Below are 57,671 nucleotides of genomic sequence, written 5' to 3' on the forward strand. Positions count from 1 at the left end.
CACACGAAAATAGACATCTCCCTGGCTCTCGTAAGCATAGCCTTTTTCGATCAAGTCAGCGACAAAGCGGATGATGTCTTCCATAAACTCGACCACACGAGGGTGGCGGGTTGCAGGTTTCACTCCAAGAGCCGTCACATCTTCACGGAAAGCAGCAATGTACTTGTCTGCCACTTCCTGAGGAGTGATGCCTTCTTCCTTGGCACGGTTAATGATCTTATCATCCACATCTGTAAAGTTGGAAATGTAGGCAACTTCGTAGCCACGATACTCAAAGTAGCGACGAATCGTGTCAAAGGCTACCGTTGAACGGGCATTCCCTACGTGGATATAGTTGTAAACCGTTGGCCCACAAACATACATGCGGACCTTTCCTTCCTCGATGGGGATAAATTCTCGCAAATCACGAGACATGGTATCATAAATTTTTAACACGCTTCATTTCCTTTCTGTTTCTACTCTTTTGGCTTCAAATAAACCACCTGAGTCTGTTTGACAAAGCCAATCTTTTCATACAAGTATTTGGCACCAACATTGCTATCTTCCACTGCAATCTGAAATTCCTTATCATTTTGCTCAATGAGTTGGTTGACGAGGGATTTTGCCAAATAGCTTCCATAGCCTTGCCCACGATAGACTTCAGCAATCGCAAGTCCATAAAGGTAATTGCATTTTCCAGACACATCGACCGTACAAACACCAATCACTTGACCTTCTTTGAGTAATATGTACAGCAGACTATCAGGATCCTTCAAGGCCTCCGAAATGTATCTGTGGCTCACTTCTGGTGCTTCCACTTCATCTGAAAAGGTTTGGTGGTGGAGCTGGGCAATGGCTTCAAGATAAGAAGGTTCTGCCAAGAGCACATCGACATCCGAACGGGAATCTAATGCATAAGCGGTTCGATCACGTCCTAACCAGGTTTCTGTTTCGTCATCCTCAACCAGTCCCCAATTGCTGGCAAAATCAGGATGATTCTCTAGAAAAATACGCTCTGTCTGAAAAGTCACAGACTCAATTGGATAAGATGCCGTTTCTTTCTCAAAACTTTCATACAAAGCACGCGCAATTCCCTGACGACGATGATTAGGATGGACCAGTATCGCTACTTCCACATCTTGGTCATCCGCATAGACAGTTAATAGGCCAACAAGTTCACCTTTTTCATAATAAAGGAAAAAGGCGGGCATATCGGGATCAAAATTGAGCATATTGGAGAGATAAGGATCCCGAAACGTTCCGTCATACTTCTGACAGGTGGCAATAAGGGCCTTTGCTTCCAGTAGTTGGTGGTCATTCAATGTATTGGTTGATTGAATCACGTAGCGATCTCCTTACAGGCTCGAAGACCGATGGCTGGCTTCCTTAGCATGCTCCATCTTATTCATGTAGTATTCCCGTTTTTCTTCTTCTTGGTGAATGATTGGCTCATCCTTTTTGCCGTGAACACGAACAATTTTGGCAGGAATACCGACAACGGTCACATCACTCGGTACATCTGAGACCACGACAGCCCCTGCTCCGACCTTGGCCTTGGCCCCAATCTCAATCGGGCCGATGACTTGGGCATGAGCGGAGACCAAGGCTCCTTCACGTACCGTTGGATGGCGTTTGCCGACATCCTTTCCTGTTCCCCCAAGGGTCACCCCATGGTAAAGCATAACGCCTTTTTCAACAATGGCTGTTTCCCCGATAACAAGGCCCGCTCCATGGTCGATAAAGACACCAGAAGCAATGGTCGCACCAGGATGGATCTCAATCTGGGTCCAAAAACGCCAGAATTGACTGTGCATCCGCGCCAAGAGCTTAAAGCCATGGTTCCACAAAAAGTGGGAAACACGGTGAGCTGCCAGTGCTTTGACGCCCGGATAGGTCAAAAGGACCTCCAGCGAGGTACGCGCTGCTGGGTCATTTTCTTTTACAATATTGATGGTTTCACGCCACCATCCCATACCGTGCTCCTCCTTTTCTAATGATTATTCTGAATCTTTTTGTGTAATGGTAAAGTCTTTTTTAGGTTTGTGGTCTTTGTTGTGGTGACGAGGACGATCGCCGTGACGAGGACCCTTTTCACCTTTTTCTTCTGAATGTTCAGGTTTTGGCGGACGTGGCAATAGTGCCCTCATAGAAGCATCGACACGACCTTTTTCGTCAATCTTGATAATCTTAACATCCACTTCATCGCCAATCGCTACCAAGTCTTCGACACGGTTGGTGCGCGTCCAAGCCATTTCAGAGATATGAACGAGGGCATCTGTCTTATCAAAGAGGTTGACAAAGGCACCGAATTTCTCAATCCGAACCACTTTGGCATGGTAGACTTCATCCACTTTGGCTTCACGCACCAAACCAGCAATGATCTCTTTGGCACGGTTAATCGCATCTTGGTCGCTCGAGTAGATAGATACGTTACCTTCTTCGTCGATATCAATCTTAACGCCTGTTTCAGCGATGATCTTATCGATGGTTTCTCCACCCTTACCGATGACAATCTTGATCTTGTCCACATCAATCTTGATGGTATCAATTTTCGGAGCAGTTGGAGCCAATTCTGGACGAACTTCTGGAATGGTTGCTTCAATCACGTCAAGAATTTCAAAACGCGCTTTCTTGGCTTGAGCAAGAGCCTCAGTCAAGATTTCTGCAGTAATCCCTTGGATCTTGATATCCATTTGAAGGGCTGTAATCCCATCACGAGTACCTGCAACCTTGAAGTCCATATCTCCAAAGTGGTCTTCCAAACCTTGGATATCTGTCAATACTGTATAGTTGTTTCCATCTGAAATCAGACCCATGGCAATACCTGCTACTGGTGCCTTGATTGGCACACCACCTGCCATAAGGGCAAGAGTACCCGCACAGATAGATGCTTGAGATGAAGAACCATTTGATTCCAAGACTTCTGCTACCAAACGGATAGCGTATGGGAATTCTTCCAAGCTTGGCAATACTTGAGCAAGTGCACGCTCACCGAGAGCACCGTGACCAATTTCACGACGACCTGGCGCACCGTAACGTCCAGTTTCCCCAACAGAGTATTGTGGGAAGTTATAGTGGTGCATAAAGCGTTTCTTATACTCTGGATCCAAACCATCGATAATTTGCGTTTCACCCATTGGTGCCAAGGTTAAGATAGAAAGAGCTTGCGTTTGTCCACGCGTAAAGAGTCCTGAACCGTGTACGCGAGGAAGGAAGTCAACCTGAGCATCCAAAGGACGGATTTCATCGACCTTACGACCATCCGGACGAACCTTGTCTTCTGTAATCAAACGGCGCACTTCTGCGTGTTCCATTTGTTCCAAGATTTCAGCCACATCACGCATGATGCGATCAAATTCTTCGTGGTCTGCATATTTTTCTTCGTAAACTGCTGTGACTTGGTCTTTAACTGCTTGAGTTGCAGCTTCACGCGCCAATTTTTCTTCTACTTGAACCGCTTTTTGAAGGTCGCTGTTGTAGGCTGCGATGATTTCAGCTTGCAAGTCAGTATCCACATGAAGCAATTCTACTTCTGCTTTTTCTTTACCAACTGCTGCAACAATTTCTTCTTGGAAGGCAATCAATTCTTTAACGGCTTCGTGTCCTTTAAGAAGAGCTTCCAACATGATTTCTTCTGACAATTCTTTTGCACCAGACTCTACCATGTTGATAGCATGCTTAGTACCAGCTACTGTCAATTCAAGAAGCGATTGCTCTGCTTGTTCTTGAGTTGGGTTAATGATGATTTCTCCATCAACATAACCTACTTGTACCCCAGCGATTGGTCCGTCAAATGGAATGTCTGAGATAGACAAAGCCAATGATGAACCAAACATCGCTGCCATTGGTGCAGATGCATTTTCATCGTAAGAAAGAACTGTGTTGATGACTTGCACTTCGTTACGGAAACCTTCCGCAAACATTGGACGGATTGGACGGTCAATCAAACGCGCTGTCAATGTCGCATCTGTTGAAGGACGTCCTTCACGTTTCATAAAACCACCAGGAAATTTCCCAGCCGCATACATTTTTTCTTCGTAGTTGACTTGAAGTGGGAAGAAATCCCCAGTTGCCATCTTCTTAGACATAACGGCAGCAGTCAAGACAGTTGACTCACCGTAACGCACGACAACAGAGCCATTTGCTTGCTTAGCAACTTGACCAGTCTCTACGATCAACTCACGACCCGCAAAAGTCGTTTGAAACACTTGTTTTGTCATTTTAATCCCCTTTTGGATTGATAATATTATACGCCTTGCCTACAAAGATCAAGATACTAAGGACGTGAAGAATCCCGTATGAAAATAGGAGATTGACGCAGTGTGCCACGCACACCAGGAAATCTATCTTTTTCACTAGGGGATTAGCCCGTGTTCAACTATCAAGATACTAAGGCCGCAAAAAGCAAAGTAAAAATAGGAAACTGGCGAAGTCTTCGATGAAGACAAGACAGTTTATCTTTTTTACACAGCTTTTCGGCCGGGTTCAATTACTCAAGATATTTTGGACGGTTCGGCTTGCCGAACATTTCTGTAGAAAAATAGGAAGGTGACGCCGCACTCGATGAGTGCTAGGAAGCTGATCTTTTTTCCTAAGAAATGAGGCCAAAATTCAATTACTCAAGATACCAAGGACACCCAACTCAATGAGATAGGAATTTCGACAGCCCATCTATATGTTATATCCTCATCTTTGTATCCAAGCACGTATACCTTTTATTTTAACATATTCAAGCCCAAAAGAAAAAGGCTTTGAGGGCCTTTTTCTGTGAATCTTCCGCAAGTTCTATATAAAAATTTTAGAGCTGGATATAGCTTTTGATTATTTTTACGATTTCACGAATTCAGTGCTGTCGACATAAAAGCGTGTTTTGTGGGTTCCACCCTTGTAGTTCTTGTTGTTGCGTTTCAAGACAAAACGTCTGTAAGGGTCGGAAGTGCCTTGGATAGTCGTTGTCACTTCAACTGAATCTTCATTGATCACCCATTCATCCGGTGAAGGGATTTCCATCGGTGGCATCGCTCCGCCACGACCACCAGCTACAATTTCGTAGAAGGCCTTGTCTTTTGTCGAATAGATCCAGCCGTCCTTCTTTTCGTTTGTCAGTTGGATCAGCTGGTCTTGTGACAGACTACGGATAGAGTCCGAGGTCTCTTCAGCATTCAATTTATCAATGACATCTTGTAAATTATAAGTTCCCGGCGTGTAGGTATTTTAGTAATCAATGAACATGTCTTGCGAGTAGCCTTCAACTGCACTGTGATCGTTGTTCAACTCCAGCAAACGAGTCGGTTGCACCTGAAGTGAATAGGTCAAAGACGCACTGTTTTCAATGATCGAATAGATGTCCGCTTGGTCTGCTTTTGACAAGGTCCCAATGGCTTCTTTATCAAGTTCATCTGACTTAGCTTCTTTTGTTTGCTCTTTTTCTTGGGCTTTGTCAGATGATTTTTTGACCGATGAAGCCCATACCGGACTGTGCTTACGCTCATAGCGTTTTGGGGCGCAAGCTGCTAGGGAAAGCAAGAGGGCTGCAGCTAGTAAATATGTTCCAATTTTTTTCATGTTTGTATCCTTATTTTTTAGTTCACACGGTAGTACAAATCGTTCCCATTCGTAGCATCACTCTTACTCCAGTAAATGGATTCACTGCCACCTTCTCTTGAAGGAATGAAAAGAATAGGCGTTTCATTCGTTGCCCCAGGCATCCGACTAACTCCGTGTAGATTACCCTCCTTGAAGTAAAAACCAGAAAATTGAACACCATTAACAGCACTACCATTGACCTTCACAATTCCTTGCGCATCAAACTCAATGCTCGTACCGTACTTATTTTTCCAAACTCCCGCTACACTTGAGAAATTTCCAGCTTTGATTTCATCCAGATTCATCCCAGTGCTTGTTTTGGCAGGGGCAGGAGCTGATTCGGAATTTCCATCCACGCGCGTTGTATAGTCAAGGGCAATCCAGCCTTGTCCAGATTCCAATTTGCCCCAGGTATGACCCTCCGCATCTACGGTTTCCGTGATGGTGTGAGTTCCTTTTGCGATTATCCCTGCAGAGGGAGCTGAGGTTGAGGGCTCTTTTCGAATACGGAGATCCGACACACTGACTTGTACTTGGAAGCTTTCCGATTTTTTCTCTTCTGCTTTCGCTGTTGATTTGGAATCCCCTGAACCTTCAAAATTTTTCCAGTCCAGCTTACTGAGATCCAACTTCTTAGCTGAAATCCCAAGAGCTTGTTCTGCTGTTTCCTTCCCACCGATTTGAATGGTTGCTTTCTTTTCTTCCTTGGCTTCCCCTTTTCCTAGCGAATAAAGGGTTAATTCCATTTCTGGATTAAGGGATTGCCAAGTAGCATAAACGATTTGCCCATTGTCAAAAACTTCTAAACTAGAGCGATAGCCACCTGCAGAAGCCACATAGGCTACGTGGAGCAAGGTTGGCTGGTTATCTTTCAAATAATACACAGCAGCAATCGTTTTGCCATCTCCTATCAGCAGTTCGTCATTACCATCACGATTAAGATCCTCAAAAGCATATTGCCACTCATTGGTACTCCCAAGTGTTTGAAGGTTAAAGACATACGCATATTCTTCTGAAGTTGCTTCAATCTTCTTCGGTTCATTTTGTAAAGCCGTTTGATCTTTGGCATTAATTGCGGTTGCATAAGCCTTGTACCGCTCCAATACCTCTTGATAGTGCTTTTGACCTGTATCCGTCTTCTCTTTTTTGACCGACGAAGAGGTTGCCGTTTTCGGTTTGCTTTGGCGTTCATAGCGTTTGGGCGTACAAGCCACTAGAGATAGAACAGACACACCCGCCAGTAGTGAAATCATCAGTTTTCTCATAGTATTACTCCTTTAGTCCACACGGTAGAAGAACGAGTCAGTATCCCAAATATATTGTTGCCCTACCCATATACGGTCTTTTGATGTATCTGATGGATCACTATTCTGATTACTATCTGGCCTCATAGGTGTTCCTGCTGGCAAGAATGAGATCGCAGCTCCACCAGCTGTATTTGGTTTTGAACTATGGATTCCCCCACTAATATAGCCGTGATCGGGATTAATTCTATCAACAACTCCACTACCATCTGTTACAAATCCTTTTCCTGTCAAACCATCTTTATCAAATTCCAGAACCCAACCTAGACCATTTCTCCAGGTTCCTGCAATACTTGAAAAATCACCGTTCTGAATTTCTTGAATATTCATTCCGCTGCTTTTCTTACTTGAGCTTGATGATTTAGAACCATCCACACGCGTTGTGAAGTCAAGGGCGATCCAGCCTTGTCCAGATTCCAATTTGCCCCAGGTATGACCATCCGCCTCTACTGTTTCCGTAATGGTGTGAGTTCCTTTTGCGATCATTCCCGCAGATGGTGCAGAAGTCGATGGCTCTTTTCGAATACGGAGATCCGACACACTGACTTGTACTTTGAAGCTTTCCGATTTTTTCTCTTCCGATTTTGCTGCTGATTTGGAATCCCCTGAACCTTCAAAAGTTTTCCAGTCCAGCTTACTGAGGTCCAACTGCTTGGCTGAAATCCCAAGAGCTTGTTCTGCTGTTTGGTCCCCACCAATTTGAATGGTTGCTTTCTTTTCTTCCTTGGCTTCCCCTTTTCCTAGCGAATAAAGGGTCAATTCCCGGTCTGGGCTCACAGATTGCCAAGTCGCATAGACGATTTGCCCATTGTCAAAAACATCTAAACTGGAGCGATAACCGCCCACCCCAGCTGTATAAGCTGTATGGAGCAATTCAGCTTTTTGACCCTTGAGGTAATAGATAGCAGAAACATACTGTTTGTTTCCAGTGTATTGATTGGTCACCAAGAGCTCATCCACATCATCTTTGTTCAAGTCTGTAAAGGCATACTGAAAGGTTACCGGAGTTCCTAAGCGCTCCAAAGCATCTAAATAAATGCTTTCTTCTGAACCAGATTGTATTTTACCTAATTCCTCAAACAGGCCAGTCTTATCCCCATTTTTAAGAGCACTATCATACTTAGCATACCGATCCAAAACCTCTTGATAGTACTTTTGACCTGTATCCTTTTTCTCTTTTTTGACAGCTGATGACGTTGCTGTCTTTGGTTTACTTTGACGTTCATATCGTTTGGGCGTACAAGCGACTAGAGATAGAACAGACACACCTGCCAGTAGTGAAATCATAACCTTTTTCATAAAAACCTCCTCATATCTATCCTAGTATATCAAAAATGGTCAATTTTTCCAGCTCTTTTCAAGATTTTCACACAAGCATCTTCCCTCTCCCTCTATGTTTCTGCCCTTTTTTCTGCTATACTTAAAGAAGAACACCGATCAAAAGGAGAACATTATGGAATTAAAAAAACGTTCTGAATTTCCTGAGAACGAACTCTGGGACCTCACATCCCTCTACCAAGACCAGGAAGACTTCTTGCGTGCCATTGAAAAAACACGTGAAGAAATCAATGAATTTGTCCGTAACTACAAGGGCAACCTCCACACCTTTGAAGACTTTGAAGCTGCCTTTGCGGTCTTTGAACAAATTCAGATCCAACTCAGCCACATTGGCAACTACAGCTTTATGCCCCAAACCACTGACTTTGGTGATGAAGCTTTCGCAGAGATTGCCCAAGCGGGGATGGATTTCGAAACTTGGGCCAGTGTTGAACTTTCCTTCTTTGATGATGCTTTGGTCGAAGCGGATGAAGATGTCCTCGAACGCCTGGGGCAACTCCCTCACCTCACTTTTGCCATTCGTCAGGCTAAAATTAAAAAAGCTCACTACTTGGGAGCTGATGTCGAAAAGACCTTGACCAACCTGGGGGAAGTCTTCTACGGACCACAAGATATCTATACCAAGATGCGGGCAGGCGACTTTGAAATGACTGATTTCGAAGTCGATGGAAAAGTTTACAAGAATAGCTTTGTTACCTATGAAAACTTCTACCAAAACCATGAGAATGCGGAAATCCGTGAAAAAGCCTTTCGTTCCTTCTCAGAAGGTCTCCGCAAGCACCAAAACACAGCTGCTGCTACCTATCTAGCTCAAGTTAAGTCTGAAAAACTGATCGCAGATATGCGAGGCTACGACTCTGTCTTTGACTATCTCTTAGCTGAGCAGGAAGTGGATCGTTCTATGTTTGACCGTCAGATTGACCTGATCATGAAGGATTTCGCTCCAGTCGCTCAAAAATTCCTCAAACACGTAGCCAAGGTCAACGGCCTTGAAAAAATGACTTTCGCTGATTGGAAGTTGGATTTGGACAGTGCACTCAACCCAGATGTTACTATTGATGATGCCTATGACTTGGTCATGAAATCTGTGGCACCTCTTGGGGAAGAATATTCCCGCGAAATTGCCCGCTACCAAACCGAACGCTGGGTTGATTTCGCAGCCAATGAAGGTAAGGATTCTGGTGGTTATGCAGCCGATCCATACCGCGTTCATCCTTATGTCCTCATGAGCTGGACAGGACGCATGAGCGATGTCTACACCCTGATCCACGAGATCGGACACTCTGGTCAGTTTATCTTCTCAGACAACAACCAAAGCTACTTCAACGCCCACATGTCGACCTACTATGTGGAAGCTCCTTCTACCTTTAACGAGCTCCTCCTCAGCGACTATTTGGAACATCAGTTTGATGATCCTCGTCAAAAACGTTTTGCCTTGGCTCACCGTTTGACAGACACTTACTTCCACAACTTCATCACCCACTTGTTGGAAGCAGCCTTCCAACGCAAGGTCTACACCTTGATCGAAGAAGGTGGTACCTTCGGAGCTAGCAAGCTCAATAGCATCATGAAGGAAGTCTTGACCGAATTCTGGGGAGACGCCGTTGAAATCGATGATGACGCAGCATTGACCTGGATGCGCCAAAGCCACTACTACATGGGGCTTTACAGCTATACTTACTCAGCTGGCTTGGTTATCTCAACAGCGGGATACTTGCATTTGAAGAACTCCGAAAACGGAGCTAAAGATTGGCTAGACCTCCTCAAATCAGGTGGCAGCAAGACCCCACTTGAGTCAGCCATGATCATCGGAGCAGATATCTCGACTGACAAACCACTCCGCGATACCATCCAATTCCTTTCAGACACTGTGGATCAAATCATTGCCTACAGTGCAGAATTGGGGGAATAAGAACAATTTTCAGACTTAGTTTAATCTAAGTCTGATTTTTTATTAAAATGTTACCAGTTAGTGATTGAAAGCGCTCTTATATTGTGGTATGATTATTGTGAAAAATATTACTAAATATGGAGAAAAAAATGAAAAAGTTTGTCGATTATATCATGGCCCAACCAGTTTGGAAAGTCGTTCTTTACGGTCTCGGAATCCTCTTTATGATTTTTAATCCCAAGATCATTCTTCCTATCCTATTTTTTGGTGGTATAGGATTTGCCTGGTATTTTGCTAAAAAGAAACCCAACGCTGCTAAAAGAAATATCGCTGCTATTGCTTCAGTTCTTGCAGTCGGAGGTGCATACTTAATCAACCCTAATATTGCTTCCATTAAGCAAGAAGAGCAGGCTCAAGCCACTCATTTTGCATCCACTCCTTCTAAAAATGATGAAAGTGCGAAAAAAGAGGCTGAGGCAAAACGTGAAAAAGAAGTAAAAGAAAAAGCTGAGAAAGAGAAAGCAGAGAAAGCTGAAAAAGCTGAAAAAGAGAAAAAGGCAAAAGAAGAACAAGAACGAAAAGAAAAAGAAGAGCGCGAGAAAAAGGCGAAAGAAGAACAGGAACGAAAAGAAAAAGAAGAGCGTGAAAAGAAAGAGGCTGAAGCAAAACAACTTGCTGCTCAAGCTGAGTCTGCCGTACAAGCCTTAGAAAACAATCAAGTAATAGAAAATATTGCTCCAGCTCAAGCTGCCATCGCAAATGTAGCTGATCAAGGAACAAAAGATCGCTTAACTCATCGTGTTGGATTAGTACAAAATGCCATTACTGTCAGAGAACAACAAGCTGAACAAGCTCGACAAGTCGCAGCTGCAACACCTCAACCACAGCCTCAACAAGGCTTTGTATCACAACCTCAACAGGGCTCTTATCGAAATTGTAGTGAAGCTCGCGCTGCAGGTGCTGCACCGCTATACAGAGGACAAGCTGGTTATAACCCTCGTTTAGATAGAGATGGTGACGGTGTTGCTTGTGAATAAGAAATTATCTATTCTCATTTTGTCCATTTGCACAATGTCTTTGCTTACTATTTTATATATGAATTTTAAAAAGAGAGAAATTATTACCCCAAATACATACCAGGAAGCAATGACTTACGTCAAAAAGATTCATCTATCTGAGGTACAAGAGAAAATCGACAATAAAGAAGATTTCATCCTCTATATTGGTCGAGAATCATGTCCATTCTGTCAAAAATTCGCTCCCAAATTAGCAGTTGCTATTCAAAAAACGAATCAGACTGTTTATTATCTTGATAACGATTCAAAAGAGCGAAAAGACATCACAGCCTTCGCCCATGATATGAATATCAAGACGGTACCAAGTTTGTCATCTTTTAAAAAAGGTAGTAAAGAAAACTATTTAAAAAAAGGTAGCAAATCAAGTATCGAAGAGATTATGGAGCTCTTGACTCAATAAGTCAATTTAAAAATGTCAATACAAAAAGAGTAAGATAGAACGATTCGTTCCCATCTTACTCTTTTTTACTAACTCAACTCCGCCACAATGGCCTTAATTTGTGCTGCAGTATGCACTCCTGCTACTTGTTTAACAACCTGCCCATCTTTTTTAAAGAGCAAGGTTGGGATAGACATAATGCCGAAAGCACGCGCTGTATTTGGATTTTCGTCAACGTCCATTTTAACAATTTTCAAGACATCTTCTGAAAGTTCTTCAGACAATTTGTCCAAGATTGGACCTTGCATACGACATGGACCACACCAGGTCGCCCAGAAGTCTACCAAGACCAATCCTTCTTTCGTTTCTACTTCAAATGTTGCGTCTGTAATTGCTTTTACCATTGTTTTTCTCCTTTAGTTTTTGTATTGATCCAGGTCTTGCTTCATCAAATAGAAGAAGACATCTCCGTAAGTTCCATGGTAATCGAGTTCGTGCCCATTATAGGTCAATTTTTGTACAGGATAGTAATCCGCTACACCAATCAAGCAAGTCTGTTGGGAGCGTTCAAACTCTTCATAGGAATCAAAATGCATGACTCTTTCTTGCTTTGCACCATCTAGATATGTAATATCAATCATATCAGTAACCTCTATTTCTTAAGATGTATCCATTGTAACACTGTTCATTACATCTGTCAAACAAAACGACTTCCTCAGAATGATGGATCTTGTGCGAAAAGGAAAAGACGACAAAACAAAAAATCTCCCCGAAGGGAGATCGATCTGGTTTATTTTACCTTACAGTACTAGGAACCGTAGCCGAAGATTATACTGGATAAAACCGTTCTAGAGAAGGCGACGAACCGAAGATTGTAGGCTCTATCGTGCCATTTTCATACATGATGTATAGTCCAAGTGTAATGAATACTAAGGGCACAACGATTCGCTCATATTTTTCAATTGTCTCGGATATTAACGGCATAGAGGATAGCACACGACTAAGCTCGCAAAAGATAATTATGCCGATTGCAAACACAAGCAACGCCACGAGTGTCTGTGACCAATCTAACGAAGCAAAATAAGGTATATAGATACCTAAATTATCTCCGCCAGACGCAATTGTCAGCAATGTAACTGTCCAAAACAGTTGATTTGCCTTGCTTTGTTCAAATCTTTCAATAATTTCTTCCTCTTCTTCCTCACCTTCTCCAACAATTGCAAAGCGAATCCCTAAATAGATAGGGATTAAACCAAGCAATCCAACCATCCATGCTTCAGGCACGAAATTGACGACATAAGCAGCAACTAAACTCGCCCCTACAAGTAAGCCTGTGCCTAGATATTGCCCCGCATAAATATGCCATTTCTGTTTATTCTGTGATAGCTGTGCAAATAAAATAATTAAAATAATTAAATAATCGATACTGGTGGAAATATAAACACCAATAGCAGATATGATTGTCTGTCCCATAAAAAACTCCTGTATTAGTCAGTAATAAATCAGCAGATTTTAGGGAAACACAGACACATTAATTTAGCTATCGCTAGTGGGTAATGTCGAACGTAGGAAAGCATTTTACTCCTCCTCAAAACGTAGTTACAAAGTATTTTCTAACTGGAATTTGGTGACTACTTCCATGTAAAGTATAACCCACTATACTTTACTTCGTAAAGTGTAGGCTCTCCGAGGGAGCTTGCAGACTGCTACTATTTGAGTTTTTGTAGTCTCCAAAATTGTGGCCGATAAAACCTCAATAAAAAAGCCCCCTGAATTCAGAAGGCTCCATTCTTGCTGGATAAAACGTTTCTAGACAAGGCGCCGAGCCGAAGATTGTACTGATGGTACATCGAGGCGAAGTCAACGAAGTATAGAAACGTTTTAGACGCAAGATTAACGACGAAGTCCAAGAGAGTTGATCAACTCACGGTAACGGTTAACGTCGTTTGTACGAAGGTAAGCCAACAAGTTACGACGGCGACCGATTTTCTTCATCAAACCACGGTAAGTAGCGTGGTCTTTTTTGTGTTGTTTGATGTGTTCGTTCAAGTGGTTGATTTCCCAAGTAAGGACAGCAACTTGTACTTCTACTGAACCAGTGTCACCTTCGTGACGTGCGTATTGTGCAATGATTTCATTTTTTTTCTCTTTTGAGATTGCCATGATAAGCTCCTTTTCTTTATGCTCTATCCGAGTGGCAGGTTTGGCATATCCTGCTACCAAGAAAGAGTTAGTTGTCTATTCGACCTTCTTATTCTACCAAGATTTCATCTTTCTGTCAAACACTTATGTTTCCTTCAAGATGGATTTTTAAGATGAACCTCAAGAATTTGAACGGTTTGATGGAGCATTCTTCTAGCAAGTTATTCAAAAAGACAAATATCTTTTAGGATATTTGTCTTTTAAGGGTATGAATCTTATTTTTCTTTCCGTTTACCACGCAAGAGCAAAGCCAATGCAAAAACTGCTAAAAGTGCACCGAGTATGGTCAACCCGTATGCAACAACTTCACCAGTTGATGGGAGAATTTTTTTCTTTCCTTCTCTTGGTGTGGTTGGAGTTTCTGGTTTTTCCGGCTTGCTTGGCGGTGTTGTAGGAGGTGTTGTTGGCGGTGTCGTCGGTGGTGTTGTAGGAGGTGTTGTCGGTGGTGTACTTGGTGGAGTGGTCGGAGGTGTTGTTGGTGGCGTATGACGGTTGGTTACCGTGAAACCATCAATAGTTGTTGTATAACCAACTACTGGATCCTCTGTAATGGTGTAAGTAATCTTCTTACCTTCCTTGTATACGGGTAGATCCGTAAAGCTTGCCTGCCAATTATCAGTAGCTGTGATTTCTTTTACAGCCACTTCTTGACCATCCGCAAGGAGACGAACGGTGATTTTTTCAGGACGAAGACCATCTTTGTTGTCTGCGTCATCCCAGATCTTCTTAACCGCTACTTCCGTTACTTCTGGCGTGCGGCTATTAGTGATCACTACATTTCCCTTGTTACTGTCATCAACCGTACTAGTATAGCCTTTGACTGTTCCAACTTCTTTCACTTGGTACTGAATCTCTTTGCCTTTCGCTTTTAGAGGCAAATTGCTAAAGGTATGAGTCCAGTTATTTTTAGCAGAAAGTTCCACTTCTTTTCCTTGAGCTTTGCCGTCTGCATAAAGCTGTACCTTAATGGTGTTTGGACGTTTTCCATCTTGGTCATTGTTGTCTTCCCAACGTTTTGTAACAGTGACGCTGGTTTTACCTGGCTTGTAGCTATTGGTAATAGTTGTTCCATCAATCGCAGCAGAGTAATTGGCTACTGTGTCTTCTGTGACTGTGTAGACAATTTGTTTACCGTTATTGTATTTTGGAAGATTTGTAAAGACTGTCTTCCAATCAGTCGCTGCACTTAGCTCTTGGCTAGCTACTTCTGTACCATCTGCAAGGAGACGAACAGTGACCTTGTCAGGACGAACGCCATCTTGATTATCATTATCTTTCCAGATCTTCGTTACTGGAATTTCAACAACTTCTGGTGTACGGCTATTGGTAATATTGGTTCCTTCGATAATTGTTTCATAGCCTTCAACAGGTTCTTCTGAAACAGTGTAGGCAATGAGATTACCAGCATCATCGACCACATCGAGATTATCAAACTGATAAGCCCAAGTTCCTGCAGCATCTGGTTTCACTTCTTTAGAAGCAACTTTAACTCCATTTGCTAGGAGGTTGACGGTGATTTTTGATGGACGCTTGCCATCTTGGTTATCATTATCATTCCATGTCTTTTGACCAGCAACGCTTGTTTTTTCTTTTTGGTTTACGACATCACGAGAAATCGCGAGGTCATTTCCAAAATCATCCTTGCTGATCTTGATAGGTTCTTCAGAGAGCACATAGCCTGTCGGAGCTTGAATTTCTTTAACCGTATAAGCCTGCTTGATCAAGCCCGTAATGGTGCCAACACCATTCTCATCTGTCGTAATGGTTCCAACTTGCTCACCTGTATCATCTGCTGTCACAGCAAAAACGGCACCTGCAAGCGCTTGACCATTTTCACCTTTTTTGTGAATCGTGAATGAGTACTTCTCACCATTAAATTGTCCATCAAAGAACTGATACAGAATGTCTGCTACCTTATTTTGCTCCTTGATTTCTGAAGCTGTCATTGTCGCATTGTTTTTAAAGGATGTATTGATGGCTGGAACCTTGTCCAGATAGACATCATAGCGAACAGTCATCCCTTGTTCAGGAGCTAGATCTCCAATATGAACCGTTAGAGAACGACCGTCGGCGCTGACAACAGGGGAATAATTTTTAGTAACGTTTGTGGTATCTTTTAAATGATAAGCCCCATCTTCGTCACTGACCTGCCAAGTTCCTGTATGGATGTTGACAGAATCTGCTTTGATCTTCCCATCTGTAAAGGCCAATTGGTCTTTAATGTCAATATTATGAAGGGCTGTGTGGCCTTGATTGATGTTCAAGGTATAGGTCAATTTTAATTTATCATCTGAGTTGGTCCACCCCCACTTGCTAAAGACTTCTGGAGTAGGAGGATTCTCACCTGGATTGACCCCTTTGTAATCGATATTCCCACCCGAAATCACTTTCTTATCGATCGTAAGAGTAAAATCAAGTGTCTTTTGTCCTTTGACGACTTGGTGGTCTACACGCGCAAAGAAACGCAGTTTCCCTGTCACATTGGCCATTCTTTCAGGATAGTCCGTATAGGTTACGGTGATGACCTTTCTTTGATCATCTACCGTTGCTGTCGCAACTTTTTGACCACTTGGATCCAGCAGGTCAATGGTATCCGTTTCAAAGACCTTAAAGTCATCTCCAAGTTGGATAACGGTCTGATCTCCCTTTTTTACACGTCCATTCGGCAACACAAAGTTTGCTTCAACTTGAAAACTCTCCCAAACACCGAGTGGATCTGTAATCGCTCCACCAGTTGATTTCGAGATGTTTACAGATGTCACAACATCATTGATCGTATCTGCATGGACTTTAGATGGACTATTGGGTCTTGCAAATCCTAAAGCCGCTAGTAAAAATAGGGCAACTGTTGTCACAACAGAATAGAGCCACTTTTTCATAAACGATTTTTCTCCTTTTTCTACGTTTACTAGATAAGGTATGTGAGTCGAAAAATTATCACTACATATTGTGATTTTATGCACAACCCATCTTTTTTCATTATAATCGATTTACTTTGAGAAGACAAGCTAATATATATGCTTTTTGTATTTTAAGTACATTTTTTTGAAACAAAGAAAAAATAGAGAGTGGGACAGAAATCGGTAATTCGTTAGAATTCGATTTCGTCGTCCCACCTCCTCACAGTTGAGTAGGGCTGTAAAAGCTGATGAAATCAGCGTAGTAGAGCCCACTCAACCACTGCGTCTTGCTCGACAATCCAAAAACAATTGAGAGGCTAGGACTTTTGTCCCAGCCTCTTGGTTTTTTGCTTATAAAGGAACACCGAAGACCTCTAGGGACTTGAGTTCTGAAGGCTGGAGTCTTCGCCATTCTCCCAATTGAAGAGTTGGATCTAGCATTAGAGGACCCATAGAGATCCGCTCTAAATCCACCACCTCCTTGCCACAGGCAGCGACCATGCGCTTGACCTGATGGAATTTTCCTTCAGCGATTTCGATTTCGACATAGGAGCTGGCATTTGCCTCATTCACCTCTAAGATCTGCAATCTCGCGGGTAAGGTCGTGAAATCTTTGAGGGCAATGCCAGCTTCAAAACGGGCTACATCTGCCTCATCCATGATCCCAGCCACCTGGGCACGGTAGATCTTCGACACATGCTTCTTCGGCGAAAGCATGGCATGAGCGAGCTTGCCGTTATTGGTCAAAAGCAGCAAGCCATGGGTATCGATATCTAGGCGCCCGACAGGAAAGACTTCCTTGTGACGGGCTGTCTCATCCAATAGATCTAGCACAGTTTGGTGGTGATCATCTTCAGTCGCTGAGATGACCCCAGCCGGTTTATTAAGCAGATAATACACGAAGGTTTCATGGACCAGGTCTTCTCCCATAAAGGTCACCCGATCCTTGCCTGGGTCAATCTGTAGCTTTCCTGCTGTCTCTTTTTTTCCATTCACTGCGATTTTCTTTTGCTTGAGGAGTTGTTTGACCTCGGTCCTGCTCCCCATGCCACAATCCACTAAAAATTTATCTAGCCGCATAATTACTTCCCGCTCTTTCGCACAATCCAAAGGCCAAAAAAGGAAACCAGGATCATGAGGATACCAGAAAATCCAAAAATGAAGACTGGAGCAGATGAGATCGTCCCTAATAGACTAAGGACAAAGGTCGTTGCGATCGAACCTGTGCTACATCCCAAAACCGCAATGGACGTTGCCTGGCTCAAGACCCCTGCTGGCATCTTATCAGATAAGACATTGTAAACTGTTGTCAAAGCCACACTGTAGGCGAAGCCAGAAGCAATGGTTACAAGGACAAGAATCAAGAGATTTGGAGAGACCCCGATCAACATTTGGGCCACACCATAAGCTACTCCCGAAACCAATAATAAATGATCACGGAATAGATAGGTCAAGGGCGAGAAGGCCAAACCTGCCAAGATCCCAACAAATTGCATGGCTGCTAATATAACCCCAGCAGTTTGGGCAGTGCCATGTCCAACTTGTTCTACCACACTTGGAATCCGAACGGTGATCATGACATTGGACAAGACGATAGCTGCAGCAACGACCGCTAAGCCGAGCGTAGTCCGCCATTGTCCCCCCGTCATCTTGACATCCCGGTGTTTTTCCTCCACTGCTTCTGTCTTAGATCCATAAGGCACAAATAAGAGATACAAAAGTAAGATAGGAATGCTGATGCCGTAAACGAGAAAGGCAGCCTGCCAGCCAAAGCGAATCAAAAGGCTGACTCCAAAGGTTAAAACGGCCGTCCCAACAACTTCTGCAGAACCACGAATACCAAGAGTTTGGACGCGTTCTTTTCCTTTATAGCGCTCACTGATAATGGCAATGGCAGAAACATTGAGCAAACCAACTGCCATCCCGAAAATAATCCGAGACAAAAAGACAACTGGATAAGCTGGACTGATTAAGGGAATAAAGCCACATAGAGCGTAAGCAACTAAGCCCGTCACAATCATCTGACGCTCTGAAAATAGGCGTCCAATCCATTTATTGAAGATGAGTGAAACCATGATCCCGGCAGAAGGAAGCGAGACCAAGAGCTCAATCATGCTGTGAGGAATTCCCTTGTAATAGGCAAACATGGCCGACTGCGCACTCGAAATCGAAAACGAGGTCGTCAAAATAAATGAAAGCGCGAGAATACTCACTTTCTCCATGATTTTTTTCATTATTCTATCCTTTAAACTAATCTTTTTTTCACACTCCTCCTATAATAACACGAGCTAGTGACAGGACGCAATAGATTGAATTAAAAAAACGAAATGATTTCTCCATCATTTCGTTCGTGCTAGCAATTGTGAGGCAAATACTCCCGTTAGGACCATCAAAGCGCCAATCCAGACAAAGAGCAGATGATTGGTAGGAGCTAGAGGCGTCACCAACTGGATGAAGAAAGAAGAGAGGGCTGATCCGAGATTGCAGCCGATCAAGACCAGCGAGGTCGCAAGGTTCAGGAGATTGGTCGGGATTTTTTCAGATAAGTGATAGAAGATACTGGTGACCCCCGTACTGTAGGTAAATCCTGCTAAAAGGGTTCCTAGAACCAAGCTCCATAGCTGGCTGGACAAGCCAATCAAGGCCAAAGCCAGACCGAAACCAAAGCACATGATCATGAGCAAGTTCTTTTTGAAAACATGTGTCAAACTGGCAAAGCCTACCCCTGCGACAATCCCTGTTAATTGCATCAGACTCAAGACGGTTCCAGCTGTTGTCGCTGTTCCCATACGAGCATCAACGATGATATCCGGCACGCGCAGACTAATAATAGAATTGAAGCAAATGATGATACCAGCAATCACAGCTAGCATCAGACTAAAACGCCATTGAGGGGAGCGAAGACGTGCGGAACCTTTCTTTTTCTCCTTCAAGCTAGCCTGTTTTTGCTCCTTAGGATAAGGGACAAAAAGGAGATAGAGGAGTAAAATCAAGTAACCACCACCATATACGGCAAAGATCGCTGGCCAGCCTAGGGGTAAGAGTTGTCCCACAATAAAGGTCAAGATGGCAGAGCCCACCACTTCAGCAGACCCCCGATAGCCCAGCATCCGGGTCTTATCATTGCCTGAGTAGCGCTCACTGATAATTGAAATAGCCTTGGCATTGATCATTCCTGTCCCCAAGCCAAAGAGCAAACGACTTAGAAAGATGAGAGGATAGTCCTGCACGACCAAAGGCAAGAGGCCACTAGTTGAAAAGAGCAAGAGCCCTGCAACAATCATCTGGCGCTCACTCATCCACCGCTCGATCACGCTATTTAAAAAGAGCATGGCCACGACCGCAAAAGCTGGCAGGGAAACCAAGAGTTCTACCTGACTTGCTGTATAGCCGAATTGGCTAAAATAGGCCTTCATAGCTGGCAAACCGGCTGTAATTGAAAAAGATGAGATCAGCATGAGCGACAAACTCAAGAGACTGATTCTTTCCATTGTTTTTTTCATTTTTTTATTTCCTATACTTTACTGGTAATACTTTGATTTCACTAGTTTTTTCAAAAAAGATTCAAACTAGTATTTTCAATAGAATCCTAGTATAATCAATTTAGAAATAGAAAAACAGGACATTTGTCCTATTTTAGGAGATTGAGATGAAAAAAATTTCCCCATCTACAAGACTCAAGGAAATCATCACAGACTACCAATTGGACCAGATCTTTCCGGGCGACTGCCTCAGCCAGCTGGACCTCGTTCTCTACCAGGCTGGAGATTATATCTGTCGCCAGGGTTCTGAGCAAGATGTCATTCCTTATTTTCTCAAAGGCCGGCTTAAGATTGTCCACAGTCTCGAAAATGGCAGCGACACCATCCTTGAAATCCAAGAAAAACCTGGACTCTTAGGAGAGATTGAGCTCCTGCTCGATCGGGTCTGTATCTCATCAGTCATTGCAGACCAAGACTCGCTAGTCGTCCAGCTCCCAGCCCTGCACTTTAAGAAGCGCCTCCTGCTTGATCCAACCTTTTTGCGCTCTACGGCCAAAACCTTGGCTGAGAAATTGCACCAGATCAACTATTTGGCTCCTGCCAACTTTCATTATTCGGTCAAGGAACGCCTCGCCTCGCATTTTCTGAAGCATTGCGACGAAAATGGGACCCTCAAGCCCAAGATGAATCAGCTGGCCCTGCGTTTTGGGATCAGCTACCGCCACCTTAGCCGTGTCATCAAGCAGATGATCGAAGAGGGCTTAGTCCAAAGAGAAGGACGAATCTATACGATTTTAGATGCAAAAAGGATGAATGATTTGTCCATCAAACATGCGGAAACCGTCGACAGATAACTTTAATTTTAGGCTCTTTTGTGTTATCATGGAGGGTAGAAAGAAAGTGAGAGTAAAACGATGAAAGCAATTGAAAAAGTTACAAGAGCATCCCATTTGATTGATATGGATGACATTATCCGCGAAGGAAATCCCACACTTCGAGCTGTTGCAGAAGACGTGACCTTCCCTTTGTCTGATCAGGAAATTATCCTAGGTGAAAAAATGATGCAATTCTTGCACCATTCTCAAGACCCTATTATGGCTGAAAAACTTGGCCTCCGTGGAGGAGTGGGACTCGCAGCTCCTCAGCTGGATATCTCTAAACGAATCATCGCTGTTTTGGTTCCCAATCCAGAAGATGCCGATGGTAACCCACCAAAAGAAGCCTATAGCCTTCAAGAAGTCATGTACAATCCAAAGGTTGTCGCCCATTCTGTTCAAGATGCGGCTCTTGGCGACGGGGAAGGCTGTCTCTCTGTTGACCGCAACGTCCCAGGCTATGTGGTTCGACATGCCCGCGTGACGGTTGAGTATTTCACAAAAGATGGGGAAAAGAAACGCATCAAACTCAAAGGCTACAACTCCATCGTCGTTCAACATGAAATTGACCACACCAACGGTATCATGTTCTATGACCGCATCAATCCAAACAATCCATTTGAAATTAAAGAAGGCCTTTTGATTTTAGAATAGCGTAAATGACAAAAATACCTAACTGAGGGAACTCTCGGTTAGGTATTTTTCATTATTTTTTGCCTTGCCTTTTATTCGAAAACTTGCGCATGATAGCACGAACCATGCTAATGAAGAAGTCCAAGACGATTCCTAGGGTAATCATTCTGACAATCCACACCAACCAGATTGGTCGTCTTACACTTGCATCAGCATATCCTAAATGATCAAGTGCTACAATTATCAATAGATAGCTCACTATTTCTAACGGAATACGAAGTTTAGCTTTTTTCAGACTGAAGCCTTTCAACCAATTCCATAGTAAATCCCACAACGTCGGATTATCCTCAGGTTCATCCTCCCAGCATTCCTTGCTTTTTGTTTTCAAATACAAGAGGTAACCCACTTCTGTCAGCAACTGAGTAAAGGCGTAACTGAATAGTATGCTTACGGATACTCCTAGCACCACTCCATAATAGCCAGTAAGGGCCGCTCCTATCATGGAGCAGACGAAGATGATCGTTAGGGCATTGCTACTGTAACTACTTGATTTTGCGAAATAATTTCCCAAGGTTCTAGTTGGTGAAAAGCCAATCTTTAACTGCTTCTTAAGCCAAAAATAATGATAAATAAAGCCCAATAAGGTACAAATCACAAGAAAAGTAATGACGATGAAGCCATATTTTGGGAAACCTACCTCAAATTCTTTATTTGCCAGAGCAGAAACAATGATGAGCAAGCCCATGACTTGGAGCGATAAAAACATTCCTGCATAGGTGAATAAGAGTAGAGTCGTTGACAACACTTGTCTTCTATATATAAATGCCCCCATTAACGGCAAGAAAAATGCAATGATATGGTAAACACAATAGATGACAAGGATATCAAAAAACCAATGACTAAATGGTTTTATACCTTTCGATACATCATACGAATAAAAACAAAGGATTTCAAATGCGAACAGAAATACGCCTGTCCACGAATTGATCATCATAGCCGCTGAAGCACGTGTATTGGCTAAACTTTTAAAGTAGACTTTGTTCGCCTGCTCAATATTGACTTTCTTTTCGTTTTTCATGACAAACTCCTTTCTAAAAAATTCTTTTAAGATCCAAAAGCAGATGGATGTTGCTCTTGCTTCTGAATTTCACTCGACTGGATCTACTTGATTTTAGCTTTGAAAGAGATAATTGGGGAATAAAAAATTAAATTCCCAGAGATAAAAAACAGAAATGATGAGATTAATAGACCAAAATGTATTATAAAATTGGGCTCAAAGTTTATTAAAATTGCATAACATACTGCAATGAACATGACTATAAGAAAAGTTACATATATTAGAGGTAATAGTATATTTTTTATATATTCTGGAAAGCAATACACTTTTCGAGGTGTTTTATCTGCCACAATTTCCTGCATCCCTTCTCCTCTACCCATCCAAATCCGAAGTCCCACTACAAAAATTAAAATCAACATCATCAAGGATAGATTAAGCAAGTGAGAGGTAAAATTGAGGTATTTTTCTATTGGAAATGCCCTTGCTAATAGCATGGAGGTTATACCTAAACCAAGCGAGGTCTTCCCAATTTGATTATTCACTAAACTCTGATGCTTCTTGTCTCTCTCAAACACTTTCGGAGCTAGGACTCCCACTTCATCCTCTGTCAGCTGATAGGCTTTATGAGGGATAAAATAAACAAACCATGGCAGAAAATAGGTGATGATAATCGGCCGATCGACCTCCATCAAATACCACACCCCATCGACTTTTAATAAATGGTAGCGAAAGTTCATTTTGGGCAACCGTTCGATTTTTGCTGGTTGAAACATAGATTGTCCTTTCTTGGTCGTTTTATACTTTAGGAGAAAAACTAGTCCGCTCTTTTCATTTTTTTAATTTTCACCTTATAATCATCGTCTGAAGCATATAATACTACATTACCTGATGCTAAATAAAAAAATGAAAAAACACATAAGCCTATATGAACAAATAGATTTGGCTTACTTTTACTCAAAACTGAATAAAACATTGCACTTGATAGAAACAAAGCAAAAGTCGCTAAAAAAAGTTTTTTTAGTACTATCCTCAATTTCATTGGACGACAATAGATTGTATTGGCTTTTTGAGAAGCCATCATTACAGTCTCTATTTTCCTAGTGCTCAGCCAAATACGAAGCCCAACAACAATACATAGAACAAGGATCATTAGCACTAGATTGAGTAGATGGGAAGTAAAATATAAATAATCCTCTATCGGAAAAGCTCTGCCTAGTAAAACTGCTAAGGAACCAGCACCAAGAGCTGAAATCCCTGCTTTAGTCTGAGTTGAAAGTATGTTATTATCTCTTTCAAACACTTTTGGAGCTATTGTTTGTACTTCATCCTCTGTCAGCTGATAGGCTTTATGAGGGACAAAATAGGTAAACCATGGGAGAAAATAACTTGTCATAATTGGCCGATCGACTTCCATTAAATACCACTCATTCTCTACTTTTAACAAACGATAGCGAAAATTCATTTTCGGCAAATACTCGAGTTTTACTGGTTTAAACATAGATTGATCTTACTTTCTATACTGTTTCATTCTTAGACGGAGAAACTAAACTAACTTTTCACCAGTCTACCACAGCCATAATTATCTTATTTAATCATAACAGAACATACCTTCCATCATACCTGATTTTACTTTGATGATCAAGTTTTGACTAAAAAAGAGGTTGGAAGATTTCCAACCACTCTATCTGTTTTAGCAAGTTAAACCTAGCTTCCTCTTTCCCAGAAGATGGCTAATAAAATCATGGCACCGAGAATCGATGGGATAATTGCTGTACCGTTTAGGCTTGGTCCCCAAGCACCAAAGAGTAATTGTCCTAAAAAGGCACCAATCCAGCCCAGGAACATTTTCCCAAAACATCCCATGCGTTCGCCACGATTGGTGATAGCTCCAGCTAGAAGTCCGATCAAAAGACCGACAAACATACTTCCAATCATAGTTTCTCCTTAAATTGCCCAATCTCCATTACGGAAGAGTGGTACGCGTGTTCCATCCTCACGGATACCGTCGATATCCATTTGGCTTGAGCCAATCATGAAGTCAACGTGGACGTCTGAGCGGTTGAGGCCGGCTGCTTCGAGTTCTTCTTCTGTGAATTCTGCGCCCCCTTCTACGCTGGTTGCATAGGCTGCCCCGATGGCCAAGTGGTTAGAGGCATTTTCATCAAAGAGGGTGTTAAAGAAGGTAATGCCTGATTGGGAAATTGGGCTTGGGTCTGGTACGAGGGCACATTCCCCCAAGGCACGCGCTCCCTTGTTTTTGAAGACCAAATCTTTCATGACTTGATCGCCTTTTTCAGCTGTGATATCCACAATTTCTCCATTTTCAAAGGTCACTTTGATGCCTTCGATGATGTTCCCATTGTAGCTAAGCGGTTTTGTGGAAGTGACATGACCTTCTGCACGACGGAAGTCAGGAGCTGTGAAGACCTCTTCTGTCGGCATGTTTGGCAAGAAGCCTTCGCCTTGGGCATTGATAGCTCCAGCAGATTCCCAAACGTGGTTCTTCGGCAAGCCAAGAGTCAAATCAGTCCCTGGTGCTGTGTAGTGAAGGGCTGAGAATTGTTCTTTATTAAGTGTATCTGCCTTGCTCTTGAGAATAGCTGCATGCTCTTCCCAAGCCTTGACTGGGTCTTCTTCGTACACCCGGCAGGTCTTGAAGATTTGATCCCACAGGAGATCCACTGCTTCTTCATCACTAGTCGCATTTGGGAAGACCTTTTTCGCCCATTCTAGTCCTGCTGCTGCAGCCACGGTCCAGCTAACCTTGTTGGATTGAGTGGCGATGCGCATTGGTTTCATGGCCATGCCCAAAGCCTTGGCAGAAGCAGACAATTTCTCTGCATCGACACCATTTAAGGCACCTGGATCAGATGAGCGCACACCCAAACGACTCGCCTTGTGTTCCAAGAGGTAGTTCATCTCTGCAATCTTATAGTCAGGCACGTTGTCCAAGCGATCCATCGGTGCATGGAGGAATTTCTCCCGGGTCGTAAAATCATCTGCCCATTGGACAATCACTTCGTGCGCACCCAAGGCATAGGCTTCCTTCACAATCAAGTGGGCCAATTCTCTTTGTTCCACATCGATGTTCAAAGCCAAGGTATGGCCAGGTTGCACGTTGATGCCGTTCGCCACCAACAATTTGGCATATTTTTCGAGGTTTTCTTTAAAATTTGGTAAAACCATTATTTTCTCCTTCATAAGTGAATGATCTCTTCCTAGTATACCACAAGTCCATGTAGAATTCTTTTAGAACATAAACAACCTTTTTTAATATAAGATAGGTTAAGTGATTCTGAAAAGAAATAAAAATGAGTTCTTTTTAGAACAAATCAAAAAATACCGAAACTTTCCGCTGTGAGAAAAGTGAGAGTGGGACAGAAATCGGTTATTCGTTAGAATTCGATTTCGTCGTCCCACCTCCGCATAGTTGAGTAGGGCTGTAAAAGCTGATGAAATCAGCGTAGTAGAGCCCACTCAACCACTGCGTCTTGCTCGACAATCCAAAAATAATTGAGAGGCTAGGACTTTTGTCCCAGCCTCACTCGGAATTATTGAGAGTAAAACATTTTGGGAAACTATTTTAGCCTGAGCCCAAAAATTGAAAAGCGAAGGGGCTCAAAACGAATTGAACACGGGCTGCGGATGGTGTCAAAAAGATAAGTTCTCCTAGAATCAAAAGATTCTGCGTCAAACTTCCTATTTTGACTTTATCCGCAGACGCCCTTTGTATCTTGATTTAGTCAGTGAACTTCGTAGAAGTTCACTGACGTCCGTACTTACCTAAGGAAAGTTTCTAAGAAGACTTTGTCTTCAACTTAAGGAAGAACATAACCTTGATCATCCACGGTATGGGGTTGTTCAGAGCTGCTATTCTCTCTCAAAGCTTCCAAATCTTGATCCAAAATCGAATTGTAATCCGTACTACCTTCACGGGTTACCCGAGTTGATACTTGGCGCAAGAGTTTTTCATTGAGATTACGGACCCAGCGACCATTACTATGGTCATTAGCACGCATATAATTTCCTCTGACGATCTCTCCATAAAGGGCTTCATTGACTTGGTAGCCTTGCTTACGCAATCCTAACAGACCGATCTCAACGATCTCATCTGGACTATAGTCTTCAAAATCAAATGTAGTCGGGATTCGGCTTTGTAGACCTGAATTGACCTGCAAGAAGTCGTGCATCTCTTTCGTGTAACCAGCAAAGATAATGACGATATCGCGACGGTGGTCCTCCATAAATTTGAGGACTTCATCCAAGGCTTCCTTCCCAAAATCATCATTTACACCGGTATAGAGCGTGTAGGCCTCATCGATAAAGAGGACCCCACCCAGTGCACTCTCCAAAACTTCACGCGTCTTCAAGGCTGTTTGACCTTGGTAGCCTCCAACCAGATTGCTCCGCGATACTTCGATGAATTTCTTCTGCTTGATCACCCCTTTTTGGAAGAGGATATTGCCCAAAATACGGGCCACAGTCGTTTTCCCTGTACCGGGATTTCCAAGAAAGAGAGAGTGCAAGGTCGTGTCTTCGACGATGCCACCTTGTTCAGCACGTTTTTGATTGAACTCAGCCATGGCTACGAATTGTTCGACTTGCTCTTTCACCTTAGCAATTCCAACCAAACGGTTGAGGGCAGCCATCCCATCTTCTTCCTTGTCGGCTCCTGCTTGATACTTACCTTGGTTAAGGACAGCATCGATATCGCTATTGAGGATGGTCTCAATATCGTCAGAACCTTGGGCTACCACCCGATCTGCCATGGTCTTGGTCAATTGCTCATCCAAGTTCCGGATCCAGCGACCATTGCTCTTATCTAGCGAGCCATCATAAGCCCGCTTAACATGCCGCGCATAGTAATCCCGGTCTTCGAGCTTGTAATCCCCTTTGCTTAAGATCATTTCGCCCAGTTGGACAATCTCATCTCCCGTGAAATCTTCAAAGATGAAATTATTTGGTACCCGAGAACGGAGGCCTGGATTGGTCTTTAAGAACTCTTCCATTTCCTTGGTATAACCGGCAAAGATGATCATGATGTCATCGCGATTGTCCTCCATAAATTTGAGGATGGTATTGATCGCCTCGATCCCAAAGTCCGCACCGCTGTCCTTTTTATCCAAGCTATAGGCTTCATCAATAAAGAGGATGCCTCCTCGCGCTTTTTCAAGCAGGGCCTGGGTCTGTTCAGCTGTTCCTCCAATATTCGAAGAGATCAGATCGGACTCCGTTGCTTCCACGAAACGGAATTCTTCCCCTGAGAGGACACCTGCATCAAAGAGAACCTGTCCCAACAGACGGGCCACAGTGGTCTTTCCTGTACCAGGGTTTCCCATAAAGGCTGCATGGAGTGTTTGCTTTTCAGGAGCCTTGCCACTAGCGATTCGTTTCTTGTTAAATTCCACCATGTTGATCATTTTCTTGATCTCATGTTTAACTTTTTCAAGACCGATCAGGCTATTGAGTTCTTGAAGAGCATCTTGTTTCTTCTCTGGTCCAGAGTCTCTTGCGGTGGTTGGAGCCACCGTTGCATCCGTCGCCTGTCCCGCAGGAACGACTTGCGCATTGCCCTTGGCCACTTCTCTACCAATGAGATAGTCACAACCATCCTCGATTTCCTTGGTCAGATCACGCGCATCGCCCTGCCTATAGGTTATGGTGCCTGCCTTCACAAAGGCCCCACTTTGAAGCCGGATATTGGGATCCGCAATCTTATGACAAATCATATGCTCAGCCATCAGCACACCATCATCAAAAACTCCAAATGATATGGTTTGGGCATTTTCATTTAAGAAAGTCGTTTCTCCAGTCAAAGAAGCAAATGATGCTTCATAGACGCATAAAAACTCTGTAAATGTCGCTTGGTGAGCTCGGATCATACTATTGTATGAATTGATGGAGGTCATACGATCCGAATCCGAATTGAATTGAACATTGTTATCAAGACAGACTCCAGTCCCCGTAGGTAGCTCAATTTTACAGTTTTCAGACTCCCAAATGACATTTCTCAACCAAACTGGTGGAAAATCGTTTTCCAGATCCCCGCCTGTAATCGTTGAATTTTTTGCGATCACTTCTGAGTCCTTGGCATGGATCGTATTATTCCCAAATTTTTCAATTTGGACATTTTCTAAGGTCAACTTGGAGCCTTCGTTTAGCTTTATTTTAGAAAAAATCGTTGAATTGCGAATGGACAATTCCGAAGCGGACATACCGATGGCACTTTGGTGTTTTTCCGGAACCTTCATTCCGACTCCTTCCAAAGTCATTTTCGAATGCGTATCCATATAGATAAAAAATTCATTATTTGTTGGAGTGGTGATTTCAAAATAGACCTGTTTACAGGTGATGTCTGAGCTATTCCATAAGGTCAAGGTAGTATAATTCCCACCAACTTTAAACCACAAGTCTTCAAACGTCACCTGAGCTCCCTCTACAAATCGGAAGGAAGCCTCAATGATGTTGTTAAACATGCGCCCATTGCCATTTGGATTTGGGACCACATGCCCCACGAAATGAAGGTTCTTGTCGATCTCGATCACTTTATTTGTTGGCCATTGAAAGACATACCCATTTTCAAACTCGATGGTATCCCCATCCTGCGCTTTTTCAAGTGCATCCATAAAGTTCCAACTATTGTTGTAAGGACCTACTAAATATCTTGCCACGCGCTTCTCCTCTGTTTCATTTTTTTGGAAGAACATCCATTGTTTTTCTGTTTCCTGTTTACAAACACTTGTCACTAAAAATTGTAACACAATCCAGTGCCAAAGAAAACACTTATCAGATCTGAAAAGACTGAAAAACCTCTATTTTCAACAGGAAAATAGAGGCTATCAGTTAATCTTTCAAGGCCGAAAACAAGCCGGCTAGAGCAATTGCTCCTGAGAGCATGGCAGTGGAAAGGAGCAGCACATTATCTGCCACTTCCAGCTTGTACTCAAAGACTTTTTCAGCTGGTTTGTCTTCTGCAAAAATTTCTACCTTCATGTTCTCCTCCTTTGTTTCTAGAACAAATCATCAAAGAGACTCAACTGGTTATCCTCTGGCATATTGCCAAGAATGCCCATCTCATCCATCTTTTCAACCAGAGTGGACGAAACACCGCCGCGCTTCCGGAGCTCGGTCTTAGAGAGGAATTCTCCTTCTTCACGCGCTCGCACGATTTGCTTGGCAACGTTCTCTCCTAGACCATCCATAGCGACAAATGGTGGAATCAGGGTATCCCCATCGATCAAGAATTCTGTCGCCTGACTGCGATAGAGGTCTAGCTTGCCAAACTTGAAGCCCCGCTCCCACATCTCATTGACAATCTCAAGGGTGGTGTAGAGGTCAATCTCCACATTGGAAGCTTCGTTGTTCTTGCGTTTTTCAGCGATTTCCTTCATCCGCGCTTTCACGGCCTCAAGGCCTGCCCCCATGGTCTTAATGTCAAAGGCCTTGGCCCGAATTGAGAAGTAAGCACAGTAATAATAAAGTGGATGATGCACCTTAAAGTAGGCCACACGAAGGGCCATCATAACATAGGCCGCCGCATGGGCTTTAGGGAACATGTACTTGATCTTCCCACAGGACTCGATGTACCATTCAGGAACATTGTTTTCCTTCATGGCTTGGATGTAGCCATTGCGCTCTTCTTCTGAGATTTTGAGCCACATCCCTTTCCGCACGCGCTCCATGATGGTAAAGGCCATCTTAGGCTTGAGACCCGCGTGCATGAGGTAAACCATGATGTCGTCCCGACACCCGATAACGGTTGATAGATCGGCAATGCCCGCCTTGATCAAGTCTTGAGCATTTCCCAACCACACGTCTGTACCGTGAGACAGACCAGAGAGCTGAAGTAACTCCGCGAAGGTCGTCGGATGGGTCTCTTCAACCATGCCCCGAACAAAGTTGGTCCCAAACTCTGGAATCCCCAACATTCCTGTCGGCGTTCCGATCTGCTCGGCTGTCACCCCTAGCACTTCTGTCCCAGAAAAAAGGGCCATGACCCCTGGATCATCCATAGGGATATCGTTCGGATCAATGCCTGATAAGTCCTGGAGCTTCCGAATCATGGTAGGATCATCATGTCCCAGGACATCGAGCTTGAGGACGTTCTCATCGATATCGTGGAAGTTAAAGTGAGTGGTCTGCCATTCAGCAGTCACATCGTCTGCCGGATACTGGACCGGAGTAAAGTCGTAGACATCCATATAGTTTGGAATAACAACGATTCCCCCCGGGTGCTGACCGGTCGTCCGTTTGACCCCAGCCGCACCGAGAGCTAAGCGCTCGACCTCGGCATCTCGGTAGTACTTGCCAAAATCACGCTCATAGCCCTTGACAAAACCATAGGCAGTCTTAGCTGCGACCGTACCTACCGTTCCTGCCCGGAAGGCATATTCTTCCCCAAAAATATCCCGAACATCCAAGTGGGCGCTTGGCTGGTCTTCCCCGGAGAAGTTCAAATCGATATCGGGTACCTTGTCCCCATCGAAACCAAGGAAGGTTTCAAAGGGAATATCCTGCCCATTTTTGCTGAGCTTGTGGCCACAGTTTGGACAATCCTTGTCTGGCATATCAAAACCAGATCCATAAGAACCGTCTGTGATGAACTCACTGTACTGGCACTGGCTACAAACATAGTGAGGCGAAAGCGGATTAACCTCGGTGATCCCAATCATGGTCGCGACAAAGCTGGATCCAACGGACCCACGCGATCCAACCAGGTAGCCCCGCTCATTGGAACGGTGCACCAGCATTTGCGATGCCAGATAAATCACGGCAAAGCCATTCCCCAAGATGGAGGTCAATTCTTTTTCAATCCGCAAATCGACAATATCAGGGAGCGGATTACCATAGATCTCAAAGGCCCGCTTATAGGTCAATTCTGCAACTGTTTCTTCGGCCTTGTCGATAAATGGCGTATAGAGGTCACCCTTGACTACTTCGACCGGCTCAAAGGTCTCTGCGAGCGCATTGGTGTTTTCAATGACAATCTTGCGCGCCAAGTCTTCTCCCAAAAAGGCAAATTCATCCAGCATTTCATTGGTGGTTCTAAAATGCGCTTTTGGCAGTGGCGCTGGCTGGGCATCTTCTCCGTGTCCGATGGTCCGGTTGATCATGGCTCCTTGACCAAGACTACGGACAATGATCTCCCGATAGATCTCATCTTCCGGCTCCAGATAGTGGACATTTCCTGTCGCAAGAACAGGCTTGCCGAGGCGATCTCCCACTTCGATCAAGCTCTTGATAATGGTCTGGAGCTCCTCCATGTCCTTGACCTGCTCCTTGGCAATGAGGGGTGCATAGATAGCCGGTGGCATCACCTCGATAAAGTCGTAATACTTGGCCACTTCGACTGCCGCATCCACACCTTGCGACATGACCGCATCAAAGACTTCCCCTTCCGAGCAAGCCGATCCAAGGATCAAGCCCTCGCGGTGGGCATCCAGCACAGTCTTGGGAATCCGTGGAACTCCTTCGAAATACTTGGTCCCAGAAAGTGAGACCAGTTTAAACATATTCTTAAGGCCAGTCTGATTCTTGACATAGAGTGTCGCATGCTTGACCCGCGCCTTCTTATAAGAATTCTCATCGATCAAATCGATATTCAAGTCCTTGAGATTGGTCACCCCATGCTTTTCAGCGACATCTTTGATGAAGATAAAGAGCAGGCGCCCCGTCGCTTCCGCATCGTAGTTGGCCATGTGGTGGTGCTCCAAGCCTACTCCAAAGCGCTTGGTCAATGGCCCCAAGCCATGCCGTTTAAAATCCGGATAGAGGTTGCGGGCAAATTCCAGGGTATCGATGACTGGCTGGGTAATCTTGGGAAGACCATGGCGCTCGTAGTTGGCATTCATGAAGCCCACGTCAAAGGTAGCATTGTGGGCGACAAGAACGGTTCCCTCACAGAAGGCTTGAAATTCCTTCAAGACCTGCACCAAAGGTTTAGCCCCACGGACATGCTCATTAGTGATCCCTGTCAATTGGGTTGTAAAGGCAGACAGAGGATGGCCCGGATCGATAAACTCGTCAAACTCCTCAATGACATTACCCTTGTACATTTTAGAAGCGGCGACCTGGATCAAGTCATTGTAAATGGCTGAAAGTCCCGTCGTTTCCACGTCAAAGACCACATAAGTCGCTTCATTGAGGTCCAGATCCACCTCGTTATAGGTGATGGGCACCTTGTCCTCTACGATATTGGCTTCCATCCCATAGATCAGCTGGATCCCAGCTTTCTTGGCTGCTTTAAAGCCATGTGGGAAACTCTGCACATTGCCATGGTCGGTAATGGCCACCGCCTTATGTCCCCACTCAGCTGCCTTGGCGATCAGCTCTTCGACTTCCGGCAGGGCATCCATAGTCGACATATTGGTATGGGCGTGGAATTCCACCCGGCGCTCACCCTCTGGCATCAGGTCTTTGCGGGCATAATGCACAACTTCCTGGATGTCTTGGACATTCATAGTTAAGTCGCGCGTGAAATTGTTCATTTCGATATTTCCCCGCACCCGGAGCCAGCTGTTCTTCTTGATCATGTCAAACTTCTGGGCTTCTTCCTCATTTTTGACCCATTTCTGAAGGGAAAAACTCGAGGTATAGTCGGTCATCTTAAAGCTGATCAAGACCCGACCGGTCCGCGTCACCTTGTGCTCCACGTCAAAGACCACACCCTCAAAGACAATCCGGTTCTCTTCTGTCGTGATCTCGATCATCGGAGTGATCTCAGCCTTGTCTAGCTTAGGTTTAGCCGCAGCTTTCTTAGCCTTGAAGTCAAAAGATGGCTTTTCTTCAACCGCTGGTGGCGGAGCCATCTGGGCCAAGGATTCCATAGCCCGCAAGGTCTCTTCATTGGCTGCTTGGAAGATCTTTTCATTTTCCTCCTCAAAGCGTGCCACTTCTTGCTCTGTCAACTCCTCATCAGACTCCACTCGACAGGTGAAATGCGGAAAACCAAAGGCTTCCAACTGCTTGGCAAGGTTGGGCAAATGGTTCTTACGAAAATGCTCTGTATCAACCGAAGAAGGCCCAGAGATGATCAATTCCTGCCCTTCCGCACGCACCTGCAAGTCCTGGTAAAGTCCCTTAAAGCCTTGACTAGCGCAAGGCCCATCCTCAAAGACCTCACGATAGTAGGCCTGCAATAAATCATCAGAAAATTCCTGATTGGCCACTTGGATGGTAAAGGTCGCCTGGTTTCCTGTCTTTGAAAATTCGTCCTTCAAGCGCTGGCGCAATTCCTTAAACAAAGCAATGGGCAAGACCTCCGCAAAGGCAAAGCGGAACTCCCAAACCCGACTGACCTTGTGCACCACGACTTCTTGAATCTCCGCATGCAAAAAGGCACTGGAAGATCGCATCTCCAGCGGCATATCCAGCTGATCCATTAAAATTTCAAAGGTGTTGGACATTGTTTCTCCCTTGATCTTGATTCTTTTGCTCGCTTTTGAGTAGCCTACTTTCTAAGCAAAAACAGACCATTCAAAAACATTCGTAACCCTTATTTTATCACAATTTAAGGATTAATTCGAGGGAGAAGTGAAGACAAAAAAATCACCGATAGGACGGTGATTTCTCGATGATTGGCCAACAGCAGGCAATCCTGATCTCTCCCCACTTGTTGCCTCTGTCTCTGAACTAGAGCTCAGTGTCCGCAGTAGGTCCTTCATCTGAGACTGGACCGCTTCTCTTGAGCTTTGTTCTTGCTTTTGGTCTCCATAGCAGGCTACAACTTCTGCCGGATCTCCACTTTCTCCTCTTGCTCTTTTTGCGCTTGGAGGGTCGGACGATACATAGCAAAGAAAGCCCCGATGACCACGATCAAAGCGATCAGGCTCACTCCGTAGCGTTTTGACTGCTCTTTAGAGTCGACCTTGATGCCCTTCGTCGACACCTCCTTCCACTCCGGATGCTCTTTCTCACAGGCATCTTTCTTAGTCTTGATCGGCATGACCAAGACTTGGTTCATCAAGGAAATCATCCCCATAACCGCGAGCAAGTAGGGAATATAGCGTGATTGATTGAAAATCATAATCATCAATAACACAAGACCGATCCCTGCAATCCCCACATTAAAAACAAAACGCATCAAAAATTCTTTTTTCAGCTGTAAATAAGCTTCTCTAGACATAGGTCACTCCTTATCAATCATTTATACATCATTCCTTACTATCATACCGAAAATTAATTTGAAGATCAAGTTAGTTACTAGATGGTCATACGGAAGTACTATTTACACCGCTGGCACCTTTCGAAACAGGAAGCTTTGGACAAGATCTGCTATGAATACAATCGCATACTAGGGAATTTTGAAGTGGAACCTCTGATTGCGATCCCTTTTTTCATCCATGATTTCTTATGCATCCACCCCTTTAACAATGGAAATGGGAGAATGAGTCGGTTATTAACGACCCTATTATTATATCGAAGTGGCTTCTATGTAGGGAAATATATCTCCTTAGAAGCTTTCATCGCCCAAAACAAAGCAACATATTATGAAGCTTTAAGAAAAGCAAGACACCATTGGCATGAAGAACAAGAGGACGTACTACCATTTGTGAAATACCTGCTTGGAACCATCCTTGTAGCCTACAAAGCCTTCGAAGAGCGATTTACCATCATCGAAGAAAAACTTCCTGCTATGGAACTCGTCCGAAAAGCAACCCAACAAAAACTAGTACGATTCACCAAGCAAGACATTCTTGAACTCTGCCCATCCCTCAGCATCAGTTCTATTGAAGGCGCACTAAGAAAATTGGTAGCAAGAGGCGAGATCCAGCGAGAAGGCATCGGAAGAGCCACAAAATATAAGAGATTAAAATAAGGTTTTAAACTCCTTAGGAAAGCAACTGTCAGGAAGACAGTTGTTTTTGTTTGCAAGATTAGGATTGCTCATCAACTGATCAACGACATTAAGATTTTTCGAAAACGTAAGAAATTAAAAACCTACTAGTCTACGTACTGCCTTGAACATCAAAAAGGAGAGAACCAATTTGGTCCTCTCCAGGTTGTAACTTTTCGCCACTGACTATAGTTGATAAAGAGCCAACTAATCAAGGTAAACCATCTGCTGCAGCTTTTTCACCATCAGTAGGCGATGTAGCTGTAGTATCATTTTTCGGTTTTCCATACGATTCTACTACACCACCTTTGGAAATGGAGTTGGCTATCGAAGCATCTGCTTTATGAAACGATGTCGCTACATGGTCTAAATAGTTATTTAGTTTACTCACCACTGTGGCAACATTCCCCACTATTGACTTGATTTCATTTGTTCCAGATGAAATCAAGTCCCCTGAGTCATCGGAAACAGCTGAAGCTCCATCAGTGATCTGATCACCTAGTTCTTTTGCAGCAACTTGAATACCATGAATATGAGCAACATCTATTTCAACTGTCGAGTCCATTACCATATAATTACTTCCTCCTCTTAAATTCTATATACATTAATTTATCCCCATTCTACCATTATAATATTTCTGTATATCCTCATAGTTTGTGATTTTTGTTGTCTTCCCTTCGATACTCCATTTAGCATCTAAGTATAAACCATCATAAACAGATACTCCAGTTTTCAGGAATTCTGTCTCAAGATTGATGAGTTCCCTACCATTTATAATAGTCCCATTCTCCTCATTGATTACTTTATAAGCAAAGCTATTCTTATTAGAAAAAAGCTTGAATACTGATGGGTCGGAATATTTTAGATTGATGTCTCCGTTATAATCTTGTGATTTCCAAAATCCGTTATCAAAAGGCTCAACACCCGATCTGTTTTTTTCATCTGTGAACAACCTGATGTCAATCTGATTTTTCACATTAAGCTCTTGCTCTGTTTTCTCAGCATCTATTTTTAGAGTTCTAAGATTTAGTAAAAAGTATCGATATTTTTTCTGTTCGGTTATCGAGAGAACAACATAATCATTGTCACCTATTCTTCTAAGAATTGGCAGCGTACCATGTAACTCTATATGATCATTTTTTAAATAATTTACCATTAATTTCCAAACATCTATTTCTTTTTTAGGGGCTTTTTTATTGGTTAAATCAAAGATGTCCAGATATGCATATTCATCTGATTTCATTTCTTTACTAGCAGTCACTCGTCTTAATTTTTCGCGCTCTCTAACAAGAAAATTTGGATTTACTCTAATCCAATCAGAGGAATTAATAGCTTTCGCCACCTTGTTATTTTCAAAATCCCACTCAACAATAATACCGTTTTTATCATGAATAAATTCAAATTTGTGAATGTCTGCATTGAGGTTATAAACACTGAAATCTTCATTTCTATCTGAACTACTAGATTTTTTTTGGTCATCCTCTAAATGGTTTGAACAGCCAAAAAGAAGAAAAATAAAGATTATTCCTAATAATAATCGAGAAGAGACAAAGATACTATTATTGCTTTTGCTATTTAGCACCATACGGCTTCACCTCTTCTATTTGGTATTCTTTATCAAAATAGTCTCCCAAGCCTGACATACCATCTCTTCCGAGATTCTTAACGATAGTAGTGAATTTTTCCAATTGTTCTGGAGACATATCTTGTAATTTTAAAGCTGTTTCTTTACCTCTCGCATAGGCAATGACATCCGAATAGGCTTGTACTTGTTTGTCTTCTTCTGTAAATGTCTTATTGATCGCAGCATCTAAATCATTCTCAGTAAGGTTTGTCGCATTATTAATGTAACCCTTTAGACCTAACTTATTTAATTCCTTCACTCTCAGGACTGCATTAAAATCATAGTACTGGCCAAATCTTCCATTTGCTATAGTAGATTTACCATTTTCTGATAGGTCCCATCCTCCATAGTCCAAAATCTTTTCCATAAAATCGTTTCTAGCTTCGAAAGTTTGCTGATCAATCTTACTAATAGCAGAATTATAAGTGTTTACAGCTTCTGCTGCATCAGATATTCCGGAGCTCAACTTACTCCAATGATCCCAGAGTTTATCAAATTTTGTATCAGGGATATCCTGACCTGTAGTTTTCTTATAGAGACTCTTATAATCATCTCTTGCCGACTTAATAGCATCCGTACCGTTAGACTGAAACTCATTACCTTTAAATCCGTCACTTACTGCATCCAAAGTCTTGACGACAGATACAGCAGTCGAGCCAAACGGAATAAAAGATAGTCCTGTTTCAGCTATTGCTTTAATCATATTTTCACTAAAATCTTTATGTGCTTGCTCTCTTTCTCCCTGAAGTTTTTTTATCCTTTCGCTGTACTCTGAAGCTTCCATTCCAAAATCAGAATATTCCGTTGTGACTGTATATTTCTTACTTTCCCATTTATAGAGACTGTCTGGTACTTTATAGTTTCTAGCCTTATCCAAATCTGCCACAGATGTACCACGAAAAGTATTTATATATTCTCCTCTGTCAATTTTTATTTCGAACTGACCATTTTTTATTTCAACTTCAGCTAAGGTTTTATAGTAGTTATTTTCCATTCCCTGAATATCTGGTCTAATTCTACCAGGCTTATATATATCTCCTATTTCGAATATTTGTAAAGAGTACATCAAACCTGTATTAATATTGATTGCATTCAACTCTGATTGATAGGAATCATACAGAATTTGATAATTTTTCATCTCTTCTTCATATTCCTCTATTTGTTCAGGAGTTGCATTCTCTGGTAAAGTTGGCTTACCCTCATACAGCTGATACATTTGGATCATTAATATTTGTGCAAGAGCATCCTCTGCCTTTAATATACCATTTGTGAAAATGTCATTTCGTTCAACTGAATAATCACCTAAAGCATTTACAAAGTGTTGCCACATTTCATTATTCTCAGCTAGCGTCCAGTCATTCTGTTCATTAGCAATAACGGCATACATTTGTTCAGAAATTTTATTCGGATCTACCTTCAATACATCACCAGGCTTATCACTAATAATAGCTTTCAGTGCCTGAGCATCTTCCTTAGTTTTTGGAATATTCAAATAATACATTTGCGTTGCTGTGAGATGACCATTTGCAATGGCTTGAAAGATTGCTGAACTAGGAATATCAGAAAAACAGATTGCATTATTTAATATATCCTGGAAGCTCTTTATTATAGCAGTCTCATCTTCAAGATTTTTTGTAAATTTACTATAGGCTTCTTGTACCGCCTCATCTTTTTCAATTCGTTTAGTAGCCGCATTCTCTAAATCTGTCGTAGCTTTATTAAGATCTCCCTCTGTATTATATGGAGAATTTCCCATAGCATCCGCTGCCTGTTTAAAAGCTTCATCTAAATCTTTGGATAGATTGAAAATATCATTTGTTTGTGCTCCTTTAAGTAGGCTTGATAAATCATTCGCTCCCGTATCGCTACTATAACACTTATCAACAAACTCTGCCGCTCTAATTTCACTAACATACGTTGTTACAACTTCCCCATATTTTTTAATGGCAGACGGTAATTGAGAAAAGATTTGACTTTGTATTGTATTTAACTTTTTAAAGTAAGCATTTACGGCAGCCCCTTTACTATCATTACCTGCTTTATCAGTAAAATTGCGATACAGAGCATTGGTTTCTACTTCATACTTATCAGAAAAGTCTTTTATATTCTTTCCATATGACTCTAATTCTGAGATGCTATTAATTTTAACTTTAGCCATATTGTACTCCTTAACTGAGTTGTTTTTGCAATGATTCCAACAAATAGCTATTACTACTTATAATAGTATTTTCTTGTTTAATAGCTTGCTCTAACTCATTTGATACAGTCTCCCGTACTTTTTTAAAATCTGTATTTGCCTGAGTAATAACTTGTTTTTCATCAGTAGCCATCACATCATATGGAGCGCCATATAAATCATAGGAATCTTTTATGCTTTCTGCATTTTCGGGAATATACTTCAACGCAATCTCTATCGTATCTACTTTGCTCTTAGCGGCTAGTAGTTTTTTTAATTTCTCTCTTGAAGTATTTACAATTGCATGAATTTTGTTAATTTGTGCTATAAGTTCAGATTTACTCATATTGACTCCTTATCTACTAAAACCTTAATTTTATTCAAGGTATTTTGTCTAATATAATAATGCTCTTGATAGTTTAGTTGCCCTTCTCTAATTGGTTTATTGACTGCTGTAACAATTGTCTGATCTGTATATCGAAGACCTAAAAGAACCTGTGATATTTTCTTCACTTCTTTTGTTACAGGATCATAACGGCTAGAAATACCTGAATCACTCATAATTACAGAACTGTAACCTACACGATAGCCTTTTTCTAATACACTGATTAATTTTTGCTGTGTTACTGAATCTAAACCATCTACAAAATGTGCAAAATCAAGGATAATGATTTTCACTACATGATCTGTCAATCGTTTATCTAGTCGCTCAGAAACCTTTAATGCTAACCCGCCAATCATATCCATTACATCTTCTTTTGAGCTTAATATTTCTATATTCTCTATTTTAGGTAAGAAATTATGTTCAGGTGCAAATACAACTAATTTCTCTTGATGTTTTTGACCATACTGGATTAATTGTTTTAGCAGATTTGTCATTTGACTTTCTTTACTTGTTAAATAAAGTAAGTTTGATACATCAGGATCCCATGTTACCGGTTCAACTGTTTCCAGATCCAGTCCGAGAGGTACTTTACCTCCATCCAGCAAGGCCGCTACATCCTCACGTCCATAGAAGGCTGCTTCTGTCAACTCATCTGGCACCATTGGGATACCTGCTGGGGTGTGGCCTGTCCACATCTCTTTGAGACTTTGGACTTGGTCGCGGAGGTTGTTAATGATTTGGATATCATTGTCCCCTGCAACTGGTAGGGCGAACTGGACGACATCGACTTCGTCACGCTTCATGAGGGCGCGTCCCTTAATGTCTTCCATCGTAGACGCCAGTGGGGTTGCTCCCACGATACCGCGGACTTCAGAGATATCATTTTGTGGCAAGGTCAGCTGATGCTTGAAGTTTGAATAGAGCTGAGCCCGCAGGTTGTTCTGACGGCTAGCTGTGATGATCAAGTGCACACCGATGCTGAGACCTTCACGAGAGATCCGCATGAAGAGCTTGAAGAGGTCTGTCTCATAAGGCTCGTCCTTCATGGACTCATAGCTATCCATGAGGATGACCATGGTCGGCTCTTGCTTACCGGTTACTTCACGGTAGAGGGCGATGGTGCCGACACCATGCTCAGAAAGCAGCTTCTTGCGGCGATCCAACTCACGGTTGATGATCCGGATGAATTTCTGGATTTTCTCCGTCTGATCCAGCAAGAGGCTATCGGCCACATGTGGCAATTGAGTCAAGGGTGCTAGACCATTGGTTCCGAAATCCAGCAGATACATAGTCAGATTTTCTGGGCTCTGCTTGCGAGCCAGATCCATTGCGGCTGTCTGGAGGAAAGTGGTCTTTCCTGTACCTGGACTTCCGTAAAGAAGGATATTGCCATCTTTTGACAGATCGATGGCGACTGCTTCTTGCTTTTGCGCTTGCGGGATATCGGCGACCCCGATCAGGACGCTTGGAGCTGTCTGTTTTTGCCAAGCCTCGATTGGTACGACCTTTTCTAACTCATCCAGCGTGATCCGCTCTTTGAGCGGTGGCAACCATGGTTGGGCCACAGCTGCGATGCCTTCTTGTTGGTGCAAGTGATTGATTTCTTGCACGATGACATCCAGCTCTGTTGGCACTTCCTTGATTTCTTCTGCCATATCCAGACCAGAGAGGTCTTGGTTGAGGACTTCGTATTGGCCCAGTTCATTGATCAAGTAGATGGTATGGTCTTCGATCCCTAGCTGGTCCTTCTCAGGCTGGTAGTCTGCTCCTGACCAAGCGGTTTGGAAGAGCTCATAGACTTCGTTATTTCCGACTTGGAGGTAGGCACGACCGGTCTGGGTGATCTCAGCCGCATCTGCCGTCCGCAGCATCTCCATAGAGTCCCCACGGTCTGCCACCTTGAGGGCTAGCTTGAAGCGGGAGTTGGACCAGATCTGGTCATCCACGACCCCAGAAGGTTTTTGCGTCGCAAGGATCAAGTGTACCCCAAGGGAACGCCCGACACGCGCGATAGAGACCAGTTCCTTGATGAAGTCTGGTTGGTTGACCTTGAGTTCGGCAAACTCGTCACTGATCAAGAAGAGGTGAGGAAGCGGTTCGGTCGCTTCACCGAGTTTAAATTTCTTTTGGTATTGGTTGATATGGTTGACCCCATATTGGCCAAATAGGCGTTCCCGACGATGGATCTCCGCATTAATAGAGGCTAGGGCCCGCATAGACTGGGCACCATCCAAGTTGGTGATGGTCCCAAGTAAGTGAGGCAGATCCTTGAAGAGGTTGGCCATTCCCCCACCCTTGTAGTCGATGAGGAGAAAAGCCACATCGTGTGGGTGGAAGTTAACGGCAAGGCTCAGGATATAAGACTGAATGGTCTCAGACTTACCAGAACCGGTTGTCCCCGCGATCAAACCGTGTGGCCCATGAGCTTTTTCATGGAGATTGAGGTATACCAAATCGTCCTTCCCACGCAGACCAATCGGTACTGCCAAACTTTGGTAAGGAGCATGGCTCGCCCAACGACTCAAGACCTTGAGGTCATTGAAAGTTTCTGCCTGGTACATTTCAAGGAAGGTCACCGAGTCCGGAATGGAACTCTTGAGCTGTTGGATATGTTTCAGTGGGGCAAGGCCACGCGAGATGGCTTCCTTGTCATAGCCTTCAGGGAAGTGATCCAATTGGAAGTCAAGCTCTCGAAGAACCCCTTCTTGCAAGAGCAATTGCCCTTGGTTGCGGTCCTTGATAGAGATAACCGTTTGGATATTTTCAGAAAGAGATGAGAGCACGTCTGCCACATAGATAATGGAGCAGCCTAACTCTGTCGGATCCTCACGGAAGAACTCCATGATGACATGGTCCAAAATCAAGGTCTCATCGGTAATGAGGACCACATAGTGCGGGTGGAAGATCTTGATATCATTGGCTTTTTCTTCCTCTTTTTGCGCCTTGCGGAGCTTGAGGATTTGGTTGAGACTGTTCAAGACCTGATCGCGTGTCCGCTGATTGTAGACAAAACTACGGACATTCATATCTTGCAGAGTTGCATGAGGCAACCAGCGCATCCAATCCCAGCTTTCTTTTTCCTCTTCTGGAATGATCGGAATAATGGTCAGATCATGGTAAGAGTGAAAGACAGCCAATTGGGCAACGAGGAGTTGCAACTGCTCTAGCACGATAGGACGAGGGCCGACGTACCCGACAGGTCCCCGATTAAGGCTGGCTACAATCGGAAGATTGTCGATCTTTTGGTGAGCTTGGAAAAGAGCATAGCCTTCTTCTTCCAAGGCATCTTTCTTCCCACTACGCTCTTCCTGACCATATTTGAGCTCATAGCTGGTTGGAACCTTGCCCAAGCCCAAACGATAGGCCAAAAAGTCAAAATGAAGCGGTGTTTTTTCGTAGATCCGCGAGTCATAGCGTTTGACCATCTTGGTCAAGTCTTCGATCGCTGGGAAATGGTAAAACATCCCTTCTCGTTGCTTACGAGATAGCTGTTCCAAGTCCTTGGCCTTGTCCTTGAGATAGAGATGGTAGAGCTCCACGCGCTCTTTCTTGTCTTCTTTGTATTTCTTACGATTCTTGAAGAATCCTTGGACCGAAAAGATCACACTGACTACAGACATGGATACCGTCGCGATGATATAGAGCCCCCGCGGTTGGAAAATGGTGATCAAGAGGGTCACCCCAACCATGATGAGGGGTGGCATGATCAACTTCAAGAGTTCATCTGATGGCTTTTGAGGCTCCGCTCCCGGAGGATTGATCAAGATCTTGTCTTCTGAACTCCGGTAGATGATCCGCGGAGACCGGTGGTACTCTGGATAGTCCTTATAGAAGTCATAGCGTGAATGCAAACGCGGCACTAGATAAGGACTTACTTCGACAGTCCCTTCTACCCCAAATTCTTCTGGATAGAGCTTAAAGGTCACATCTCCAATGGCAAGCTCATCCCCAAAGGCCAGTGGAAAAGTCGCTTCACTGACGAGTTTATGGTTATGGTAGAGTTTTCCAGATAAGAGCTGGCAAGTCCAAGTCTGCTCTTTTTTCACAAGGAGAAAGCGCACTGGATAATGCAAGCGCACATCCGCACCCTTTTCATCTGCTAGAAGGATTTCTTCCTTGTCTAACAGTTCATAGGTATGGACTTCTCCTGTCGCCAAGTAGCAGACCACATCCCCAAGGATCTTGCTATTTTCAAGCACACCCTTGTCTTCACCATACTGGTAGAAGATTTCTCCTTGACTCCATTGAAAATGAAGGGGATTTTCTTGCGAAGCCAGGGTCAACTGAGCTGTTTCTTGATTAGAGACGGTCGCTGTCTTCCCTTCTTCTAGCGCTAGCTCATAGCGAAAACCTTTTTTATAGAGTATGATACGTTTTTTCATAGACTACTCCTTGTGGTCGCTAGACTCGGTTGAGCTTGCAGTTGTAGAAGACGAACTTTCTGTTGAGGAGCCTTCTGTAGATGAAGCTGTTGTTGAGCCGCTAGTGGAAGATTTGGTTTCATCTGTCTCTGCTTCCAAGAGTTTAGAGCGGGCATCCCAGTATTTCTTGTATTCGCCTTCTAACTCAGAGAGTTTCTTCTCGCGCTGCTCACCAGAGAGTTTTTCGCTATCACGTGTCGCCTTGATTTCTTTACGAAGGGCATAGATAATCAAGTCTGAATCGTCGATCCGCTTGGCTGTATCCAGCGCTTGAGTAAAGTCATGACGTCCGATATAGATCCAGTAGTGGAGATAGAGGCTGTCTGACTTGAGCGTAACATTGTTAAGGATGACCTTCTTTTGGTCCTCTGAGAAATTCAAGCCTTGCAAATAAGACGTCGCCAACTCATATTTCTGTGTCGTTGGAAGACTGCTTGGAGCTACTCCTTCCAACTCATCGATCACACCGGTGTAGTCTACTTTGAGATAGGCTGTATCCGCTTGAAGCAACTTTTCTTTAAAGGGTGCTTGGAAAAAGACTAAATAGATCAAAGGCAAGAGTAAGAGGGCCACTACAGCTGAAAGCCATACTGTTGCCAACTTAAAGATTCGGTGTTGACGACTTGAAACCAAGGTCAAGGTCTTTTCTTCCTCTTCCTTGCGTTCTTGGTAGGCTTTCTCTAAGAGAGCTTTCATCTCTTCTAAGCTAGCGGCATCACGAATTTCCACCAAGAAATCAGGCAGATCTTCTAATTCAAGGGTGCCTTGATAGAGCTCCATGAAATCCCAGTCCCCAAAAAGAGTGACAGCATAGCACTTAGCCTGGCGCAAGAATTCAACCTGATCCCACTTGCGCGGCACCATCATCCCCGGAACCCCACGGTAAGCAATCTTGACTTGCGCGTCCTTGGTCACAAACAAATTGATGGGATGCAACATAAAGGTCACTGGAAGCTCCAAGGCCGGCGCCAAATCCAAGACGTTGATAGCTAGACGCAGACGGTCCGATACTGGTAATTGTTTGATTTCTTCAGCACTCAAGCCTAGAGCATCTGTCTGATAGGTCAGATGAATTTGGTCTTGATCGGCTGTCATGCTCTGCTCTAAAAACAAGGGATGATGGAGATCCAAAATCCATAAATTGCGTAAATCCTGGCTATCCACTTCTGAACGCTTGAGGTCCAGCCGCCAGCTCGTTTCTTCTTTTTCAAAACGGAAGACTTGTTCTTCCAGTGTAAATTGTTCTTCTTTCACCTTACCACTCCTCAATCTCGATCAGATCACCACTTGTGATCGGATACTCTTGTACCACCTTGCCTTCATCCAACAAGATGCCTTTATTTACCACGCGCAACTGATACTTGCTTCTAGGCTCCATGGCAGGCCCAAAGATCTGATCCAATTCCCGAATCAAGCGTCGCACCTCCATCCGCGTTGGGATACGGAGGTCATGGCTTGCACCATTCATACGGAAGGTGACATTGATATGTTGGTCCATTTAGGCCTCTTTTCTATAGATTCGATAGGAAATATAGCCAGCAATCCCAAAGAGAAGGGCACTCCAAGCCAACATTTGTAAAGCTGGAATAAAATCCGACAAACTAGCCGAATTGTCCTCTACATTGGACTCAAATTTAGATAATTTTTGATTTTCAGGCTGGAACAGGTCCGCTTCAGGCCCTGTTTTTTTCTTTCCCTTTATAGCAGAAAACAACTGGCCGTCTGAATCGGTCAATTGTTTCTCTTGCTTGCGTTTTTCATCTGCTAATTTTTTCTGATCCTTCTCATTGAAAAGAGACTCAGTCGCATCCAATTGGCCCCCAAGTGTCTTTTCCTGCTCTGTCTCCAGACGTGAGTTGTTGACCTGCAGACGATTATCAATAAAATCATCTGCAGAAACAGCAACTACTGGAATGAGACTAAAGACAAAGAGAAGATACATCATTTTTTTCATAAGCTTGATTCAATTTCCTTTGTTTGAGTAAACTTCTTTGGAATGAAGATATTGGCAACCGCCAAAAGTCCGAAGAAGACCAACAATCCGAAGAAGACGCCGATACCGGCTGTTTGTCCATCAAAGTAACCCGCAAACTGTCCTTCTAAAATAGAAAGGAGGTTGACATTTTTCACCAGTGCTGGAAGGCCTGACAAGGTCGCGGTCGTTCCGATCGCACTTGATAGGTAGACATAGCTGATCAACATGAAGAAAGCTAGTCCCATTCCGATCACACGGAAGTGTTTCAAGAGGAGGTATTGCAGTTGTACCAAGACAAAGCTTGCTAGAACCGCTAAGAATACCCATGAAGGTACATATTCACGACCAACAGAGAGTTGAATACTTGAAATCATTCCGATCACTAGTCCAAGGATGAGAGAAAGTCCCACAAGAACACCGACAGACAAGAGATCTGATTCTTGCAAACGATCCAATTTGAAACGATCCTTAACCTTACGGATGATTGGCTGAGTCTCAAAGAGATAAGCTGTAAAGAGACTCAAGACTTCCAACATAAAGATCCAGATAAATGGACGGTAGACGTTGATAGTCGCTTTCACAGAAGAAGATTTCTCTGCAACTGGATTTGACAAGAAGTCGAGCAAGACTTCATTCGGCACTCCGTTTTCATAGGCATTGTTGAAGACCTTACGGAAGGCTTCGACGAAGTTCCCATTTTCAGACAATTCCTTGTCGAATTCACCCATCAAGCTCTCTGCATTGCTAGACAATTTCTCTGTATTGCCTTGGGCTTTTTCCAATTCTTTGTTCAATTGGCTAAAGATTTCATTGGTAGAGTTAGCAGCTTCTACATTGCTACGAGATGAGCTCTTAACGCCTTCTGTCGAGCTCAATAATGACGTGTATTCAGAACCAAGAGCTGACAAATCTGCATCGGTCTTGGTTTGAGCCTGTGTCACTGTTTCCTGCGCTTTTGAGATCTCTTCTAGGCGTCTTTGAAGGTCTGCATACTGCTTCAATTGATCGTTGATATTTTGGGTTAGATCCTTGTTGGTGTTTTCGATTGCTTGAAGATTTGCCTGCAATTGTGGTCCCAAGTCTTGCAACTGTTTAAGGGTACCATCTAACTGGGCTTTCACACTCTTCGTTGCATCCCCAGATTCATCCGTTTCAATACTCTTACGGTAGTCCTTCATGTTACTTGAAACGGCAGCCTTCACGACATCGACCAAAGCATTTGTCAAATCCATATCTTCGATCGGATCATAGAGCGAATGACGATCTCCCTTGTCATCTTTTGGATAGTAAGCATCGATCAATGCTCCCGCGCGTTGATAATCCAGGGCGATTTCACTAGCTTTCGATGCATAGTTAGCGACAGCTGTTTTCAAGTCTTCTGCAGATACAGTCACACTGGTTGAAGAAACTCCATTCACAAGGACTTCAACATCAATCGCGCTTGGCATAGCTCCTCCATCTTCAACAAGGTGAATTTGAATTTGTTTGCCATCTTTCAGTTCGACTTCCTGCTCACCACTGCCTGCATAAGTCTGTCCATCATAGGTCCAGGTATCAACCTTAACTCCTGCAGGTACTTGAATGCTAACTTTTTGTTTTCCAGATTTAGCATTGAGAACATTCGCAACTGCCGTTAATTTAGCATCCACTTCAGCAGCCAATCGTTTCAAGTCATCTGCGTTCCCTTTTGCTTGCCCCTTCGTTCCAGCAAAAGCACTATCAAAATCAATCGCTGCGTTGAGATTCCCATACTTATTCAGATTAAGACTAGCAGGATCTAAAGACGGAAGTTTTTCAATTGCTTGACGAATGTCATCATCCGCTTTATCTCGATCCTTGCTGATAGTTTCGATTTTTGGCTTTCCAAGCAAGGTACGAAGAGTGACTTTGTCTCCTTCATTTAGACCATAGTAGTCAAGGATCTTCGCTTTTACAGAAGACTCGATGTTCTTTTCGTGCTCATCTAATTTGTCGCGTTCTGCCTTGATCCCTTTTTCGAGGTCTGCCACACGATCATTCACATCTTTTGTCAAGCCTGCATAAGTCTTGGTACCTGAAGCATCTCCTTCTGTTTCAGTTGGTTGACTCAATTGTTTGGTAATTGCTTCTTGGTTTTGTTGTAGATTCTTATACAACTCTTGGGTCTTTTCACTGACAACAGACTGGTTCATAGACATCAGCTGGTTCATGAACTCTTCATGGCTGATCTTGTCCTCAGAGCGTTGTTTGATCAATGTGTCGAAGTTTTGACCGTACTGATCCTGAGATTGGGTCAATTGATCAAAAGCCTGTGTATAAGACTCAAGGACTGTCTTCAAAGCATTGTTCGACTCGACAGAAGACGTAGACAAGCTATAGAGACTTGGAAAGATATTCTTCGAATCTAAAGCCGAATCCAGCAAGTTGCTTCGGTATGAACCAATGTTGGTAGATTGAATTTTGTTACTTGTTTCCACGTTCTTCTGAGCTGTATAAAGGTTGCTCAAAATGCTGACCATATACATATCAACCAACTGGCTATTCAAGTTCGAAACGATATCTTTAGCGACTTTATTGGCCTCGTTTTCAACCTGAGAATTTCCAGCCGCATTGACCTTATACGTCACCGTGGTCTTCTCTGCATTAACCGCATTCACTTCCAAGACCTTCTCTGAGAAGTCACTTGGAATGACAATCATCAACTGGTACTTGCCATCTGCAAGCCCTGACTCAGCGGCTCCACGAGGGAGTACAGACCAGTTTTGCGAATTATCCCGTTCGATATTCTTTACATAGCTAGCCCCAAGGTTGTATTCTTTATCATTCAGTTTGACCGCTTTGTCTTCATTGACAACCGCAATATTAAGCTTGGTGTTTTCTGTCGTTTGTACGGTCTTGGCTTCGTTTTGCTTTTGGTCCTTTTGAACCGTCGTATAAAGACCCACTACAGATCCCATCAAAAGGAGCACAACTGCACTCTGACCGATGTATTTTAACCATTTTTTCTTTTTCACTTCTATACCTTTTCCTTTTTCTAATTCATAGATACAAAATAGGGGTTAGGAATTAAGAATCTAACCCCTATTTTCTATATATCAAAAGACAAAAGGGTGATCTACCTACAAGAAGTAAGATCACCTCCAAGACTATCTTAGTGGATTTGTGCAGCGATATCTTGGTCAGTTTGTTCAACGATATCAGCAACTTTGATCAATTGAGCGTTGATGTCTTCCAACAATTGAGCGAATTGTTTGATTTTTGGAGACAATTCGTTGAATTGTGCTTCAAAGCTATCAAATGCAGATCCATCCCAGTTTGCGTCGATGACTTGTTGTTCATGAGTCAAAGTGTTAAGGATTTGATCGATTTCTTGAGAACCTTGTGAATAGCGTTGTGCTGATTGACGTAGTTCTTCTGGAGTTAATTTAATTTGAGCCATATGTTTCTCCTTTTGGGCTGATACCCTTATATTTTTTTCATAAACAATACATTTTAGTACGAATTAGTAAAATGCCAGATAACTGTATATTTTACCTTTTTCTCCCTTTTTGTATTATTTACTTAAAAATATCTTAATGAAATATTGCCAAAATGTCAAGTTTAGAGGGCTAACTGATAAAACATTGTAACTTTGTTATGATTTTGTAACATTTTGTCATAAAAATGTAATATATTTTCTGAATTCCTTGCCCCAGTAGTCTCTAACTAGTATTATTTCTGAGAAAAAAGAAGACACTCTGTCCTTTTATATTAACTCAACACATAGATAGAAATTGTTGATTTTAGGTGTTTTTAAAAGCAATTTTTGAAGATTTTTGTATATTTTTTCATTTTTAAAACTTTTATGGTATAATGAAACCTGTTCAAAACTTGTTTCATACAAGATCGAACACCATTAACCTATAAGGAGTATATATGAAAAAATTTCTACTTGCCTCCGTCTGCCTCCTAGCTCTTACCGCTTGTAGCCAAGGCCAAGCAGAAAAAGGAAAAGCTTCAACAACATCTAGCCAAAGCACTTCCCAAGTGAAAAAAGAAAAAGAAGAGAACGTTCGAACCAAAACTTTCTCCACAGAACTTAACGATCACCATCAAAACAAAATTCAAATCGGCTACAAAAAAGATGAAATTGTCTCTTTTACTTTTCTTAGTTTTGAACCCATTTCCTCAGATTTGCAAGACATGGATCTTTCCGAGTTAAAGGAAATCTACCAAGAAGAATTAGAACATAGCGATATCTATAAAAGCTTAAATGGCAAGCCTGGTCTTAGCTTCCGCATTCAAATTTCGAAAGATAAACAATCCTATGCCAAGGTCTTACAAGCTGACTTCTCAAAAATCAAGAAAGATGAGTTTGCTTCCATCTACGGGGATCAAGGGGAGGAAGAAACAGCTGAGTTCAAGAAATACCTCAATGGCAAACCTCAAGATCTCTTTACCTATTTCAAAGATCAAGGCCTCAAAGAAGAAAAATAAAAAGAGCTTCCTGAGTTTCATCACCACACTGGTGAGAGCTCAGAAAGCTTTTTCTTATTTGTTCAAGATTGAAAGGGTTTCAAGGAGATTGTCCGCATGAACTTCGATGGTATCTCCTGTTGCTTTGATTTTCACTTCTACGATACCTTCAGCTGCTTTTTTACCAACTGTTACGCGGATTGGAAGTCCAATCAAATCACTATCGCTGAATTTGACACCAGCGCGTTCATTTCGGTCATCCACCAAGACTTCGTAGCCTTTATTCACCAAGGCTTCTTCGATCCGATCGGTCAAAGCAAGGCTTGCTTCATCCTTGACATTGACTGGAATCAAATGCACATCAAATGGCGCCAATTCTTTAGGGAAGTTAATCCCCCAAGCGTAACGGTATTCCCCTTTTGGAGTCTTATTGACAAAGAGGCGAGCATGTTGCTCCATAACGGCTGAAAGAAGACGGCTGACACCGATTCCGTAGCAGCCCATGATGATTGGAACCGCACGACCGTTTTCGTCCAAAACATCTGCTCCCATGCTAGCGGAGTAGCGTGTGCCGAGTTTGAAAATGTGACCGATTTCGATCCCACGTGCAAAGTTCAAGACGCCTTTCCCATCTGGTGAGATCTCGCCTTCACGAACTTCACGGATATCGACGTATTCCGCAGTAAAGTCACGTCCTGGGTTGACACCAGTCAAGTGGTAGCCTGTTTCATTGGCACCGACTACTGCATTGCGGCTGTCTTGGACCTTGCGGTCTGCGATAATCTTAACATTTTCAGGAAGATCAACTGGACCGAGAGAGCCAAAATCAGCTCCTAATAATTCTTTCACTTCCACTTCGGTTGCAGGTTCAAAGAAGTCTGCGCCGAGGTGGTTTTTCAACTTCACTTCATTGAGCTGATCATTACCTACGAGAAGGGCTACAACTGGCTCACCATCTGCGATGTAAACCAAAGTCTTGATAGTAGCTTCTTCTGGAACATTCAAGAATGCAGCTACTTCATCAATCGATTTGACACCTGGTGTTTCCACGCGTTTCACTTCTTCTTCTGCTACGACACGGTTACTTGGCTTGTATTCGTTAGTAGCCATTTCCAAGTTCGCAGCATAGGTGGATTCACTTGAATAGGCAATGGTATCTTCACCAGAGACCATCCATTTGAGCAATTCTGCTTTGATTTCTTCTTGGACTTCTGCTGGAATTTCATCAAAGGAAGCTACTGATTTGTCTAAAACAACCCAACGATCCAAGTCTGTACGAGCAGGTGTAACAGCCATAAACTCTTGGCTATCTTTTCCGCCCATGGCACCACCATCACCGATGATGGCTTTGTAGTCGATGCCACTGCGGGTGAAGATCCGCTCATAAGCTGCCTTGTATTCATCATAAGTGACATCCAAGCTATCGTAGTTGGCATGGAAGCTATAACCGTCTTTCATGATGAACTCACGGGTCCGCAGAAGACCGTTCCGTGGACGTTTTTCATCGCGGTATTTTGGTTGAATTTGGTAGAGATTCAACGGCAATTGTTTGTAAGATTTTACTGAGTCGCGCACAATAGCGGTAAAGGTTTCTTCGTGAGTTGGACCTAAGATAAAGTCAGAGCCTTCACGGTTTTTCAACTTATAGAGGTCTTCCCCGTAAGTTTCGTAACGACCAGATTCACGCCAGAGATCCGCACTCAAAAGGGCTGGAGCAAGCATTTCAACTGCTCCAATTTTTTCGAATTCTTGGCGCATGATGCCTTTTGCTTTTTCAATCACTCGATTTGCTAACGGCAGATAAGAATAGACACCAGCTGATACTTGGCGAACATAACCTGCACGCAACATCAAAGCATGGCTAATGACTTGGGCATCGCTTGGCATTTCGCGAAGCGTTGGAATCAACATTTTACTTTGTTTCATGGACAATATCCTTTTCTATTTCAAAAATAATTTCATAATATCATTCCAGGTGACAGCAATCATCAAAATAACCATTACAGCTACACCTGCAAGCGTCATATAGGTTTCTACTTCCTGTTTCAGTGGCTTTCTCCGGACGACCTCGATCAAATTGATCAAGATTTTACCCCCATCCAAAGCTGGAATCGGGATTAGATTGAAGATCCCAATATTAATAGAGAGCATGGCCATAAGAGACAAGACTGCTGGAATCCCTAATTGAGCAGCTTGTGAGCTGGCATTGTAGATGGCAACCGGACCACCCAGTTTATTGAGACTGAAGTGGAAAATGATATCTTTCAAAGCTCCCAAAATCCGTGTCGCTGTATTCCAGGTATCTGTAAAACCAGACAAGAGTTTATCCACAAATCCAGTCTTGAGGCCGTTTGTCACACCCAGATAGTAACGATTCCCTGACTTGGTTGGCTTCACTTTGACTTCTTTTTCTTGGCCGTCTGTTTTGACTTTCAGGGTCAATTTAGGAGCCGTCTTGCTGTCCTTGGTTGCTTTTTCGACAGCATCTGTCAGCTCATCCCAGTTGCTAACGGTGTCGTTGTTGACTTGAAGGATCTGAACATTGCTTTTGACACCGACCTTAGCCAACGCCCCATCAGGTGCCACCTGAACATTGTTGCTGTAGTAGTCAATCGCACCACCGCGCATAAAGGCTAAGAGTGAATAGACGACAATACTGAGGATAAAGTTGTTCATAGGACCCGCAAAGTTGGTGATCAACCGTCCCCAAATGCTGGCATTCTGATACTGAACATCTCTCGGCGCAATCCGCACTTCTGTCCCATCTTCCTCAACGATGGTCGCATCATGATCAACACTATAAGTCTTGGTCTCATCGAGAACCAAACCCGTAATTTCCAGTTTGTCTTCAAAGTCAAACTGGGTAACATTCATGGGAAGGGCTGTCTGATCCAGATTCTTTCCTGAAAGATTGATCCGGACGACCTTGCCAGCCTCATTTAGCGTCAAGCTGACAGGCGTTCCGGTTTTAATCTCAGTTGTATCCTCACCCCAGCCAGCCATACGAACATAGCCACCTAAAGGTAGAATGCGAATCGTATAGGCTGTTCCATCTTGACCAATATGGGCAAAGATCTTGGGACCCATCCCAATCGAGAATTCTCGCACCAGGATGCCCGATTTTTTTGCAAAATAGAAATGACCAAACTCGTGAACGAGAACGATCACTCCAAAAATAACAATAAAGGCAATAAACTGCATCGTTCTATACGTGGTTTCCTTTCTATCTCTTCTGTCTTAGAACAAGCCCAAGAAATGCATCAAGGGAAAGACAAAGATCAAACTATCAAAGCGGTCTAGAACACCACCATGTCCTGGAATAAATTTCCCAGAATCTTTCACACCGAAGTGGCGTTTAATCGCACTCTCTACCAGATCTCCAAACTGACCTGCGATACTAAAGAGGATGGTAAAGAAGATCATAGCAAGAAAACCATGTCCACCCGCCACAGAACGATCCACGATCATATAGATCACAGTTACCGCAACTGCAGACAAGATTCCCCCAAGACTGCCTTCAATCGTTTTATTAGGAGAAACCGCAGGCATGAGCTTGCGTTTCCCAAACCGACTTCCTACTAGATAAGCACCTGAATCTGTAGCCCAAACAATAAAGAGGGCTAAAAGAACCTTATCAATACCAGCAATTCGCGCATCTACTAAGGAATGGAAACCAAGTCCAACATAAAAGCTAGACGCAATGGGATAGACCACATCTTCATAATTGTAATTCTGAGCAAGAACAGTTGTTCCCATGAGAATCAAGACAACCAAACCATAAGCAATCATATTGCCATCTGCTGGAAGGTAAGGGAGGTAGTCCTCGATCGGCAAAGTCAGGACAAAGGCCGCTAACATGGCTAGCGCTCCTTCAAAGGTCGCTGTCTCAAGCCCCTTCATCTTGAGCAATTCATGAACCCCTAGCATGGCGATCAAGCCAATCACAATCTGGAAGAACACCCCTCCAACCATTACTGTTGGAATGAAAAAGAGCAGGGCAATTCCTCCAAAAATCACACGTTTTTGTAAATCTTTCGTCATCATCTTCTCCTAAACACCACCAAATCTCCGATGGCGATGGCTATATTCTACTATGGCACTTCGTAGTGCTTCCTCTCCAAAATCTGGCCACATCACATCTGTGAAATACAACTCACTATAAGCAGCCTGCCAAGGAAGGAAATTACTCAAACGGATCTCTCCGCTGGTACGAATAATCAAATCCGGGTCCCTTAGGACACGTGGCAAACTCTCAGTATAGAGAGAATCTGCGATCATCTCTTCTGTGATATCTTCTGGGCTGAACTTCGCATCCAAGACTTCTTGGGCGATCTGCTTCACAGCCTGAGTGATCTCAGCACGTCCACCATAATTGAGTGCGAAATTCAGGATCAAGCCTGTATTGAGATGGGTCATCGCTTCTGCTCTTTCCAAAGCCTCCAGCGTTTCTTTTGGTAATTTCTTGGTATCACCGATCATTTGAATCTTGACATTGTTGCGATGCAATTCGGGGACGAAACGATCATAAAACTCGACCGGCAAGTGCATGATGAACTTGACTTCATCTTCAGGGCGTGTCCAGTTTTCCGTAGAAAAGGCATAGACAGTCAAGACCTGAACCCCCATATTTTTTGCTGCAATCGTCACTTCTTGGAGAGCTTCCATCCCCGCCTTATGACCGAAGACGCGCGGTTGCATCCGCTTTTTCGCCCAGCGACCATTGCCATCCATAATGATTCCAATGTGTTTCGGGACTTCTAAAGGTATCTCGATTTTTTCTTTTTTCTTAAAACGAAACATGTTTTTCTACCTATTTCAATATTTATCGCTTCATTATACCATAAATCCCCATAAAATAGGGACTCTGGCCTCTTTTTTGAACCAGCAAGGCTTTCCTTCATCACATCGTCCTATTTGCCCACCAAAAAAAGAGGCCTTTGCCTCTTCTTTGATGATTATTCTTCGATGGCTGAATCGACATCTGAGCTAGCAGATTCTGTAGCAGTGGCTGAGATCCCTTCTGATACAGGAAGAACTGTTTTGATCGCTCCCAATTCAAAGGTCAAGTAGACACCATCAACATCCAAGACAACGGTCTTGCGATCTGTATCGACTTCATCGATGGTTCCGTACAAGCCACCAATCGTGATGACTTCATTTCCTTTTTGAAGTTTATTCAAACTTTCCATCCGTTTTTGGTACTGTTTCTTTTGGCTACGGCTCATGAAGTACATCAAACCGACCATAAGAACAAGCATAATTAGCAAACTTCCGCCTTGCATATGTTTCTCCTTTAATTTTCATATATGCTATACTATATCAAATTTCGCCCGTCTTTTCAAGTTTTCCCATCCTCTTCAAGCAAAATCAGACTCCAGTATCAGATTTTGATGCAAAAGAAAAAACCACGAAAAGTGGGCTACTGACTAGTCAATCGTAATGCCATACTTTTCGTGATTCTCATCATACCAATCAATCAAGGCCAAAGCCGTTTGATAGGTAATATTTTTGATTTTACTCGTTCCCTTAGTCAAAGTCGCCAAGCTCATTTTGCTGATGTTTGTTTCAGTTGCGACACGATAGCTCGTCAAGCGACCATCAACCATCAGTTGAACAACGGCTTCTACTTTTCTGTATTCGGGAGTTGAGTAGATATCAATTGTATTGCTCATCTTACTTCCATTCCTCAAATTTTATTCTTGTATAGATTATATACTTATTTTCTTTATTTATTAATAAATTTGCTCAAATTGGGTTAATTTCACTAATTATTGATGTTTTTTTAGCCCAAATAGGGGGATTTTAGCCTTATACAGCGAATAATTTCCCCCAGGTGGGAAGAAAAAATAAAGGCTGCTATCATATAGCAGCCTCTATTTTCACAAACTAATTCGCCTTATTCTGCTTGTTTATCAGTGTTTTCTTCTTTCTTTGTGTCTTTTTCTCTGATCACAAGTACACCATCTTCCATATCAGCTTCTAAGTGTTTAGCCTCAAGGTGATCCAAGTGGAAGTCGGTCACCTTGTCACGGATTTGTTGTTCAACTACTCGACGGAGTGGACGAACACCCATCACTTCATCATAACCTTCTTCAGTCATGTATTCTTTGGCCGCATCGCTCACTGTCAAGTCGATGTCTTTCTTAGCAAGAGTTTTGTTCACTTCTACTAACATCAAGTCAACAATCTTAGAAAGGTCTTCCTTGCTCAAGTGTGAGAATTCAATCACAGCGTCGAAACGGTTGAGGAATTCTGGACGGAAGTAAGGTTTCAAACGATCCATAAGTTCTGGTTTATCCGCATCTTCTGTCAAGTTGGCTTCGTAACCAAAGCCAGCGTTTGAAGTAGCGATAATTACAGTGTTCTTGAAGTTGACCGTGTTCCCTTGACCATCTGTCAAACGACCATCATCCAAGACTTGAAGGAGAAGGGTGATCACTTGAGGATCCGCCTTTTCAATTTCGTCAAGAAGGACGATTGAGTAAGGGTTACGACGAACACGTTCTGTCAAAGTATTGCTATTGTCATCATAACCAACATAACCAGCTGTTGTACCAATCAATTTAGAAACGGCTGTACGGTCGCTGTATTCTGACATGTCCAAACGGATGATGGCATCTTTGGTTCCGAACATATCAAGCGCCAATTGTTTAGCCAATTCCGTCTTACCAACACCAGTAGGTCCTACAAAGAGGAAGCTTCCGATTGGACGGTTCCCTTCGTCAAATCCTGCACGGTTCCGACGGATAGCACGTGCCACTGCTTCAACAGCCTTGTCTTGACCGATAACCTTAGTTTGCAAACGGTGACCCATATCTTTCAAACGTTCGATATCAGTTGCACCCATTTGTGACACTGGAATACCAGTCATCCGTTCTACTGATTCAGCCACATCGTTGATTGTTGCTGTTACTTTATGGTCTTCTGTATGGTTTTCAATTTTCTTTTCAAGTTCTTCGATACGAACTTTTGCATTAAGAGCTGCTTCGTAATCTTCTTTAGCAGCTGCAGCTTCTTGTTTAGCTTTTTCTTCTTCAATTTCATGTTCCACAGCATGGACATCTGTTACTGGATGTTGGGCTGCCAAATGAGCAGCTGTCACATCGACCAAGTCAATGG

49 protein-coding genes (2 of these 49 running past the window's edge) are annotated in these 57,671 nt (G+C 43.1%); 7 read left to right on the plus strand and 42 right to left on the minus strand.

Annotated elements, in window-relative coordinates; all coding sequences use genetic code 11:
- The 8 genes from cysS to RDV49_RS00570 form a co-directional block, all read right to left on the minus strand.
- Positions 1–435, minus strand: partial view of a cysteine--tRNA ligase gene (gene cysS / locus RDV49_RS00535; protein ID WP_003010059.1) — the beginning only. Its footprint begins 909 nt before the window's first position; 435 of the gene's 1,344 nt are visible here — the first part of the coding sequence; it begins with the start codon at positions 433–435; its stop codon lies off the left edge, out of view.
- Between the two features lie 20 nt (positions 436–455).
- The gene (locus tag RDV49_RS00540; protein ID WP_003010057.1) at positions 456–1,322 is read right to left on the minus strand and encodes a GNAT family N-acetyltransferase; all 867 of its coding nucleotides are present in this window, start codon (positions 1,320–1,322) and stop codon (positions 456–458) included.
- A gap of 12 nt (positions 1,323–1,334) precedes the next feature.
- Positions 1,335–1,952 carry a serine O-acetyltransferase gene (gene cysE / locus RDV49_RS00545; RefSeq protein WP_003010055.1) on the minus strand — a complete coding sequence of 206 codons (618 nt, stop codon included), beginning with the start codon at positions 1,950–1,952 and terminating at the stop codon, positions 1,335–1,337.
- A 24-nt stretch (positions 1,953–1,976) separates the two neighbouring features.
- Positions 1,977–4,199 (minus strand): polyribonucleotide nucleotidyltransferase, encoded by a 2,223-nt coding sequence (gene pnp / locus RDV49_RS00550; protein WP_003010053.1) that lies wholly within the window; start codon positions 4,197–4,199, stop codon positions 1,977–1,979.
- Positions 4,200–4,806: 607 nt separating this feature from the next.
- The gene (locus RDV49_RS00555) at positions 4,807–5,145 is read right to left on the minus strand and encodes a hypothetical protein (RefSeq protein WP_003010050.1); all 339 of its coding nucleotides are present in this window, start codon (positions 5,143–5,145) and stop codon (positions 4,807–4,809) included.
- Positions 5,146–5,193: 48 nt separating this feature from the next.
- Positions 5,194–5,544 carry a hypothetical protein gene (locus RDV49_RS00560; RefSeq protein WP_003010049.1) on the minus strand — a complete coding sequence of 117 codons (351 nt, stop codon included), beginning with the start codon at positions 5,542–5,544 and terminating at the stop codon, positions 5,194–5,196.
- 17 nt (positions 5,545–5,561) lie between these two features.
- Entirely contained in the window at positions 5,562–6,830 is a 1,269-nt protein-coding gene (locus tag RDV49_RS00565) for a DUF6287 domain-containing protein (RefSeq protein WP_003010047.1), read from the minus strand.
- A 12-nt stretch (positions 6,831–6,842) separates the two neighbouring features.
- On the minus strand, positions 6,843–8,168 hold the full coding sequence (locus RDV49_RS00570; RefSeq protein WP_003010046.1) for a DUF6287 domain-containing protein: 1,326 nt from the start codon (positions 8,166–8,168) through the stop codon (positions 6,843–6,845).
- A gap of 154 nt (positions 8,169–8,322) precedes the next feature.
- Between RDV49_RS00570 and pepF the strand changes: the two genes are divergently transcribed.
- The 3 genes from pepF to RDV49_RS00585 all read left to right on the plus strand — a co-directional run bounded on the left by pepF (position 8,323) and on the right by RDV49_RS00585 (position 11,574).
- Complete coding sequence (gene pepF, locus RDV49_RS00575) at positions 8,323–10,119, plus strand: oligoendopeptidase F (RefSeq protein ID WP_037608281.1); 1,797 nt, start codon at positions 8,323–8,325, stop codon at positions 10,117–10,119.
- Between the two features lie 128 nt (positions 10,120–10,247).
- Positions 10,248–11,135: an excalibur calcium-binding domain-containing protein gene (locus RDV49_RS00580; protein WP_037608280.1), complete on the plus strand. Its 888-nt coding sequence runs from the start codon at positions 10,248–10,250 to the stop codon at positions 11,133–11,135.
- A gap of 109 nt (positions 11,136–11,244) precedes the next feature.
- Positions 11,245–11,574, plus strand: coding sequence for a DUF6568 family protein (locus RDV49_RS00585; protein WP_230454176.1), 330 nt, complete (start codon positions 11,245–11,247; stop codon positions 11,572–11,574).
- Positions 11,575–11,642: 68 nt separating this feature from the next.
- Here RDV49_RS00585 and trxA read toward each other — a convergent pair whose 3' ends face one another.
- The 8 genes from trxA to RDV49_RS00625 form a co-directional block, all read right to left on the minus strand.
- The gene (trxA, locus tag RDV49_RS00590) at positions 11,643–11,957 is read right to left on the minus strand and encodes a thioredoxin (protein ID WP_003010039.1); all 315 of its coding nucleotides are present in this window, start codon (positions 11,955–11,957) and stop codon (positions 11,643–11,645) included.
- 12 nt (positions 11,958–11,969) lie between these two features.
- Positions 11,970–12,194 (minus strand): DUF4649 family protein, encoded by a 225-nt coding sequence (locus tag RDV49_RS00595; protein WP_003010037.1) that lies wholly within the window; start codon positions 12,192–12,194, stop codon positions 11,970–11,972.
- 187 nt (positions 12,195–12,381) lie between these two features.
- Positions 12,382–13,026 carry a CadD family cadmium resistance transporter gene (locus RDV49_RS00600; protein ID WP_003010035.1) on the minus strand — a complete coding sequence of 215 codons (645 nt, stop codon included), beginning with the start codon at positions 13,024–13,026 and terminating at the stop codon, positions 12,382–12,384.
- A 420-nt stretch (positions 13,027–13,446) separates the two neighbouring features.
- Entirely contained in the window at positions 13,447–13,716 is a 270-nt protein-coding gene (rpsO, locus tag RDV49_RS00605; RefSeq protein WP_003004251.1) for a 30S ribosomal protein S15, read from the minus strand.
- A gap of 254 nt (positions 13,717–13,970) precedes the next feature.
- Positions 13,971–16,634 (minus strand): Cna B-type domain-containing protein, encoded by a 2,664-nt coding sequence (locus RDV49_RS00610; RefSeq protein WP_003010028.1) that lies wholly within the window; start codon positions 16,632–16,634, stop codon positions 13,971–13,973.
- Positions 16,635–17,006: 372 nt separating this feature from the next.
- The gene (locus tag RDV49_RS00615; protein WP_003010027.1) at positions 17,007–17,735 is read right to left on the minus strand and encodes a pseudouridine synthase; all 729 of its coding nucleotides are present in this window, start codon (positions 17,733–17,735) and stop codon (positions 17,007–17,009) included.
- A 2-nt stretch (positions 17,736–17,737) separates the two neighbouring features.
- Positions 17,738–18,889 (minus strand): MFS transporter, encoded by a 1,152-nt coding sequence (locus tag RDV49_RS00620; RefSeq protein WP_003010025.1) that lies wholly within the window; start codon positions 18,887–18,889, stop codon positions 17,738–17,740.
- A 105-nt stretch (positions 18,890–18,994) separates the two neighbouring features.
- A complete protein-coding gene (locus RDV49_RS00625) occupies positions 18,995–20,158 on the minus strand; it encodes an MFS transporter (protein ID WP_003010023.1) in 1,164 nt (387 codons plus the stop codon).
- Between the two features lie 146 nt (positions 20,159–20,304).
- Here RDV49_RS00625 and RDV49_RS00630 point away from each other — a divergent pair, with 146 nt between their 5' ends.
- Together RDV49_RS00630 and def are read left to right on the plus strand one after the other, a co-directional pair.
- Positions 20,305–20,991, plus strand: coding sequence for a cyclic nucleotide-binding domain-containing protein (locus RDV49_RS00630; RefSeq protein ID WP_003010021.1), 687 nt, complete (start codon positions 20,305–20,307; stop codon positions 20,989–20,991).
- 60 nt (positions 20,992–21,051) lie between these two features.
- Positions 21,052–21,666 (plus strand): peptide deformylase, encoded by a 615-nt coding sequence (gene def, locus RDV49_RS00635; protein ID WP_003010019.1) that lies wholly within the window; start codon positions 21,052–21,054, stop codon positions 21,664–21,666.
- 52 nt (positions 21,667–21,718) lie between these two features.
- On the opposite strand, the gene RDV49_RS00640 is transcribed toward def, so the two are convergent.
- The 9 genes from RDV49_RS00640 to RDV49_RS00680 all read right to left on the minus strand — a co-directional run bounded on the left by RDV49_RS00640 (position 21,719) and on the right by RDV49_RS00680 (position 34,826).
- Positions 21,719–22,723 carry a hypothetical protein gene (locus RDV49_RS00640; RefSeq protein WP_003010017.1) on the minus strand — a complete coding sequence of 335 codons (1,005 nt, stop codon included), beginning with the start codon at positions 22,721–22,723 and terminating at the stop codon, positions 21,719–21,721.
- An 83-nt stretch (positions 22,724–22,806) separates the two neighbouring features.
- A complete protein-coding gene (locus tag RDV49_RS00645) occupies positions 22,807–23,475 on the minus strand; it encodes a DUF443 family protein (RefSeq protein ID WP_201088188.1) in 669 nt (222 codons plus the stop codon).
- Positions 23,476–23,516: 41 nt separating this feature from the next.
- Positions 23,517–24,200 (minus strand): DUF443 domain-containing protein, encoded by a 684-nt coding sequence (locus RDV49_RS00650; protein ID WP_003010013.1) that lies wholly within the window; start codon positions 24,198–24,200, stop codon positions 23,517–23,519.
- A gap of 206 nt (positions 24,201–24,406) precedes the next feature.
- Positions 24,407–24,637, minus strand: coding sequence for a GlsB/YeaQ/YmgE family stress response membrane protein (locus tag RDV49_RS00655; RefSeq protein WP_003010011.1), 231 nt, complete (start codon positions 24,635–24,637; stop codon positions 24,407–24,409).
- A gap of 9 nt (positions 24,638–24,646) precedes the next feature.
- Complete coding sequence (locus RDV49_RS00660) at positions 24,647–25,888, minus strand: aminopeptidase (protein WP_037608275.1); 1,242 nt, start codon at positions 25,886–25,888, stop codon at positions 24,647–24,649.
- Between the two features lie 632 nt (positions 25,889–26,520).
- Positions 26,521–29,373 (minus strand): AAA family ATPase, encoded by a 2,853-nt coding sequence (locus RDV49_RS00665; protein ID WP_037608468.1) that lies wholly within the window; start codon positions 29,371–29,373, stop codon positions 26,521–26,523.
- A 172-nt stretch (positions 29,374–29,545) separates the two neighbouring features.
- Positions 29,546–29,695 carry a hypothetical protein gene (locus RDV49_RS00670; protein WP_003010006.1) on the minus strand — a complete coding sequence of 50 codons (150 nt, stop codon included), beginning with the start codon at positions 29,693–29,695 and terminating at the stop codon, positions 29,546–29,548.
- A gap of 17 nt (positions 29,696–29,712) precedes the next feature.
- A complete protein-coding gene (locus RDV49_RS00675) occupies positions 29,713–34,107 on the minus strand; it encodes a PolC-type DNA polymerase III (protein WP_003010004.1) in 4,395 nt (1,464 codons plus the stop codon).
- Between the two features lie 314 nt (positions 34,108–34,421).
- The gene (locus tag RDV49_RS00680; protein WP_003010002.1) at positions 34,422–34,826 is read right to left on the minus strand and encodes a hypothetical protein; all 405 of its coding nucleotides are present in this window, start codon (positions 34,824–34,826) and stop codon (positions 34,422–34,424) included.
- Between the two features lie 81 nt (positions 34,827–34,907).
- On the opposite strand from RDV49_RS00680, the gene RDV49_RS00685 reads away from it, so the two are divergent.
- The gene (locus tag RDV49_RS00685) at positions 34,908–35,519 is read left to right on the plus strand and encodes a Fic family protein (protein WP_003010000.1); all 612 of its coding nucleotides are present in this window, start codon (positions 34,908–34,910) and stop codon (positions 35,517–35,519) included.
- A 229-nt stretch (positions 35,520–35,748) separates the two neighbouring features.
- Here RDV49_RS00685 and RDV49_RS00690 read toward each other — a convergent pair whose 3' ends face one another.
- The 10 genes from RDV49_RS00690 to RDV49_RS00735 all read right to left on the minus strand — a co-directional run bounded on the left by RDV49_RS00690 (position 35,749) and on the right by RDV49_RS00735 (position 49,536).
- Positions 35,749–36,108: a hypothetical protein gene (locus tag RDV49_RS00690; RefSeq protein ID WP_003009998.1), complete on the minus strand. Its 360-nt coding sequence runs from the start codon at positions 36,106–36,108 to the stop codon at positions 35,749–35,751.
- Positions 36,109–36,141: 33 nt separating this feature from the next.
- The gene (locus tag RDV49_RS00695) at positions 36,142–37,122 is read right to left on the minus strand and encodes a hypothetical protein (RefSeq protein ID WP_003009995.1); all 981 of its coding nucleotides are present in this window, start codon (positions 37,120–37,122) and stop codon (positions 36,142–36,144) included.
- Entirely contained in the window at positions 37,109–39,319 is a 2,211-nt protein-coding gene (locus tag RDV49_RS00700) for a hypothetical protein (RefSeq protein WP_003009992.1), read from the minus strand. Before RDV49_RS00700 ends, RDV49_RS00695 begins: the two co-directional genes overlap by 14 nt.
- Positions 39,320–39,329: 10 nt before the next feature.
- Positions 39,330–39,683, minus strand: a complete 354-nt coding sequence (locus RDV49_RS00705) for a hypothetical protein (protein ID WP_003009991.1) — start codon at positions 39,681–39,683, stop codon at positions 39,330–39,332.
- A complete protein-coding gene (essC, locus tag RDV49_RS00710) occupies positions 39,680–44,104 on the minus strand; it encodes a type VII secretion protein EssC (protein ID WP_003009989.1) in 4,425 nt (1,474 codons plus the stop codon). Before essC ends, RDV49_RS00705 begins: the two co-directional genes overlap by 4 nt.
- Positions 44,105–44,107: 3 nt before the next feature.
- Complete coding sequence (essB, locus tag RDV49_RS00715) at positions 44,108–45,397, minus strand: type VII secretion protein EssB (protein WP_003009987.1); 1,290 nt, start codon at positions 45,395–45,397, stop codon at positions 44,108–44,110.
- 1 nt (position 45,398) lies between these two features.
- Positions 45,399–45,641: an EsaB/YukD family protein gene (locus RDV49_RS00720; protein ID WP_003009985.1), complete on the minus strand. Its 243-nt coding sequence runs from the start codon at positions 45,639–45,641 to the stop codon at positions 45,399–45,401.
- Positions 45,642–46,097: a type VII secretion protein EssA gene (gene essA, locus RDV49_RS00725; protein WP_003009984.1), complete on the minus strand. Its 456-nt coding sequence runs from the start codon at positions 46,095–46,097 to the stop codon at positions 45,642–45,644.
- Entirely contained in the window at positions 46,094–49,117 is a 3,024-nt protein-coding gene (esaA, locus tag RDV49_RS00730; protein WP_037608273.1) for a type VII secretion protein EsaA, read from the minus strand. The genes essA and esaA overlap by 4 nt, the downstream gene beginning before the upstream one ends.
- 131 nt (positions 49,118–49,248) lie before the next feature.
- Positions 49,249–49,536, minus strand: coding sequence for a WXG100 family type VII secretion target (locus RDV49_RS00735; RefSeq protein ID WP_003009979.1), 288 nt, complete (start codon positions 49,534–49,536; stop codon positions 49,249–49,251).
- Between the two features lie 476 nt (positions 49,537–50,012).
- On the opposite strand from RDV49_RS00735, the gene RDV49_RS00740 reads away from it, so the two are divergent.
- Positions 50,013–50,573 (plus strand): hypothetical protein, encoded by a 561-nt coding sequence (locus RDV49_RS00740; RefSeq protein ID WP_003009977.1) that lies wholly within the window; start codon positions 50,013–50,015, stop codon positions 50,571–50,573.
- 54 nt (positions 50,574–50,627) lie between these two features.
- Here the strand turns inward: RDV49_RS00740 and RDV49_RS00745 are convergent, their stop codons facing one another.
- The 7 genes from RDV49_RS00745 to RDV49_RS00775 all read right to left on the minus strand — a co-directional run.
- Positions 50,628–52,478 carry a proline--tRNA ligase gene (locus RDV49_RS00745; RefSeq protein WP_003009975.1) on the minus strand — a complete coding sequence of 617 codons (1,851 nt, stop codon included), beginning with the start codon at positions 52,476–52,478 and terminating at the stop codon, positions 50,628–50,630.
- Positions 52,479–52,493: 15 nt separating this feature from the next.
- Entirely contained in the window at positions 52,494–53,753 is a 1,260-nt protein-coding gene (rseP, locus tag RDV49_RS00750; RefSeq protein ID WP_003009974.1) for an RIP metalloprotease RseP, read from the minus strand.
- Between the two features lie 36 nt (positions 53,754–53,789).
- The gene (locus RDV49_RS00755) at positions 53,790–54,593 is read right to left on the minus strand and encodes a phosphatidate cytidylyltransferase (protein ID WP_023919527.1); all 804 of its coding nucleotides are present in this window, start codon (positions 54,591–54,593) and stop codon (positions 53,790–53,792) included.
- A gap of 9 nt (positions 54,594–54,602) precedes the next feature.
- Positions 54,603–55,352, minus strand: coding sequence for an undecaprenyl pyrophosphate synthase (uppS, locus tag RDV49_RS00760; RefSeq protein WP_003009971.1), 750 nt, complete (start codon positions 55,350–55,352; stop codon positions 54,603–54,605).
- A 155-nt stretch (positions 55,353–55,507) separates the two neighbouring features.
- On the minus strand, positions 55,508–55,834 hold the full coding sequence (gene yajC, locus RDV49_RS00765; RefSeq protein ID WP_003009970.1) for a preprotein translocase subunit YajC: 327 nt from the start codon (positions 55,832–55,834) through the stop codon (positions 55,508–55,510).
- A gap of 144 nt (positions 55,835–55,978) precedes the next feature.
- Positions 55,979–56,224, minus strand: coding sequence for a hypothetical protein (locus RDV49_RS00770; RefSeq protein WP_003009969.1), 246 nt, complete (start codon positions 56,222–56,224; stop codon positions 55,979–55,981).
- Between the two features lie 224 nt (positions 56,225–56,448).
- Positions 56,449–57,671, minus strand: the 3' portion of a protein-coding gene (locus RDV49_RS00775) for an AAA family ATPase (RefSeq protein ID WP_003009968.1). Its footprint extends 907 nt past the window's final position; only the last 1,223 of its 2,130 coding nucleotides appear in the window; its start codon lies off the right edge, out of view — the gene reads right to left on this strand; it ends in the stop codon at positions 56,449–56,451.

Source organism: Streptococcus parasanguinis (genome assembly GCF_031582885.1).
Taxonomy (GTDB): domain Bacteria; phylum Bacillota; class Bacilli; order Lactobacillales; family Streptococcaceae; genus Streptococcus; species Streptococcus parasanguinis_M.

Coding starts and splice junctions, on each gene's coding strand:
- cysE (WP_003010055.1), bottom strand. CDS start 1,952: ATGGGATGGTGGCGTGAAACCATCAATATTGTAAAAGAAAATGACCCA.
- pnp (WP_003010053.1), bottom strand. CDS start 4,199: ATGACAAAACAAGTGTTTCAAACGACTTTTGCGGGTCGTGAGTTGATC.
- RDV49_RS00560 (WP_003010049.1), bottom strand. CDS start 5,544: ATGAAAAAAATTGGAACATATTTACTAGCTGCAGCCCTCTTGCTTTCC.
- RDV49_RS00565 (WP_003010047.1), bottom strand. CDS start 6,830: ATGAGAAAACTGATGATTTCACTACTGGCGGGTGTGTCTGTTCTATCT.
- RDV49_RS00570 (WP_003010046.1), bottom strand. CDS start 8,168: ATGAAAAAGGTTATGATTTCACTACTGGCAGGTGTGTCTGTTCTATCT.
- pepF (WP_037608281.1), top strand. CDS start 8,323: ATGGAATTAAAAAAACGTTCTGAATTTCCTGAGAACGAACTCTGGGAC.
- RDV49_RS00580 (WP_037608280.1), top strand. CDS start 10,248: ATGAAAAAGTTTGTCGATTATATCATGGCCCAACCAGTTTGGAAAGTC.
- RDV49_RS00585 (WP_230454176.1), top strand. CDS start 11,245: ATGACTTACGTCAAAAAGATTCATCTATCTGAGGTACAAGAGAAAATC.
- trxA (WP_003010039.1), bottom strand. CDS start 11,957: ATGGTAAAAGCAATTACAGACGCAACATTTGAAGTAGAAACGAAAGAA.
- RDV49_RS00595 (WP_003010037.1), bottom strand. CDS start 12,194: ATGATTGATATTACATATCTAGATGGTGCAAAGCAAGAAAGAGTCATG.
- RDV49_RS00600 (WP_003010035.1), bottom strand. CDS start 13,026: ATGGGACAGACAATCATATCTGCTATTGGTGTTTATATTTCCACCAGT.
- rpsO (WP_003004251.1), bottom strand. CDS start 13,716: ATGGCAATCTCAAAAGAGAAAAAAAATGAAATCATTGCACAATACGCA.
- RDV49_RS00610 (WP_003010028.1), bottom strand. CDS start 16,634: ATGAAAAAGTGGCTCTATTCTGTTGTGACAACAGTTGCCCTATTTTTA.
- RDV49_RS00615 (WP_003010027.1), bottom strand. CDS start 17,735: ATGCGGCTAGATAAATTTTTAGTGGATTGTGGCATGGGGAGCAGGACC.
- RDV49_RS00620 (WP_003010025.1), bottom strand. CDS start 18,889: ATGAAAAAAATCATGGAGAAAGTGAGTATTCTCGCGCTTTCATTTATT.
- RDV49_RS00625 (WP_003010023.1), bottom strand. CDS start 20,158: ATGAAAAAAACAATGGAAAGAATCAGTCTCTTGAGTTTGTCGCTCATG.
- RDV49_RS00630 (WP_003010021.1), top strand. CDS start 20,305: ATGAAAAAAATTTCCCCATCTACAAGACTCAAGGAAATCATCACAGAC.
- def (WP_003010019.1), top strand. CDS start 21,052: ATGAAAGCAATTGAAAAAGTTACAAGAGCATCCCATTTGATTGATATG.
- RDV49_RS00640 (WP_003010017.1), bottom strand. CDS start 22,723: ATGAAAAACGAAAAGAAAGTCAATATTGAGCAGGCGAACAAAGTCTAC.
- RDV49_RS00645 (WP_201088188.1), bottom strand. CDS start 23,475: ATGTTTCAACCAGCAAAAATCGAACGGTTGCCCAAAATGAACTTTCGC.
- RDV49_RS00650 (WP_003010013.1), bottom strand. CDS start 24,200: ATGTTTAAACCAGTAAAACTCGAGTATTTGCCGAAAATGAATTTTCGC.
- RDV49_RS00655 (WP_003010011.1), bottom strand. CDS start 24,637: ATGATTGGAAGTATGTTTGTCGGTCTTTTGATCGGACTTCTAGCTGGA.
- RDV49_RS00660 (WP_037608275.1), bottom strand. CDS start 25,888: ATGGTTTTACCAAATTTTAAAGAAAACCTCGAAAAATATGCCAAATTG.
- RDV49_RS00670 (WP_003010006.1), bottom strand. CDS start 29,695: ATGAAGGTAGAAATTTTTGCAGAAGACAAACCAGCTGAAAAAGTCTTT.
- RDV49_RS00675 (WP_003010004.1), bottom strand. CDS start 34,107: ATGTCCAACACCTTTGAAATTTTAATGGATCAGCTGGATATGCCGCTG.
- RDV49_RS00680 (WP_003010002.1), bottom strand. CDS start 34,826: ATGTCTAGAGAAGCTTATTTACAGCTGAAAAAAGAATTTTTGATGCGT.
- RDV49_RS00685 (WP_003010000.1), top strand. CDS start 34,908: ATGGTCATACGGAAGTACTATTTACACCGCTGGCACCTTTCGAAACAG.
- RDV49_RS00690 (WP_003009998.1), bottom strand. CDS start 36,108: ATGGTAATGGACTCGACAGTTGAAATAGATGTTGCTCATATTCATGGT.
- RDV49_RS00695 (WP_003009995.1), bottom strand. CDS start 37,122: ATGGTGCTAAATAGCAAAAGCAATAATAGTATCTTTGTCTCTTCTCGA.
- RDV49_RS00700 (WP_003009992.1), bottom strand. CDS start 39,319: ATGGCTAAAGTTAAAATTAATAGCATCTCAGAATTAGAGTCATATGGA.
- RDV49_RS00705 (WP_003009991.1), bottom strand. CDS start 39,683: ATGAGTAAATCTGAACTTATAGCACAAATTAACAAAATTCATGCAATT.
- essC (WP_003009989.1), bottom strand. CDS start 44,104: ATGAAAAAACGTATCATACTCTATAAAAAAGGTTTTCGCTATGAGCTA.
- RDV49_RS00720 (WP_003009985.1), bottom strand. CDS start 45,641: ATGGACCAACATATCAATGTCACCTTCCGTATGAATGGTGCAAGCCAT.
- essA (WP_003009984.1), bottom strand. CDS start 46,097: ATGAAAAAAATGATGTATCTTCTCTTTGTCTTTAGTCTCATTCCAGTA.
- RDV49_RS00735 (WP_003009979.1), bottom strand. CDS start 49,536: ATGGCTCAAATTAAATTAACTCCAGAAGAACTACGTCAATCAGCACAA.
- RDV49_RS00740 (WP_003009977.1), top strand. CDS start 50,013: ATGAAAAAATTTCTACTTGCCTCCGTCTGCCTCCTAGCTCTTACCGCT.
- RDV49_RS00745 (WP_003009975.1), bottom strand. CDS start 52,478: ATGAAACAAAGTAAAATGTTGATTCCAACGCTTCGCGAAATGCCAAGC.
- rseP (WP_003009974.1), bottom strand. CDS start 53,753: ATGCAGTTTATTGCCTTTATTGTTATTTTTGGAGTGATCGTTCTCGTT.
- RDV49_RS00755 (WP_023919527.1), bottom strand. CDS start 54,593: ATGACGAAAGATTTACAAAAACGTGTGATTTTTGGAGGAATTGCCCTG.
- uppS (WP_003009971.1), bottom strand. CDS start 55,352: ATGTTTCGTTTTAAGAAAAAAGAAAAAATCGAGATACCTTTAGAAGTC.
- yajC (WP_003009970.1), bottom strand. CDS start 55,834: ATGCAAGGCGGAAGTTTGCTAATTATGCTTGTTCTTATGGTCGGTTTG.
- RDV49_RS00770 (WP_003009969.1), bottom strand. CDS start 56,224: ATGAGCAATACAATTGATATCTACTCAACTCCCGAATACAGAAAAGTA.